The organism is Nonomuraea sp. NPDC050783 (genome assembly GCF_040802095.1).
Classification (GTDB): domain Bacteria; phylum Actinomycetota; class Actinomycetes; order Streptosporangiales; family Streptosporangiaceae; genus Nonomuraea.
The window spans coordinates 1-57,671 of record NZ_JBFAHK010000026.1; the positions used below are offsets into that span (position 1 = coordinate 1).

The 57,671-nt window shown below is 68.8% G+C and carries 48 protein-coding genes and 2 pseudogenes (1 of these 50 running past the window's edge); 16 read left to right on the forward strand and 34 right to left on the reverse strand.

From position 1 onward, the window contains the following. Positions 1-15: 15 nt before the first annotated feature. Positions 16-165: pseudogene (locus AB0H75_RS42435) on the forward strand (DDE-type integrase/transposase/recombinase); the annotation flags it as partial. Positions 166-372: 207 nt separating this feature from the next. Beyond that, positions 373-1,573: pseudogene (locus AB0H75_RS42440) on the forward strand (IS30 family transposase). A gap of 178 nt (positions 1,574-1,751) precedes the next feature. Here AB0H75_RS42440 and AB0H75_RS42445 read toward each other — a convergent pair. From AB0H75_RS42445 to AB0H75_RS42470, 6 genes are all read right to left on the reverse strand, one after another. Further along, positions 1,752-2,261, reverse strand: coding sequence for a hypothetical protein (locus AB0H75_RS42445; protein WP_367806211.1), 510 nt, complete (start codon positions 2,259-2,261; stop codon positions 1,752-1,754). A gap of 155 nt (positions 2,262-2,416) precedes the next feature. Continuing rightward, positions 2,417-2,662: a hypothetical protein gene (locus AB0H75_RS42450; protein ID WP_367806213.1), complete on the reverse strand. Its 246-nt coding sequence runs from the start codon at positions 2,660-2,662 to the stop codon at positions 2,417-2,419. Positions 2,663-2,985: 323 nt separating this feature from the next. Further along, a complete protein-coding gene (locus AB0H75_RS42455) occupies positions 2,986-4,980 on the reverse strand; it encodes a hypothetical protein (protein WP_367806215.1) in 1,995 nt (664 codons plus the stop codon). Beyond that, positions 4,977-6,125: a purine phosphorylase gene (locus AB0H75_RS42460; RefSeq protein WP_367806217.1), complete on the reverse strand. Its 1,149-nt coding sequence runs from the start codon at positions 6,123-6,125 to the stop codon at positions 4,977-4,979. Before AB0H75_RS42460 ends, AB0H75_RS42455 begins: the two co-directional genes overlap by 4 nt. Positions 6,126-6,132: 7 nt before the next feature. Then, on the reverse strand, positions 6,133-6,828 hold the full coding sequence (locus AB0H75_RS42465) for an NUDIX domain-containing protein (protein ID WP_367806219.1): 696 nt from the start codon (positions 6,826-6,828) through the stop codon (positions 6,133-6,135). Between the two features lie 100 nt (positions 6,829-6,928). After that, a complete protein-coding gene (locus tag AB0H75_RS42470; protein WP_367806221.1) occupies positions 6,929-8,065 on the reverse strand; it encodes an alkene reductase in 1,137 nt (378 codons plus the stop codon). A gap of 98 nt (positions 8,066-8,163) precedes the next feature. Here AB0H75_RS42470 and AB0H75_RS42475 point away from each other — a divergent pair, with 98 nt between their 5' ends. Next, positions 8,164-11,280, forward strand: coding sequence for a BTAD domain-containing putative transcriptional regulator (locus AB0H75_RS42475; protein WP_367806223.1), 3,117 nt, complete (start codon positions 8,164-8,166; stop codon positions 11,278-11,280). An 88-nt stretch (positions 11,281-11,368) separates the two neighbouring features. Then, positions 11,369-12,109, forward strand: a complete 741-nt coding sequence (locus AB0H75_RS42480; RefSeq protein ID WP_367806225.1) for a helix-turn-helix domain-containing protein — start codon at positions 11,369-11,371, stop codon at positions 12,107-12,109. Positions 12,110-12,181: 72 nt separating this feature from the next. Here the strand turns inward: AB0H75_RS42480 and AB0H75_RS42485 are convergent, their stop codons facing one another. After that, on the reverse strand, positions 12,182-12,607 hold the full coding sequence (locus tag AB0H75_RS42485) for an Rrf2 family transcriptional regulator (protein ID WP_367806227.1): 426 nt from the start codon (positions 12,605-12,607) through the stop codon (positions 12,182-12,184). A 367-nt stretch (positions 12,608-12,974) separates the two neighbouring features. Between AB0H75_RS42485 and AB0H75_RS42490 the strand changes: the two genes are divergently transcribed. Continuing rightward, the gene (locus tag AB0H75_RS42490; RefSeq protein WP_367806229.1) at positions 12,975-14,432 is read left to right on the forward strand and encodes an aldehyde dehydrogenase family protein; all 1,458 of its coding nucleotides are present in this window, start codon (positions 12,975-12,977) and stop codon (positions 14,430-14,432) included. Here AB0H75_RS42490 and AB0H75_RS42495 read toward each other — a convergent pair. Beyond that, positions 14,426-14,644, reverse strand: a complete 219-nt coding sequence (locus AB0H75_RS42495; RefSeq protein ID WP_367806231.1) for a hypothetical protein — start codon at positions 14,642-14,644, stop codon at positions 14,426-14,428. The two genes, AB0H75_RS42490 and AB0H75_RS42495, sit on opposite strands and share 7 nt — an antisense overlap. A gap of 139 nt (positions 14,645-14,783) precedes the next feature. Here AB0H75_RS42495 and AB0H75_RS42500 point away from each other — a divergent pair, with 139 nt between their 5' ends. The 7 genes from AB0H75_RS42500 to AB0H75_RS42530 all read left to right on the forward strand — a co-directional run bounded on the left by AB0H75_RS42500 (position 14,784) and on the right by AB0H75_RS42530 (position 22,684). Then, positions 14,784-15,143 carry a hypothetical protein gene (locus tag AB0H75_RS42500; protein ID WP_367806233.1) on the forward strand — a complete coding sequence of 120 codons (360 nt, stop codon included), beginning with the start codon at positions 14,784-14,786 and terminating at the stop codon, positions 15,141-15,143. Beyond that, on the forward strand, positions 15,140-16,381 hold the full coding sequence (locus tag AB0H75_RS42505; protein ID WP_367806235.1) for a low temperature requirement protein A: 1,242 nt from the start codon (positions 15,140-15,142) through the stop codon (positions 16,379-16,381). The genes AB0H75_RS42500 and AB0H75_RS42505 overlap by 4 nt, the downstream gene beginning before the upstream one ends. Before the next feature lie 973 nt (positions 16,382-17,354). After that, positions 17,355-20,114: an AAA family ATPase gene (locus AB0H75_RS42510; protein ID WP_367806237.1), complete on the forward strand. Its 2,760-nt coding sequence runs from the start codon at positions 17,355-17,357 to the stop codon at positions 20,112-20,114. A 183-nt stretch (positions 20,115-20,297) separates the two neighbouring features. Further along, positions 20,298-21,122: an alpha/beta fold hydrolase gene (locus AB0H75_RS42515; RefSeq protein ID WP_367806239.1), complete on the forward strand. Its 825-nt coding sequence runs from the start codon at positions 20,298-20,300 to the stop codon at positions 21,120-21,122. 66 nt (positions 21,123-21,188) lie between these two features. Next, positions 21,189-21,512 carry a putative quinol monooxygenase gene (locus tag AB0H75_RS42520; RefSeq protein ID WP_159528653.1) on the forward strand — a complete coding sequence of 108 codons (324 nt, stop codon included), beginning with the start codon at positions 21,189-21,191 and terminating at the stop codon, positions 21,510-21,512. 123 nt (positions 21,513-21,635) lie between these two features. Further along, the gene (locus AB0H75_RS42525) at positions 21,636-22,328 is read left to right on the forward strand and encodes an SDR family NAD(P)-dependent oxidoreductase (protein WP_367806241.1); all 693 of its coding nucleotides are present in this window, start codon (positions 21,636-21,638) and stop codon (positions 22,326-22,328) included. Beyond that, positions 22,325-22,684, forward strand: coding sequence for an alpha/beta hydrolase fold domain-containing protein (locus AB0H75_RS42530; RefSeq protein WP_367806243.1), 360 nt, complete (start codon positions 22,325-22,327; stop codon positions 22,682-22,684). Before AB0H75_RS42525 ends, AB0H75_RS42530 begins: the two co-directional genes overlap by 4 nt. 86 nt (positions 22,685-22,770) lie before the next feature. Here the strand turns inward: AB0H75_RS42530 and AB0H75_RS42535 are convergent, their stop codons facing one another. Then, positions 22,771-23,040 (reverse strand): hypothetical protein, encoded by a 270-nt coding sequence (locus AB0H75_RS42535; protein WP_367806245.1) that lies wholly within the window; start codon positions 23,038-23,040, stop codon positions 22,771-22,773. A gap of 316 nt (positions 23,041-23,356) precedes the next feature. Continuing rightward, positions 23,357-24,631, reverse strand: a complete 1,275-nt coding sequence (locus AB0H75_RS42540; RefSeq protein ID WP_367806247.1) for a glycosyltransferase — start codon at positions 24,629-24,631, stop codon at positions 23,357-23,359. 369 nt (positions 24,632-25,000) lie between these two features. Between AB0H75_RS42540 and AB0H75_RS42545 the strand changes: the two genes are divergently transcribed. After that, positions 25,001-25,732 carry an LmbU family transcriptional regulator gene (locus tag AB0H75_RS42545; RefSeq protein ID WP_367806249.1) on the forward strand — a complete coding sequence of 244 codons (732 nt, stop codon included), beginning with the start codon at positions 25,001-25,003 and terminating at the stop codon, positions 25,730-25,732. 189 nt (positions 25,733-25,921) lie between these two features. Here AB0H75_RS42545 and AB0H75_RS42550 read toward each other — a convergent pair whose 3' ends face one another. From AB0H75_RS42550 to AB0H75_RS42620, 15 genes are all read right to left on the reverse strand, one after another. Next, positions 25,922-27,397, reverse strand: a complete 1,476-nt coding sequence (locus AB0H75_RS42550; RefSeq protein WP_367806251.1) for a condensation domain-containing protein — start codon at positions 27,395-27,397, stop codon at positions 25,922-25,924. Further along, entirely contained in the window at positions 27,394-27,636 is a 243-nt protein-coding gene (locus AB0H75_RS42555) for a phosphopantetheine-binding protein (protein WP_367806253.1), read from the reverse strand. Before AB0H75_RS42555 ends, AB0H75_RS42550 begins: the two co-directional genes overlap by 4 nt. Before the next feature lie 72 nt (positions 27,637-27,708). Continuing rightward, a complete protein-coding gene (locus AB0H75_RS42560) occupies positions 27,709-29,475 on the reverse strand; it encodes a carbamoyltransferase (protein ID WP_367806255.1) in 1,767 nt (588 codons plus the stop codon). Positions 29,476-29,571: 96 nt separating this feature from the next. Then, a complete protein-coding gene (locus tag AB0H75_RS42565) occupies positions 29,572-30,501 on the reverse strand; it encodes a TauD/TfdA family dioxygenase (RefSeq protein ID WP_367806257.1) in 930 nt (309 codons plus the stop codon). Beyond that, positions 30,492-31,952, reverse strand: coding sequence for an AMP-binding protein (locus AB0H75_RS42570; protein WP_367806259.1), 1,461 nt, complete (start codon positions 31,950-31,952; stop codon positions 30,492-30,494). The genes AB0H75_RS42565 and AB0H75_RS42570 overlap by 10 nt, the downstream gene beginning before the upstream one ends. Next, a complete protein-coding gene (locus AB0H75_RS42575) occupies positions 31,949-32,878 on the reverse strand; it encodes a TauD/TfdA family dioxygenase (protein WP_367806261.1) in 930 nt (309 codons plus the stop codon). Before AB0H75_RS42575 ends, AB0H75_RS42570 begins: the two co-directional genes overlap by 4 nt. After that, positions 32,865-34,055 (reverse strand): hypothetical protein, encoded by a 1,191-nt coding sequence (locus tag AB0H75_RS42580; protein WP_367806263.1) that lies wholly within the window; start codon positions 34,053-34,055, stop codon positions 32,865-32,867. Before AB0H75_RS42580 ends, AB0H75_RS42575 begins: the two co-directional genes overlap by 14 nt. A 1-nt stretch (position 34,056) precedes the next feature. After that, positions 34,057-34,308 (reverse strand): acyl carrier protein, encoded by a 252-nt coding sequence (locus tag AB0H75_RS42585; protein ID WP_367806265.1) that lies wholly within the window; start codon positions 34,306-34,308, stop codon positions 34,057-34,059. After that, positions 34,305-35,855 carry a histidine ammonia-lyase gene (gene hutH, locus AB0H75_RS42590; RefSeq protein ID WP_367806267.1) on the reverse strand — a complete coding sequence of 517 codons (1,551 nt, stop codon included), beginning with the start codon at positions 35,853-35,855 and terminating at the stop codon, positions 34,305-34,307. Before hutH ends, AB0H75_RS42585 begins: the two co-directional genes overlap by 4 nt. Next, positions 35,827-38,949, reverse strand: coding sequence for an AMP-binding protein (locus AB0H75_RS42595; protein WP_367806269.1), 3,123 nt, complete (start codon positions 38,947-38,949; stop codon positions 35,827-35,829). The genes hutH and AB0H75_RS42595 overlap by 29 nt, the downstream gene beginning before the upstream one ends. A 16-nt stretch (positions 38,950-38,965) precedes the next feature. Beyond that, positions 38,966-39,184 (reverse strand): phosphopantetheine-binding protein, encoded by a 219-nt coding sequence (locus tag AB0H75_RS42600; RefSeq protein ID WP_367806271.1) that lies wholly within the window; start codon positions 39,182-39,184, stop codon positions 38,966-38,968. Beyond that, positions 39,162-40,256 carry a hypothetical protein gene (locus AB0H75_RS42605; protein ID WP_367806273.1) on the reverse strand — a complete coding sequence of 365 codons (1,095 nt, stop codon included), beginning with the start codon at positions 40,254-40,256 and terminating at the stop codon, positions 39,162-39,164. The genes AB0H75_RS42600 and AB0H75_RS42605 overlap by 23 nt, the downstream gene beginning before the upstream one ends. A 56-nt stretch (positions 40,257-40,312) precedes the next feature. After that, positions 40,313-40,915: an O-methyltransferase gene (locus AB0H75_RS42610; protein ID WP_367806275.1), complete on the reverse strand. Its 603-nt coding sequence runs from the start codon at positions 40,913-40,915 to the stop codon at positions 40,313-40,315. 219 nt (positions 40,916-41,134) lie between these two features. Continuing rightward, positions 41,135-41,824, reverse strand: a complete 690-nt coding sequence (locus AB0H75_RS42615; protein ID WP_367806277.1) for an O-methyltransferase — start codon at positions 41,822-41,824, stop codon at positions 41,135-41,137. A gap of 244 nt (positions 41,825-42,068) precedes the next feature. Continuing rightward, a complete protein-coding gene (locus AB0H75_RS42620) occupies positions 42,069-43,334 on the reverse strand; it encodes an MFS transporter (protein WP_367806279.1) in 1,266 nt (421 codons plus the stop codon). A gap of 183 nt (positions 43,335-43,517) precedes the next feature. Here AB0H75_RS42620 and AB0H75_RS42625 point away from each other — a divergent pair, with 183 nt between their 5' ends. Further along, complete coding sequence (locus AB0H75_RS42625; RefSeq protein ID WP_367806281.1) at positions 43,518-45,290, forward strand: condensation domain-containing protein; 1,773 nt, start codon at positions 43,518-43,520, stop codon at positions 45,288-45,290. Here AB0H75_RS42625 and AB0H75_RS42630 read toward each other — a convergent pair. From AB0H75_RS42630 to AB0H75_RS42640, 3 genes are all read right to left on the reverse strand, one after another. After that, positions 45,174-48,395, reverse strand: coding sequence for a BTAD domain-containing putative transcriptional regulator (locus tag AB0H75_RS42630; protein ID WP_367806393.1), 3,222 nt, complete (start codon positions 48,393-48,395; stop codon positions 45,174-45,176). The two genes, AB0H75_RS42625 and AB0H75_RS42630, sit on opposite strands and share 117 nt — an antisense overlap. Beyond that, complete coding sequence (locus AB0H75_RS42635; protein WP_367806283.1) at positions 48,392-48,655, reverse strand: hypothetical protein; 264 nt, start codon at positions 48,653-48,655, stop codon at positions 48,392-48,394. The genes AB0H75_RS42630 and AB0H75_RS42635 overlap by 4 nt, the downstream gene beginning before the upstream one ends. A 635-nt stretch (positions 48,656-49,290) precedes the next feature. After that, a complete protein-coding gene (locus AB0H75_RS42640; protein WP_367806285.1) occupies positions 49,291-49,428 on the reverse strand; it encodes a hypothetical protein in 138 nt (45 codons plus the stop codon). Between the two features lie 398 nt (positions 49,429-49,826). Here AB0H75_RS42640 and AB0H75_RS42645 point away from each other — a divergent pair, with 398 nt between their 5' ends. Together AB0H75_RS42645 and AB0H75_RS42650 are read left to right on the forward strand one after the other, a co-directional pair. Then, entirely contained in the window at positions 49,827-50,426 is a 600-nt protein-coding gene (locus tag AB0H75_RS42645) for a dihydrofolate reductase family protein (RefSeq protein ID WP_367806287.1), read from the forward strand. A 146-nt stretch (positions 50,427-50,572) separates the two neighbouring features. Continuing rightward, positions 50,573-51,136 (forward strand): dihydrofolate reductase family protein, encoded by a 564-nt coding sequence (locus tag AB0H75_RS42650; protein ID WP_367806289.1) that lies wholly within the window; start codon positions 50,573-50,575, stop codon positions 51,134-51,136. 246 nt (positions 51,137-51,382) lie between these two features. On the opposite strand, the gene AB0H75_RS42655 is transcribed toward AB0H75_RS42650, so the two are convergent. The 6 genes from AB0H75_RS42655 to AB0H75_RS42680 form a co-directional block, all read right to left on the reverse strand. Then, positions 51,383-51,820, reverse strand: coding sequence for a hypothetical protein (locus tag AB0H75_RS42655; RefSeq protein WP_367806291.1), 438 nt, complete (start codon positions 51,818-51,820; stop codon positions 51,383-51,385). Positions 51,821-51,830: 10 nt separating this feature from the next. After that, the gene (locus AB0H75_RS42660) at positions 51,831-53,126 is read right to left on the reverse strand and encodes a hypothetical protein (protein WP_367806293.1); all 1,296 of its coding nucleotides are present in this window, start codon (positions 53,124-53,126) and stop codon (positions 51,831-51,833) included. A 5-nt stretch (positions 53,127-53,131) separates the two neighbouring features. Next, positions 53,132-53,383, reverse strand: a complete 252-nt coding sequence (locus tag AB0H75_RS42665) for a hypothetical protein (protein ID WP_367806295.1) — start codon at positions 53,381-53,383, stop codon at positions 53,132-53,134. 9 nt (positions 53,384-53,392) lie between these two features. After that, a complete protein-coding gene (locus AB0H75_RS42670; protein WP_367806297.1) occupies positions 53,393-55,489 on the reverse strand; it encodes a transglutaminaseTgpA domain-containing protein in 2,097 nt (698 codons plus the stop codon). Positions 55,490-55,707: 218 nt separating this feature from the next. Next, positions 55,708-56,859 (reverse strand): DUF58 domain-containing protein, encoded by a 1,152-nt coding sequence (locus tag AB0H75_RS42675; protein WP_367806299.1) that lies wholly within the window; start codon positions 56,857-56,859, stop codon positions 55,708-55,710. Next, a protein-coding gene (locus AB0H75_RS42680; RefSeq protein ID WP_367806301.1) for an AAA family ATPase crosses the window boundary here: on the reverse strand, positions 56,856-57,671 show its 3' portion. The gene runs 165 nt beyond the window's last position; 816 of the gene's 981 nt are visible here — the last part of the coding sequence; the start codon falls outside the window, past its right edge; it ends in the stop codon at positions 56,856-56,858. Before AB0H75_RS42680 ends, AB0H75_RS42675 begins: the two co-directional genes overlap by 4 nt.

Here is a 57,671-nt window from a genome sequence, read left to right on the forward strand (position 1 = left end):
GAGGGCAAGCTGTATCTGGCCACGGTCGAGGACCTGTTCTCGCGCCGGCTGCTCGGCTACGCCATGTCCGAGCATCACGATGCCGCGTTGACCTGCGCCTCACTGCAGATGGCGGTGGCCACCCGCGGCGGCGACGTGGACGGGGTGATCTTCCATTCGGACCGCGGCTCGGAGGGCGGATTCAACCGGTCGTCGCAACACCTCGATTTGGGAGGCGTTGATGGGTCGGCCAGAGCGCATCGGCGGGAGATCGAGCGGGCGTTCTGGCGAGAGATCGCCAAAGGGCTTCTTGCTGAGGAGGCGGCTGCTGCGGTCGGGGTGTCGCAGGCTGTGGGTGGTCGGTGGTTCCGGCATGGTGGTGGCATGCCACCGATGGATCTTGCCCCGCTCTCCGGCCGCTACCTGTGCTTTCAGGAGCGGGAGGAGATCGCGATCTGGAAGGCGCAGGATGTCGGGGTTCGGGAGATAGCCCGGCGGCTCGGCCGCCACCCGTCGACGATCTCCCGGGAGCTACGGCGCAACGCCGCGACCCGCGGCGGCCGGCTGGACTACCGCGCGTCTGTCGCGCAGTGGAAGGCCGACCTGGTGGCCCAGCGTCCAAAAGTGGTGAAGCTGGCCACCAACGACCGGCTGCGCCACTACGTGCAGGAACGGCTCTCCGGTCAGATCCACGGGCCAGACGGGACGGTACTCGGGCCGGAGGCTGGGCCGTGGAAAGGGCGGAACAAGCCGCACCGAGGAGATCGCCGATGGGTGACCGCCTGGAGCCCGGAACAGATAGCCAACCGGCTGAAGGCCGATTTCCCTGATGATGAGTCCATGAGGATCAGCCACGAGGATCAGCCACGAGGCGATCTACCAGGCCCTCTACGTCGAGTCCCGGGGCGCGCTCAAGCGCGAGCTTGTCGCCTGCCTGCGCACAGGTCGTGCGCTGCGGGCTCCCCGAGCCCGCTCCAAGCGCAAGGCGTGGGCGCACGTCACACCCGAGGTGATGATCAGCGAGCGGCCGGCCGAGGTTGATGACCGCGCTGTGCCAGGACATTGGGAGGGTGACCGGGTCATCGGGTTGGAGCGGTCGGCGATCGGCACGCTGGTTGAGCGCACGACTCGCTTCACGATGCTGGTCCACCTACCTCGCCAAGAGGGATACGGCATCATCCCACGGACCAAGAACGGGCCGCCGCTGGCCGGGTATGGCGCCGAGACGATGAAGAACGCCCTCGCCGCCACCATCGGTGCCCTGCCCGAGCACTTGCGCCGGTCACTGACCTGGGACCGAGGCAAGGAACTGTCAGCACACGCTCAGTTCACGATCGAGACGGGCGTCCCGGTCTTCTTCGCCGATCCTCACAGCCCTTGGCAGCGCGCCACGAACGAGAACACGAACGGCCTACTGCGCCAGTACTTCCCGAAGGGCACCGACTTGTCCCGCTGGAGCGCCGACGACATCGCTGCAGTCGCAGCGGCGCTCAACGCCCGCCCCCGCAAGAGCCTCGGCTGGAGGACCCCTGCCGAGGCCTTCAACGATCACCTAGACTCGCTGCTGAGCAGCAGTGTTGCGACGACCCCTTGAACCTAAGCAGTGTCCTCCGAGGACGCGACCAACCGTTTCGCCCCATGCACGGACTGTTGTCATAACCTGTCAAGGAAGGGGTCCTGATCTGAATGCGCCTGCCTTGGCGACCCCTGGATCTGCGCGTTGCCGCTATGGTACGCATCGAGCACCGCTCCGCGTGTAAAACTCTCCGGTGTCAGGGCTGGGCGCGTACAGCGGCGATGGCGATCTCACCGCCGGCTGCGTAGGCCGCGACCACGGGCGCCATCACGCCGTCGACGATGACCGTGGCCTGGCCGGCCGATCCGGACGTGTAGCTCACGCCGTCCACCACCGCCTCCTCCGCGACCAGAGCCGGCGCTCCGGAGTCGTGTCCGCCTCCAGGCACGTGAATGAGCTGAACTCGTTCCCCTCGTTGCAGGTCGTACGGCGCCTGGCCGGGTTTGAGCGCCAGCCCCAGCCTGACCGCCCTTCCGGCGACCGCTGTGCCGTCACCGCCCGCGACCATCGGTCGGGTGAGCAGTGTCCCCGGCAGCACCGTGACGGTGGCCACGGTTGCCGCCACCTGATCACGCTGGGACCAGGACCAGTACGAGGCCCCGTCATCAGCGATCCGCGCCTCCTGCAACACTTTCCGATCGAAGGGCTGACCGGCGCTGATCCGCCCGGTGACACGGATGACGGACGTACGCTCATCGGCGCGCATCACCAGCAGAGTCGTGGCCAGGGCGCCACCGAGCACCAGCAGGCGAGCGCGGCAAGCCCCGGGCTGCGTTGGCGGGACGGCTGCGGCAGCCCGGGGGAAGCGATTCCAGTCAGCACATCCGCTCCTTCAGTCCTGCGCGGAAGTTGGGTTCGGCCTCAGAAGTCGCGTGCCGGATTGCACCGGCGCCACGAGTCACCCTCAGGGTCGACGTCGGGGCCGTAGCAGAATCTGGCCCGCTTGATGGAGCCGAAGAACACCGAATCCAGGACACATCCGCGCTTCGGGCCGGCCTGCAGGAGGATCGTCCGGCCTATCGTCGTCTGGTACTCCACGGCCACCTTGTCCTTGTCATCAAGGGCATCACGCAGTGTGACGTTTTTACGGTCGGCACTGATCTCCACCTGCCCGAGTCGGCCGTACCCGTCATTCCACGGTCGCCCGGATGCCCACATGGGCCCGGATACCATCAGTGAAGCAGCCAGCATTCCGGTTGCTGTCGGCCCCAGCGTGGCATCGACTCTCCCCCTCCCGTCACGACGTCACATCATGTCTCCGCCAGTGATTGGCTGCGATCAAATCGTAGCGAACAGGCAAAGAACATGATCCCTGCCCTTGACCTGGATGGCACCCCACCTGACCGCAGGAGAAGCCGGGAGGACGACCACCTGTGCGCAGGCTCTGTACGGCTCCCGGCATTGCCGGGCCGCCGAGGAGCGCACCGGCGTCAGGCGAAGATGGCCCTCACGGCCTGGCTCACCTCCGCAAGGGGAACCTTCTCGCGTTGACGTTCGAAAGCGATCCACTCCTTGCCCTCCGCGGCGACCCCCTCCAGGACGTGCAGTGCGTTACCGAGCCCGGCCGTGCCGAGAGTCAGCTGTGAGGCGTTCTGCGGATCCGTGTCCTCGGTCTCGGTGACCTCCGTGGGCGGATCCGTCACCTTGACCTTGATCGGATCGCCGTTGGTCAAGGTCAGCTCGAAGATGTTCTCCCCGTTGTCGGTCTCGGCCACCTGGACGGAGGTGAACGCGTCGTAGCGGTAATTGGTGCGTGCCCGGCTGCGGGTGGTCGCCTTGCGGAAGTCGAGGTGCTGGGTCAACTGCCGCACGCCGTCCTTGGTGAGCAGGAAGAGCAGGATCTTGTACTTCGAATAGCGCCACGGCCCGTTCTCGATGCGTGCCCTGTCGTAGGAGGGCGTGGCGGGCGCCTCGATGAAGGCGTGGGCGAGGACGCCCTGCCGTTTCAACCGGTAGATATCCATCGCCTGCTCCATCAGCACCTTGCGGTCGCACTCCAGCCAGCGGGCCATTTCGAGGTCGTCCGGTCTGTCGTCGAGCTTGCGCTTCCACCTCTCGAAAGCCGCCCGGCGGCCGGCCAGCAGGCGCTCCTTCTCCCTCTTGTCGGCCAAGTGGCGCCTGTACTCGGCGGCGATGCGCAGCCAGAGGCGGGCCATCGACCAGACCGAGGCCAGAGCGACGATCGCGGCCGGCGACACGAGCAGCGGTCTGACATGCGCGGCGCTCCAGACCAGGAAGCCGCCGGCCACGACCGCCGCGATCGAGGTGAGCACGCACCTGATTCTCAGGAGCACGCGGACGCGCAGCTCCTCGCGGTAGTCCCACAGCTTTCCCGCCTTCCAGCGCCGCGCGACGTCGGCGACCAGATATCTGGTGAGCCAGGCGACGCGCTTGGCGTTGACCGTGCTCTCCCGGTAGAGAGTGACCACCTCGTCGCGCAGGGCACGCCGGATTCCCGCCGTCTCCGACAGCCAGAGACCCGGGTCCGCGTCGGGTGGAGTGTAGAGCGCGAAATAGTGGCGGAACTGCCGATCGATCTTGCTCGCGAAGCCGTCGCGGCGCGTGGTGACGGTCGGCCTGTGCAGGTACTCGCGGTCCTTCGCCTGGCGTCGCTCCTTCTTCCACCTCCACTCCACACCGCTGCGCACGCTCACGTAGCAGCCGGCCGCGAGAGTCAGCAGGGCGGACAGCGCCACCATCTCGTTGTGCTGCCAGGCCGTGGTGCCGACGAAGCCGACGGTCGCCAGGGCCAGCGCGGTGGTCGCCGTGGCCGCGGTCCAGGTGCCGGGTCCGACGAGGACGGGGTCCGCCGGCCGTACTCGTGGGCCGATGGGCTCGGGTTGGAAGAACTTCCAGGCCCGGCCCAGCCGGTTCTGCGCGCAGCGGTCGTCCTTGGCCGCCTCGAAGGCGCGCGCCCAGAGGGCGTCCTCGGCGGAGCTGTCCAGGAACATCTCCATGTGCTGGAGGAGGTCGTTACGCTGCTCGTCGGTCAGCTTCTGGAACTCCTGCTCCAGGCCGACAGCCCGGCTCTCCTGCGGCCGGGACGCCAGGAGGCGGTCGACCAGTTTGATCGCGTCGGCCCAGGCGTCGTCGTCCTTGACGGCACCGCGTACGCAGCGCAACATGTCGATCTCGTGCGGCGGCAGCTGCTGCAGGGTTCGCCCGCTGAGCAGGGCCAGCAGCAGGTAGAAGCAGGAGCGGCCGTTGACGTAGTTGCACTCGACCACGGCCTCGCGGAGGCGATCGCGTGCCTCCGGAGCCATTCCCGCGCGAAGGCAGTTCAGCCCCGCCTGGAAGATCTCCTCGGCCGAACGGGCCGCCGCGACCTGGTAGACGTTGACCGGCCCGTGGATGGTCTCGGCCTGGACGGCGACGTTCGCCGAGTCCTGGGCGACGTTGGCGGGGCCGGAGGCGGAATCGTTCACAGGACGCTCCGGATGGCCGCGATCACGGCCGACACGTGCGCGGCCAGCTCCGCCACGTCCGCCAGGAGCCCGCGGAGTCTCTTGAGCGCGATCATCGCCTTGCTCCTGCCCGCCTCGGTGCTCTCGGCCAGCGATTCGGAGGCGACGGCGATCTCCTCCTCCGCCGCGGTGAAGGTGTCCTCGTCGACTTCCCGGGCCTTGTGTGCCCTGGCAAGCCGGTCGCGCAGCTCGGCGAGCTGGGTGATCGGGTCGGCCGACTGGCTCTGAGGAGGGTGTCCGACCGTGACGTTGCCGTGGATGTGCCCCGCCTGTACGCCCACCCGTGCGTTGTCGCGGGCGACGTTCTTCACACTGTCGGACATGTCGCTTGCCTCTCTCGCCTTGCCCGCGGGCCGGTTGTCGTGCTCCACGGCCAGCTCCTGGGCGAGGGCCACGGCGAAGGCGGCGGCGTTGGCCACCGCCTTCGGCTGCCAGTTCAGGCCGTCAGTCTCGATCTTGGTGCCGTCCGCGCGGTCGCTGATGCCGCGTACCACGGCCATGGGCAGCGACCTGTTGTGGTGGGCGGCCTGCGCCACGCCGGCTGCCTCCATCTCGATCGCGAGCGCGTCGTTGTAGGTGTGGCGCACCCATTGGGCGTGGGCGGAGATCGCGGAGTCCTGGACCACCTCGCCGGCCGCGATCGGGCCGAAACGCACTTCGGGGACAGCCGCTCCCGCAGGCAGGTGGCGGGCCCAGGCCCCGGTGCGGTAGAGGTGACGGGCGATCTGGTCGGTCTCGTGGTCGATCTCCCAGACCCGCGGACGAGCTTTGAGGCCGTCGTCCTCGCTGGTGCCGCCGTGGTAGGCGTAGACGTGCGTGGCCACCACCACGTCGCCCAGGCCGACACCGGGCCACAGCGCCCCGGCGACCCCTACGAACAGCAGCGCCGACGGCGAGAACTCGGCGATCGCCCGTTCGGTGATCACCGCGGACGGATGGTTGCCCTTGCCGACCAGGCCCAGAGCCACCCGGCGCCCGTCGCCGGCGAGGCGGCCGACCTCGAAGCGGGTACCGGCGGTGTGACGGTGCACGCGCGGGTCGCTCAGGTGCCCGCGGACGGCCTGATACTCCAGATCCAGCGCGGTGAGGATCACGATCATGACCATCGACCTCCTAAGGCCGAGTCATCGGGGGATTGAGGACATGGACCGGGCCCGCCTTGAAGAGCCGGGCGGGCCGCCCGTTCGGGGTCCTGCGCATCGGGCCGTCGGCGACGATGAAGCCGCGGGCGCCCTGTACCTTGCGGTAGAAGTTGCGGGGATCGAGGCGGACACCCCAGACCGCCTCGTACACCTGCTGGAGCTCCGAGATAGTGAAGGACTCGGCGCAGAAAGCGGTGGCCAGGGCGGTGTGCTCCAGCTTGACCCGCGCGCGCTCGACTCCGTCGATGACGATGCGGCGATGGTCGAACGCCAGCTTCGCGCCCGGAGCCAGGGCGTCGTCCACCGGGGTCCAGGAGGCGGCGGCGGCATCGGTGCCGGCGACCGGCTCCGGCAGCCGGGGCGCGATGGCCAGGTAGGCGACGGACACGACGCGGCCGCGCGGGTCGCGGCCCGGCTCGCCGTACACGGCCAGGGGCTCCAGGTGCACGTCGGACAGGCCCGCCTCCTCCAGCAGTTCGCGCCGCGCCGCCGCCTCGAGGTCCTCGTGCTCGTCGTGCAGGAAACCACCTGGGAGGGCGAGGGCTCCGCGGAACGGGTCGACGCCACGTTCCACAAGCAGGACGTGCAGGCGCGCGTCACGCAAGGTCAGGATCACCAGGTCGACCGCGAGCAGGATGCGCGGCGGTTGCCATGGGTCGTCGGGCATGAGCACACCCTAGGTTTTTGTCAGATCGACAGGAACCTCTTTTCCAGCACGGACAGTAATGTCTGGCGCTCAGGTAGCGTGCCGGCACGCGTCAGGGGCCTCAGGCGCCGGCAGATGTCCCGGTACGCACGGCAGGTCCGGCCAGCACCGGATAGTCGGTGTATCCGAGCTCCCCGCCCCCGTACCAGTACTCCGAACGCACCGGATTGAGCGGCGCCCCACGGCGGAACCGTTCGACGAGATCGGGGTTGGCCAGGAACGCCCGCCCCAGCGAGACCAGATCGGCCCCCGCCGCGAGCAACCGCTCCCCCGCGTACCGCCCGCCGTCAGCGGGCATCGGAGTCGGCCACGGCAGCGCCGGATTGGCGATCAACACAGCAGGCCAGTCACCGCGAATGCGATGGAACAAGGGCTGACCGGGGTCGGCGAACACGACGTGCAGGTAAGCCAGCCCCTTGTCCGCCAGCGCCTCGACAAGCGCCGGATAGACCCGCTCGATGTCGTGCTCCCGCATGGCATTGGCCGTGACGCCGGGCGCGATACGCAACCCCACCCTCTCGGGACCGATCGCGTCGGCCACGGCCTCGACCACCTCCACCGCGAAGCGGATGCGTCCGGCCACCGGACCGCCATAGGCGTCGGTGCGGTGATTGGTGGTGTCCGACAGGAACTGGTGGATGAGGTAACCGTTGCCGCCGTGCACCTCCACCCCCTCGAACCCGGCGTCGATGGCACGCCGGGCCGCGGCGGCGAAGTCGTCCGCGGTGGACCGGATCTCCTCGATGGTCATCTCGCGAGGCACGACACCCGGTCTGGGCCCGCCAGGAGTGTGGATCGGGTCGGGGAACGCCACCGGCGAGGGCGCGATCGGTGTCAGGCCGGTGGTCTCCGGGTGGCCGATTCGTCCGCCGTGCTGCAGTTGCAGGAACATCGTGCCGCCCGCGGCGCGCACCGCGCCGGTGACGCGACGCCAGCCGGCCACATGCGCGTCGCGGTAGATGGCAGGAATATCGGGATAGGTCTGTCCGACCGCGTTCGGCGTGGTCGCCTCGGCGATGATCAGCCCGGCGGACGCGCGCTGGGCGTAGTACGTCGCCATGATCGGCTCAGGCACGCCGTCGGCCGACGCCCGGTTGCGCGTCAGCGGCGCCATCACCAGCCGGTTGGGCAGGTGCAGAGCACCGAGCCGGGCGGGTTCGAACAGGCGGGAGGTCAACGTTGCGCTTGACATGGTCATGTCGGCGACTGTGCTCCTGAGCGCTTCGGATGGCCTGACGGTCCGCTGATGGTCCGCCACCAGGCCCTGTGTACGGTGGCCTGTGTACGGTGGCCCCTGTGTGGTTCGGAGTGCTGGGTCCGCTGATGGTGCGGGACGACGAGGGCCGGCCGGTCAAGGTCCTCGAAGTCAAGGTCAGGGCGCTGCTCGCCGATCTGCTCGTGCACGAGGGACATCCGGTCGCCGCCGACCGGCTCATCGACGATCTGTGGGGGACGAAGCCACCGGGCAATCCCGCCAACGCCTTGCAGGCCAAGGTCTCCCAACTGCGCCGCGCTCTCGGCCGCGACCGCGTGGCCTACCAGGCGTCCGGCTACCTGCTGCGCCTCGGCCCGTCCGACGAGGTGGACGCGGACCGGTTCCGGACCCTGGCCGCCGAAGCCCGCTCCGCCGACCCGACGACGCGAGCCGCGTTACTCGCCGAAGCGCTTGAGCTGTGGCGCGGGCCCGCGTACGCCGACTTCGCCGACGAGGAGTTCGTCCGCGCGGCGGCGCACCGCCTGACCGAACAGCGCCTCGCCGTCGTGGAGGAGCAGGCCGAGACCCGCCTGGCCGCGGGCGACCATGTCCTGCTCGCCGGGGAGCTCGCCGAGCTGGTGGCCCGCCATCCCCTGCGTGAACGGCTGCGCGCCGTCCAGCTCCGGGCCCTCTACCTGGCCGGCCGCCAGAGCGAGGCGCTGGCCTCGTACGAGGAGCTGCGCCACCGGCTGGCGGACGAGCTCGGCGTCGACCCCGGCCCGGAGCTGGCCGCGCTCCACCAGGCGATCCTGCGCCAGGACGCCTCGCTCGGCCCGCCTCCCGGAGCCCCCGACCGTCCAAGGACGAATCTTCCCGCCCAGCTCACCGCCCTGATCGGACGCCGGCAGCCCCTGGAGGAGATCGACAAGCTCCTCGATGACGCCCGTCTTGTCACGCTGGTCGGGCCGGGCGGGGTGGGCAAGACGCGAGTCGCGGTGGAGGCGGCGACGCGAGCGCAGGACCTGCGGTTCTCCGACGGGGTGTGGCTGATCGAGTTGGCCGACCAGCGCGGGGACGTGACCGACCTCGCCCAGGCGGTCGCGACCACCCTCGGCCTGAGCAGCGACCTCCCGACCCCCGGTATGCCCCGTCGCCCCACCGACCGCCTCGCCACCGCCCTGCGCGGGCGCCGGACCCTCCTCGTGCTCGACAACTGCGAACACCTCATCGAACCGGTCGCCGAACTCACCGGCCTGCTGTTACGCGCCGCACCCGGAGCACGCATCCTGGCCACCAGCCGCGAACCGCTCGGCCTGACCGGCGAGATCGTCCATCTGGTCGAGCCGCTCCAGCCCGCCGACGCGATCCAGCTGTTCACCGAGCGCGCCGGCGCGTCCGCCCCCGGCTTCACCCTCGACGACGAGACCCGCGACGCGGTCGCCGAGATCTGCCGCCGCCTCGACGGCATCCCTCTCGCCCTCGAACTGGCGGCCACCCGGGTACGCGGCTTGGGCACGCGGGAGCTGGCGGCGCGTCTCAAGGACCGCTTCCGGGTGCTCGCCGCCGGACAACGAGGCGTCCCGGCACGCCAGCGAACCCTGCGGGCGATGATCGACTGGAGCTGGGACCTGCTCAGCGAACCGGAGCAGGTGGTGCTGCGCCGCCTGTCCGTCCCCGCCGGCGGCTGCACCCTGGACGCGGCCGAAACCGTCTGCGCAGGAGACGGAGTCCCCCGCGAGGACGTGCTCGACCTGGTCACCCGCCTGGTGGACCGCTCCTTGGTCGTCATGGCCGACGGCCCGGCCGGCCCACGCTACCGGTTGCTCGAATCGGTGGCCGCCTACGCCACGGAACGCCTGCACGAAGCGGAAGAACTTACCAGCGTCCGCACGCGCCACCTGCACTATTACCTCGACCTCGCCGAGCGAGCCGAACCCCACCTCCGCGGTCCCCAGCAGCAGGCGTGGCTCGACCGCCTCGACGCCGAAGCCGCCAACTTCCGCTCAGCCCTCCAGGACGCACCTCTCCCGGACGCCGCCGCCCGGCTGGCCACCGCCCTGTGCTGGTGGTGGCTGCTACGCGGCAGGCTGAACGAGGGCCGCCGCGCCCTGTCGGCGGTACTCGCCCTCGCCCCCGAATCCCCCGAACTACGCCTGCTGGAAGGCGCGTTCGCCCTGCTGACCGGCGACCGCTCGCGGGCCTCCCGAACCGATCACCCGGTACGGCGAGGCCGCGCGCTGTGGCTGCACGCCTACGCCCTCTTCCACGCCGGCCTCCCGGACGCCAGCCAGAAGCTCAACGCCCAAGCCTTCGACCTTCTGAGCACCGACGACTGGGGCACCGCGGCCGTCCTCGCGCTGCGAGCCATGAACGCGCTGGCCCGCGGCGACCTCGGCACCGTCGCCCGCGACGGCCTGCGCAGCGCCGCGCTCTTCCGCCGGCTCGGCGACCGCTGGGGCGAGTTGCAGACCGTCTCGCCTCTCTCCACCCTCGCCGAGATCAAGGGCGACTACTCCGAGGCCGCCCGCCTCCAGACCGAGGGGCTGCGCATCGCTCAAGAGCTGGGCCTGGCAGCGGAGGTCGCCGCCCGCCACTCCGGGCTCGGCCGGCTGGCGTTGCTCTCCCACGCCTGGGACCGCGCCCACGACCTGCACGAACAGGCTCGGCGGCTGGCCGCCGAGCAGGGTTACGTCTACGGCGAGGTGCACGCGGTCATGGGTCTCGCCCTCGGCGCCCGCCGCTCCGGCGACCTCGACACGGCAGAGACGTACCTGACCCGCCTCCGCGACGATCTCGTGTCCTCACCGGCCGGCGAACACCTGCTGCTCGTCGAGCTGGGCTTCACCGCCGAGCTACGCGGTGACGCGGCCCGCGCCGCCGATCATCAGCTGCGCGGTCTGGACGTCGCCCGTTCGATCGGGGAACCGCGGGCCATGGCCCTGTCCTTCGAAGGGCTGGCGGGCGCGGCGGCACTGTCGTCCTCCCGGGACGCGGACCGAGCCGAGACCGCAACGTTGCTGCTCGGCGCGGCGGACGCAGCCCGTCGAAGCGTGGGCGCGCCCCTGCCGCCCGCCGAACGCGGAGACGTGGACCGGATCATGGCGGCGACGAGAGCCGTCCTGGGCGAGGCCGCGCACGCGGAGGCATTCCTGCGCGGGACGAAACTGACCTCGCAGGAGGCCGCACACCTCGCCCGGACTTCGCTGTCCGACACCTGATCACTCCCTCGTGCCCTGCCTTGCCCCGTCCCGTCCGACGACGACGACGACCTGGAGACCTACCCGTGCATCGGCGATCCTGGGACCCGTGCAGTACGTGTCCCTGGTGCCGCGACCACCCCTCAACAGCCTGATCGACGACCTCTACTACCTGGAGGGCACCCCACCGTACCCCCGGCTGAGGGTGCCGCCCGTGCCGTCGGCGCTGCTCATTCTCAACCTCGGACCACCGTTCGCCATCCACGCCGCCACCACCGGCACCGAGACGGCGAGCTACGCCGACGGGTGCGTGATCACCACGCCCACCCGCGCCCTCGAGGTCGGCTACCCGCTGGACACCAGATCAGTAGGCGTGCACTTCAAGCCATGGGGCCTGGCGCCGTTCCTGGGACTGCCTGCCGCCGAGCTGCGCGAGCGGTTGGCCACGGCACCCGGGCCGCACGAGATGCTGAGGCTGCTGGAGGAGGAGCTGATGCGCCGGCTCACCGAGACCACTGGGCTGGAGTTGGTCCGCCACACGAGCACCGTCATCGCCGCGGCTGCGGGCGCCGTGACGATCGGCGACCTGAGCACGGCCGCCGGCGTCAGCAACACCCACCTGGCCCAACGGTTCAAGGCCCTCATCGGCATCACGCCGAAGCGGCCGGCCCGCACCTACCGCTTCGCCTCCATCGTGCTCACGATCGACCCCACCAGGCCGATCGACTGGATCGAACTCGCCGGCCGCGCCGGCTACTTCGACCAGGCCCACTTCGGGAACGAGTTCCGGACGTTCACCGGCCTCACCCCCACCCAATACGTCCAGGCCCGGCGCCGCTTCCTGCGCTAGCACGAAGCCCTCGATCGCGCCCGCGATCTCCACCTCGGTCACTGACCCCGAAGGACCCACGGGCAGGGCCGCTCAGCGAGGTGCCGCAAGGACATCCCCGAGCACGTCCTCCAGCGTGACGCGGGCCAGCTCGCTCCGGAGGGTCTTCTCGATGCCGTCGTAGACGCGCCGCATCGCCGGCTGGATGCCGTGCCCCACCACGCATCCCGGGTCCGGGGCCGCGCGGTGCAACGCGAACAGCGGGCCGGGTTCCACCGCCTCGTACACGTCGAGCAGCGTCATCGCCTCCAGGTCGCGCGCCAGCGTCCAGCCCGCGCCCACCCCGCGCCGGGACTCCACGAGCCCCGCCCTGCGCAGGTCGCCGAGCAGCCGCCGGATCACCACGGGATTGGTGTTCACGCTGGACGCGATCTGCTCGGAGGTGGCGACCTCGTGGCCCTGGCGCTGGTAGAGGCCGATCCAGGCCAGCGCGTGGATCTCGGCCAAGCGAGGGATCATCTCTGCGATCTCCTTTTCACTGACCTCCCTCCTCCTGATGCTGGCCCGTAGCCGGCCCTCTGCCTTCAGCCGTTCAGCCCGCGGCGGAGCTCCGCGCCACCGGGATGACGCGGGCCGGCCGGGGCAAGGCAGGTGAGGCCCTCACACCGCAGGAGCTGCAGGTCGCCAGGCTGGCGGCAACGGGGCTGTCGAACCCGCGGATCGCACAGCTACCGGTCGGGTCTCAGCACTGCCACGGTGCTGACGTAAGCGAGCCGCCGGCCGGATGTCAGTCAGCTGACGGAGGCTGTCGGCACGGCCGCCGAGCCATTCTCGTGGAGACATCGAAACCGCCCGCTACCCGGGCGAGACCACGAGGAGCGGAACCATGGACACCATCGCGCAGCACTGGATCAACGGACAGTGGACCGGCTCCGGCTCGGTTCTGGAATCGATCAGCCCGGCCGACGGCACCGTCGTCGGCTCGTTCTACGACGGTGGCGAAGCAGAGGCCTCGGCCGCCGTGGACGCCGCCGCCGCCGCGTTCGCGACCACCGAATGGGCGCGCACTCCCTCGCTCCGGGCGACCGCACTCAGCCGGCTGGCCGACGCCCTCGAGGCCCGGGTACCCGAGATCGCGGCCATGTTGTCCCGGGAGAACGGCAAGCTGCTGGGTGAGACCACGTGGGAGGTCAGCGGTGCAGTCGGATGGCTGCGGTATGCGGCGGCCTCTGTGCGCACCCAGACCGCCGGGCGCGCCGCCGAGACGGCACCCGGCCAGTACACCCACTCGGTGCCCGAGCCGCTCGGTGTCGCCGGGATCATCTCTCCCTGGAACTCTCCCATCATGCTGACCGTGCGGGCACTGGGCCCGGCGCTGGCCGCCGGCTGCACCGTCGTGGTCAAGCTTCCGGCTCAGACGGCGCTGACCAATGAGCTTTTCGCGCAGGTCCTGGCCTCGGTCCCGGAGATCCCGGCGGGTGTGGTCAGCGTGTTCACCGAGTCCGGCAACACCGGGGCCCCGTTCCTGGTCTCCTCGGACAAGGTCGACGTGATCAACTACACCGGCAGTACGCCGGTCGGGCGCCGTATCGCGGCCGCGGCCTCCACCACGCTCAAGCGGCTCGGTCTGGAACTGGGCGGCAAGGCGCCGATGGTGATCTTTCCCGACGCCGATCTGGACATGGTGATCCCCACCGTGGTGCAGTCGCTGGTGCTGATGAACGGGCAGTTCTGCTGCACCGGCTCCCGCGTACTGGTTCACCGGGACATCGCCGACCAGGTGCGCACTCGCCTCACCGCCGCGCTCGCGCAGGTGCGGCTCGGGTCGGGCGACGACGAGAAGGCCCAGCTCGGCCCGGTGATCGACCGGGCGTCCGCCCAGCGGGTGGACGCGATCGTCGAGGAAGCCGCCTCGTACGGCACGGTGCTGCTGCGCGGCGGTGTGGTCACCGACGGCCCGCTGGCCGCCGGCGCGTTCTACCGGCCGAGCCTGATCGAGGTGGACCGCACCGACGTCCGAATCGTGCAGGAAGAAGTCTTCGGTCCGGTCCAGACGTTCGAGGTCTTCGACGACGAGGACGACGCCGTGGCCAAGGCGAACGCCACCGTCTACGGCCTGGCCGCCTCGGTGTTCAGCTCGGACTCGATGAAGGCCCGCCGGGTCGCCCGGCGCATCCGCACCGGCACGGTATGGATCAACACCTGGGGAGCCATCAGCGAGGACTTCGAAGAGGGCGGCGTCAAGGGCAGCGGTTACGGCTACCTGTGCGGCCCGCGCGCAATCGAGGAGTTCCAGGCCCTCAAGGTGTACGTGGAGCAGGACCACACCCAGTCCGCTCACTGATCAGATACGGTCTTGGTCTCGCTCTGGCCGAGGAACTCGCGCAAGCCGGGCACCAGTTGCTTCTGCACGGTCGTAACCCGCAGCGACTGGCGCTGATCGCGAAGCGTTCCGGGGCCGAGCAATACATCGCCGACCTGTCCGCTCCGGCCAAGACCCAGCGACGCGCGGCCGAAGCGGCGGCACGGCACCAGCAGCGGCTGGCGGTGAACCATCTGGGCCCTGTGCCGCTCACCCGGCAACTGCTGCCGCTGTTGCGCGCGGGCAGCCCATCACGCAGCACCGACATCGCCTCGGTCGCGCAGGAACCGATGGAATCAAAACGATACGCAGCATTTCGATGTGGAGTGGTCCATGAACGAGAGAACTGTCACCCACGCCTACGGTGCCGACGATCCTGGACTGCCAAGCCCACCGGCAGCGACAGACATCCGGCATACGCTCCGGGAGCGGAGCCGGAACGCGTCCGCGAACGCCGAACCCCGGCTCGGCCCCACCGTTCCGCCCGCCGTCCGGCGTTGGAAGCTGTGGCTCCTCACCGTGTGCGGTATCTACCCCACCATCGTCCTGCTCGGCCTGGCCACGGACCCCGTTCTGGAGGATCTGTACCTGCCGGTGCGACTCGCTGTGCTGGTCCCGGCGGCGGCAGCAGCGATGGTCTGGCAGATCAATCCCCGGCTGCAGCGGCATTTCGGAGCTTGGCTCACCAGATGACAAGCAGCCCGGCTCCGCCGCCGGCGTGCTCCGCGGCGCCCGCACACCACAGACCACTGCGTCAGCTCACGGCGCGAGGCCGCGACGAGACCCACCGCGTCGTCTCCTCACTGGAGCTCTTCTTCGACCTGTGCTTCATCGTGGCCATAGCCCAGGCATGCGCCCAGTTGGTGCACGCCATAGTCGAGGGACACACGGGCGAGGGGATCCTCAACTACTTGATGATCTTCTTCGCCATCTGGTGGGCGTGGATGAACTTCACGTGGTTCGCCTCGGCTTACGACAACGACGACGTGCTGTACCGGATCGTCACGCTGATCCAGATAGCCGGCGTGCTCGTCCTGACGGCAGGCGTCTCCCAGGCATTCGAGGAACACGCGTACCTGGTCGTCATCCTGGGCTATGTGATCATGCGGCTCGCCATGACGGCGCAGTGGCTGCGCGTGGCGCGGTCGAGCCAGGGCCCCGAGCGGACGATGGCGCTGCGGTACGCCATCGGGCTGTGCCAGATCGGCTGGCTGGGACTACTGGCCCTGCCGGAGGCCGGCCGCCCGTGGCTCTTCCTGGTGATGACGCTGCTGGAGATGGCCGTACCGCTGTACGCGGAGCGGGCCCACCCCACGCCGTGGCACCCCCACCACATCGCCGAACGGTACGGGCTGCTCACGCTCATCGTGCTCGGCGAGACCATCGCGGCGGCCACCGTCGCCGTGAAGTCGGGGATCGACGAGCACGAGGCCCTGGGTGAGTTGCTGCCCATCGCCGCCGGCGGACTGCTGATCATCTTCGCCGCCTGGTGGGTGTACTTCGCGGTCCCCATCCACGGGCACCTCCGGTCCAACCGGCAGTCCTTCCTCTGGGGTTACGGCCATTACCTGATCTTCGTCTCGGGTGCCGCGATCGGAGCAGGCCTGGAGGTGGCGGTGGAGCAGGCGGTGGGCAAGGCGCACCTTTCGGCGCTGTCGGCGTCGGCTGCGGTGACGCTGCCGACAGCGCTGTTCCTGCTCACGGTGTGGGCGCTGCACTCGCGCTTCTACAAGGTGGGGATCGCCCAGCAGTCGGTGCTGCCGGTCACGGCGCTGCTGGTGGTCGTCTGTACGTTCCTGGGTCACTGGGCGGTGCTCGCGGCGGGGCTGGTGGCGGCGCTGGCGGTGGCAGCCGGGGTGACGCTGACGGCGCTCGGGGTGAGCCCGGAGCGCGGGAGGGGCGAGGAAGGCGTCGCGGTGCCAGTTCTGTGAGGGAACCCTCGCCGCCGCGGGATCCTGGCCGGCACGGCGTACGACGCGCCCGTGCCGTGCGCCCGGTGCACCTGCTCAACGACGGTGACACGTGGTTCACGCCGGCGACGCCGGGCGCACCCGCTCGGCACCGCGAACCCGCTGGCTCTGGACGATGTCCTCACGGCGGAACGCGGACGCGGTGACCCACGCGACCGTACGCCTTGCTCGGGCCCCTTCGCCGCACGCGGTGCCGCCGGAGCGCCGAACGGAGCCTCAGCGGGCTTGATCGAGTTGCTTCGCGCGTTCCGCGGCCCGCTCGGGGCGTTCCCGAGGCCGCCCTTGGCGGACGTTGGCCAAGTGTCGCTCGATGGGCACCACCGCTTCGCCCTCGCCCCACTGCGTCCTGACACGGTGCGAGGTGCCCTGTAGCCCGCCGGTAGGACCGTAGTGCGGCGAGCTTGGCCTCCCGGGCCTCTTCGCCCGGTTCCCAGACCGTCCCGGCCTCGCGTGCGGCGAGCAGTTCTTTGCGCCGCGGTTCCAGCTCGCCCGCCCGCAGCGCCTTTTCTCCGCTGGTGAAGCCACCTCCCAAGCGGAGAAGCCTTCGTCGCGCCAACCCCGGTCCCGTGTCGTACGGGACCGGGGTAGAGGCCGGTGATCTCGTTCCCGGCCTGCCGGCGCCGCAGGGCTTGTCAGCTCTGTGGCCAGATCAGGGATCCGGGTCGGTAGACCCGGGTGCGCAGTAAGCCCGGGTGCGCAGTAAGGCCGCGATGGTCGCTGGGTCGCGCGGGGTGGAGAAGTGGAGCAGGACGGACTCGGCAGCGGCGTCGGCGTCATCGTGTTCCTGGTCTTCGGGTGTCGGCGAAGCAGACGGCTTCAGGCTCCATTTGCCGGTGGGTGCAATACTTGCTGGTCAGGTGCGTGGCTAGTGTTTCGACTGCTTCGCGAGGCAGGACGAGGGACACGGCGGATGTGGGCGAAGTCAAGGACAGACATGGGCGTCGGCCCGACCGGACTGGTCGGCCGGGAGGACGAGCTCGCCGAGCTTGCGGCGTTCCTGGACATGGCCGGGATGAACGGAGCCGCCCTGCTGCTCACCGGTGATCCGGGTGTGGGCAAGACGGCACTTCTGGACGCGACCGCCGAGCTGGCGGTGGCGAAGGGGATGCGGGTCGTCCACGGGAGCGGCGACGAGTACGAGACGGACATCAGCTTCGCGGGGCTCCATCAGCTCGTCGGCTCGCTGCCGGACGAGCTCGGTCGTCTGCCGCGTTCCACGCGGGAGGCCCTCGAGGTCGCCCTCGGTCTCGGTGCCGGCCCCGCGCCGAGCCGGATCGCCGTCCTGAACGCGGCACTGTCCCTGTTCGACGAGGCCGCGAAGGAGCGGCCGTTGCTCCTCGTGGTCGATGACCTTCATGCCGTCGACCAGGCGAGCCGGGCCGCGGTGGGTTTCGTCGCCAGGAGACTGGGCGGTCGCCGCATCGGGCTGCTCGGAGCACAGCGAGAGGAGTCCGGCGATTCCTTCCGGTCCACCGGTCTGCCGGAGCTCGAGATCGCGCCGCTGGACGACGCGGACGCCCTGCGACTGCTGTCCCGGCGCTTCGCCCACCTCCCCCGCCGGGTCCTTTCGACCTTGACGCACGAGGCACAGGGAAACCCCCTGGCCCTGCTCGAGTTCGCCGGGTCCACCGGGGCGTCCGGCGGCCGACACGGCCAAGGGGCGGGGTGGGCGAGCGGCCAGGGACGGGACGTGCGCGCTCTATACAGCGCCCGCGTCGGACGGCTACCGCGCAGAACGCGCGAGGTACTGCTGCTCGCGGCTCTCGAGGGCTCCGGCGACATCGGCGTCCTCGAGGCGGCCGGCGGGCCGGGCAGCCTTGAGGAACTCGCTCCCGCGGAGCGCGACCACCTGGTCATGGTCGCGGAGAACGGCCGCACGGTGCGCTTCAGGCACCCGCTGGTCAGGTCCGCGGTGGTCGACGGTTCCACCGGCGAGCAGCGGCGCACCGCCCACCGCCGGCTGGCCGACGCGCTGGGCGACCAGCCCGAGCGGCGCGGTGACCACCTCGCGAGAGCCACGACGGCGCCCGACGAGGCGGTCGCCGCCGCCGTGGAGTCGGCGGCCCGCAGCAGCCTGCGACGCGGTGACGCCGACGGCGCGATCGCGAGGCTGCGGCGCGCGGCCGAACTGAGCCCCGACCGGGCAGTCCGCAGACGCCGCCTGTCGCAGGCCGCCTACGTCGCCGCCTGGGTCGCGGGTCATCTGGAGGTCAGCCACGAGATCATGCGTGAGGTCGAGGGCGATCCGGCGGCCCAGTCGCTCTCGGCGGCCGCGACGGCCGGCTTCCTCGCGCTCGTCACGGAAGGGGACGCCGACACCGCCCACACGCTGCTGATGGCGGCGATCGAGCAGGCGCCTATGTCGCCCGGTCCGCCGTCCGGCGAGCTGGAGACCGCGCTCTTCACCCTCACGCTCGCCAGCCAGTACTCGGGCCGGCCCGAGCACTGGCAGCCTCTGTCCAAGGTCCTCGCACAGCTTCCCGCGGCGGCGCCCGCCGCCGCGGCGTACCTGGGGCGCGTCCACCACGACCTCGGCTCCGTCACCGACGGCATGCTGCGCCGCCTGGACGAGGAGATCGCGCGGCTGAGGGACCAGAGTAACGCCGACGTGGTCATCCGCACCGCTCTGACCGCCTCCTACCTCGACCGGCTTCCGGGCTGTCGCGAGGCCGTGTCCCGGGTCATACGCGACGGCGGCGCGGTGGGGTCGAGCATGCCGGCCCTGATGTTCGTCGCCCTGGACGACCTCTACACCGGCCGGTGGCAGGCGTCGGCCGACGCCGCGGACGAACTCATCGCCCTGTCCGAGGAGATGGGATACTACTTGTTCGCCCAGGTGGGGCACTACATCGCCGCGATGGTCGCGGCCCAGCGCGGCGACCTCGACGCGTGCCGGGAGCACTGCGAGGACATCTGGGGATGGTCAGGACCCAGGGGACTGCGGCGGCTGGAGAACTGCGCCCACCAGGCGGCGGCCCGGGCGGCCCTCGGCGCCGCCGACTTCGAGACCGCCTTCCGGCACGCCACAGCGATCTGCGCCCCGGGTGTGCTGCCGCCGTTCAACCCCGAGGCCGTGTGGTCCGCGCCGGACCTCGTCGAGGCCGCCGTGCGCACCGGGCGGCACGCGGAGGCGCGACGGCACGCGGACGCGCTGCGCGACGCCGGTGTCGGCCACCTCTCGTCGCGGCTCGCGCTGAGCTCGGCCACGGTCACGGCGATGACATCAACTGCCGAGGACATGGTCCGGTGCTTCGAGGAGGCACTCGCGCTGCCGGGCGTCGAGCAGTGGCCCTTCGAGGTCGGCCATGCTCATCTGGCGTACGGCGAAGCGCTTCGCCGGCAAGGGCTCAACCGTGACGCCCGGGTGCAGCTGGCCGCCGCCCGCGACCGCTTCGAGGAACTCGGGGCCCGTTCGTGGGAGGCCCGGGCCGCTGCGGAGCTCCGTGCCACCGGCATGACGCGGACCGGCCGGAACAAGGCCGGTGAGGCCCTCACCCCGCAGGAGCTGCAGGTCGCCAGGCTGGCGGCGACGGGCCTGTCGAACCCGCAGATCGCGTCGCATCTGTTCCTTTCGCCGCGGACCGTGTCGTCGCATCTCTACCATGTGTTCCCGAAGCTGGGAATCACATCGCGGGCCGAGCTCCGCGACGCACTGGAGGCGCTGCCTCCCGAGCCTCCGGCCACCCGGCCGTGACAGCTACCGGCCGGGTCTCAGCACTGCCCCGGTACTGACGTAAGCGAGCCGCCCGTACTGACGTAAGCGAGCCGCCGGCCGGATGTCAGTCAGCTGACGGAGGCTGTCGGCACGGCCGCCGAGCCATTCTCGTGGAGACATCGAAACCGCCCGGTACCCGGGCGAGACCACGAGGAGCAGACCATGCCGTTCGTCATCGCCGGCGACGGAACCGAAATCTTCTACAAGGACTGGGGCTCGGGCCGGCCGATCATGTTCCACCACGGCTGGCCGCTGAGCTCGGACGACTGGGACGCCCAACTGCTGTTCCTCGTCCAGCACGGCTACCGTGTCATCGCCCACGACCGCCGCGGGCACGGGCGCTCCGCCCAGGTCGGCCACGGGCACGACATGGACCACTACGCGGCGGACGCCGCCGCCGTGGTGGCGCACCTCGGCCTGCGCGACGTCGTCCACGTCGGCCACTCCACCGGTGGTGGAGAGGTCGCCCGCTACGTCGCCAGGCACGGTGCCGGGCGGGTCGCCAAGGCCGTCCTCATCGGAGCGGTCCCGCCGCGCATGGTCCAGACCGAATCGAACCCGGGAGGGCTGCCGGTCGAGGTCTTCGACGGCTTCCGCGAGGCCGTGGCCACCAACCGCTCCCAGTTCTACCTCGACCTCGCCTCCGGGCCGTTCTACGGGTTCAACCGCCCGGGCGCGGACATCTCCCAGGGCGTCATCCAGAACTGGTGGCGCCAGGGAATGACCGGCAGCGCGCAGGCGCACCACGAGGGGATCAAGGCGTTCTCGGAGACCGACTTCACCGACGACCTCCGGGCGATCGGCGTGCCCACGCTCATCATGCACGGCGACGACGACCAGATCGTCCCGATCGCCAACTCCGCCGAGATGGCGGTCACGTTGGTCAAGAACGCGCGCCTGAAGGTCTACCCGGGGCTGTCCCACGGCATGTGCACCGTCAACGCCGACACCGTCAACGCCGATCTCCTCGATTTCATCAGGAGCTGACCCGGCTCGGTACCGGGACACAGCCCGTCAGCACGGAACACGACACGGAACAGAAAAGGAATCACCATGACCGCAACGCCCACCGGCTACGTGACCGTCGTCTGGGACGCGAAGGCGAAGGCGGGCAGGGAGGCCGACCTCAAGGCGTTCATCACCGCCGCCGTCACCCCCTCGCGCAACGACCCCGGCAACATCGACTACGAGGCCCACGAAGTCGAGGGCCGACCCGGCGAGTTCGTCATCTACGAACGCTGGGAGACCCGCGCCCACCTCGACGCCCACCTCGCCGCGCCCCGGATGCGGGAACTCGTCCCGCAGATGCTCGAACTGATCGACGGCTCCATCGAGGACGGCATCCGCCTGCTGCGCCCGTTCCGCCCCGCCCACTGAAGCAGGACGCTCGCCCGGCGCCGACGCCGACGGGACGCACCGCAGCGAACCCAATCCCGCGAGTGCTCCCGGTAGCCGCTTTCCGGAGGCACCCGCTCCGACGACACACAGGAGAGACACGACATGACCACCACATTGATCACCGGCGGCAACAGGGGCCTCGGCCACGAGATCGCGCGCCGACTCATCCAGGCGGGCCAGACGGTCTGGATCGGGGACCGGGACGCCGCGAAGGGACGCAAGGCCGCCGACCAGCTCGGCGCCGGCTTCGTCCAGATGGACGTGACCGACGACGCGTCGGTCGGCGCGGCGGTCGAGACGCTGCGCGCGCGGGCCGGCCACCTGGACATTCTCGTCAACAACGCCGGCGTCCTCGGCGAAGTGACCGCACCCGAGGACATGACGGCCGACCAGATCCGCCACGTCTACGAAACCAACGTCTTCGGCCTGGTGCGCGTCACGCACGCTTTCCTACCCCTGCTGCGGAAGGCAGCCGCCCCGTCGGTCGTCAACGTCACCAGCGGTATGGGGTCGTTCACGCTGATCCACGACCCGGGGCGGGTCGAGTCGCAGTACCCGCTCGCCGCCTACGGCTCGTCGAAGACCGCGGTCACCATGCTGACCATGCAGTACGCCAGGACGATCCCCGACGTCCGCTTCAACGCGGTGGACCCCGGCCAGACCGCCACCGAGTTCACCGGCTACATCGGGCAGAGCGTCGAGGAGGGCGCGGAGGCGGCGGTGCGTATCGCCACCCTGGGGCCCGACACGCCCACCGGCACGGTGACCGACCGCGCCGGCGTACTCCCCTGGTGACGGCGGCAGGCCCGACCCCGCGACAGTCCCGGCAACCACACCCGACCCGGCGCAGCGGTGAGGGCCGACGGGCCGCCGCCCTCACCCTGATGGCCAAGCAACGCGGCGACGTGTCCCTGGTCCAGCAGGTCCTCTTCCACCCGGTCACCGACACCGCCTTCGACACCGGTTCCCACCACCAGTTCGCAGAAGGCTACTTCCTGCGCTGCGACAGCATGCAGTGGTTCTGGGACCAGTACACGACGGACCAGACCGGGCGGGCGCAGATCACCGCCTCACCGCTGTGCGCCACCACCGAACAGCCCACCGGACTGCCCGCTCACGCTCCTGCGGCGCTGAAGGAGCCGGGCAGGTGAACCACGCACCCCCATCTGAAGAGCGGGAGCGCCTTGTGATCTCCTGCTCTCAACATGACCCTGACCTGCTTGAACACCCGGGAGTGTCACCTTAACGGCTCTGGCCCACTTTCGGTGATGACGGGACGTGACAGCCCGTGTCGGTTCATGGCTCTCTTGCCGTGCCGGCCCACCGCCGGAAGATTGGATCGCGATGCCGCCACGGTGGCGTTGCCCACCGGGGCGGGGGACACGCGGGCGAAGCGGCCGATGAACCGCAGCGTGATGCCGAGGCTCTTGTGCGGGTCGTGGAGTGCCGCGACGTTGAGCTGCGGCAGGTCGGAGCCTTCTTTCCACATCCCCACGCAGGTGATCACGCGGGAATGGCGTTGATCGAGCGGGTCGAGGGTGGTCTTGGGGTTTTCCGCTGCTGAGCTTGCTGTGGGTGACCATGGGGTTGAGCTCCGGGCCATGAGTCCGGGCCATGAGGAGGTGATCGCGGCCGTTGTCGAGGTCGGTCCGTAGGCACGACAGAGCGCGTTCGGCGATGTCTCTGTCCCGGATCGTCGAAGCTCAGCACCGACATGTGTATCCCTGAGCCTGCGCTTGGCGAAGCGGGAAGGCGTAACCAGCCCGCCGCCGAGTGGACGCCCATCCGTTCTGAAGGGGTGGCGTCAGCCGGCGGGGCGCGTGTCAACGCGTCCGCGCCTCGCCGGCTTCCCAGTCGAGGGCCGGGGCGCAGCGAACATTGGCGCCGATCCGCAGGGCCTCGGCTCGGATGACCTCGCCCCACTGCGGCCACAGCCGTGACAACCGGGAAGTGATCACGACACGGTCGAAGGCGTTATCGGGCCAGGGTGTCCGCAGGCCGATTCCGTGACGCGTGATGAAGCGGCAGTCGACGGATGCCCTAGTGAGGAGCTTGTCGTCGAAGTCCACCAACGCGCCGCGCAGCCCACGACCAGGCACGCTCGCGCCGCTGCCGAAGACCGCCACGCGGGCCCCGGGCGGCAGGTCCGCGGTGCCGTGGTCCACTTCTGGCTGCACGTCCAGGTCGGCGACCCGCTCCTCCCAGTCCACAAGATCACGGTAGGCGTCCTCGGCGGGGAACATGATGTAGTCGCGCGTCAGCAGTGCCCAGAAGAACTCGACAGCAGGGTCGGCGTGCGCCATGAGAATGCGCAGCGCGTTGTTCTTGTTGCTCGCGATACTGGCCTCGTGGTCGCGCTCGTGCGGTATTTCCATCGCCCAGGGACGGATGTCGCAGGCGAACGGCACACCGTGCCGGTGCAGGCGGTACCCGAGTTCCAGGTCCTCCCCTCCCCAGCTCTGGAAGCGCTCGTCAAAGCCGGACACCGCCGTGTAGTCGTCGGCATGCACCGACACGTTCAGCGTCCAGAAGAACAGCCACGGCATCCTCAGCCCGGCCAAGCTGAAGTCGATCTTGTCCAGCTCTTCATGACGCGAGTCGCGGAACAGCGGATCGGAGAGATAGCGCTGGTACACCTGCCGCGGGCTGAGCAAGGTGAACGCCTCGGCAAGCCCCGGGGTGTGGTCATAGGGCCGGTACCCGTAGGTGTAGCCGATGACGGCCGCCCCGCGGGCCGGCGATCGGGGACCCGGACGGTGCTCGGCCTGGCCGCGCAGGTGGCCGGCGAGCAGGTCAGGCCCCGCTAGCGTGCCGCTGTCCAGGAACACCAGGATCGGCGCTCTGGCGATGGCCGCGCCCATGTTCCGCGCCTTGGCTACCCGGTACCCTTGGTCCTCCTGATAGCGGTAGCGGATCGCCAGGCGGTCGCTGAACTCCTCAGCGACCTGCTCGCTGTCGTCGGCGGACCCGTCATCGGCCACGATGACCTCGAACGGCGGCGGGTTGCGCTGATCGGCGAGCGACGCGAGCGTCTTGCGCAACAATGGCGCCCGGTTGTAGGTGGGGACCACCACGGACAATTGCGGCTGGTCAGGCATGCGATCACCTCGGGCGCTTTCTGCAGGAGACGTCTGCCGTTGGCTGCTCTGGGACGTGGTAACGGTCCCCGACGGGGCCTGAAGCCACGTTGCCGAACGCCGCCCTTACGCCACTACCGGCACGGTGTCTGTGCGCTGCTGTCGCGTGGACGCGAGAGGGGTCCGACAAGAGCGCCGTGAGAGCGAAGAAGGACCGCTGCCTTCCATGGTCGGAGGTGTGAGCCAGATGGCCGAAAGGCCGGCCGCCGGACTTCGTGCAGCGATGGACTGGGCGAGCGGACGAAAGTGGGCGGGTCTTGAGCTCGCAAGAACTTTCACCACCGTGCCGGCGACTCCCGCTGACTGCACCATGTTCAGGAGGATGGGGTAATGGAAGCTGAGTCAGGAGTGCCTTCGCAGTTCTCGTCCCTGCCCGCAGGTCATATCGCAGCCGGTGTCACCGTTCTGCCCTCGACAGGACTGCGCCTTGACAGCAGAATACCATTTGATAATTGGCTTGGAATCGGCCAGGGATTGGCCGAGGCCGCGACCAGCTCGGCATGGTGCCTGGGCGACTGGCTGATTTACGGTGAAACTCGCTTCACCGGACGTTATCGCAGTGCCATCGAGCAGACCTCGCTTGATTACAAGACGCTTCGCAATTATGCGTGGGTCGCCAGGAAGTTCGAGCACGCAAGGCGGCGGGCGGGATTGAGCTTCGAGCATCACGCCGCGGTCGCCGGTCTCCCCGAGCCGGAGCAGGACTACTGGCTTCGGAAGGCGGAGTTGTTCGGCTGGTCGAGGAACGCCCTGCGGCGCGAGGTGCGCGCCAGCCTCGCCGCGCGCGGCGAGGACCCGGCTGACCGAGGTATCGCGGCCGGGGTAACCGCTGACGATCACGACAGGCATGAAGGTGCCAGTATCGGCGACAGCGCCATGGCCTTGAAACTGCACCTGGATGTCACCGACGATCAGCTTGCCATGATCACGGAGGCGGCCAGCAAGTCCCGGCTCTCCGTTGGAACGTGGGCGCAGCTGATGCTTGAGCAGGCCGCTCGCGCGACCCTGGCATCCGCTTCGCGGGACCTGAAGCCGGCGACGCGAGCCATCGAGGTCAGCTGACACATAGTGGACCCGCCCGTAAGTTCGTCGGGGGTCAGTAGTCGAGGTGGAGATCGCAGGCGCAGTCGAGTCGTCGCTACGACGAGACCGCCCGGCCCTTCGAACGGCAGCTCACCCCGGCCGGCCTCGACACGGTGCCTGCCGGCGGCTCGGCCTGGTGAACAACGAGTGAGGTCGCCCTGCTCCCCCTCACCGATCAAGCTGCGCGAACCGCTGAACGGCGTCGCGGTACGCCGCGGTCGCATCGGCGCGCGTGTGTGAGGAGCCCTCGGAGTAGAGCAGAATGCGGATCTGCTCGCCTGTCTCTTCGCTTCGATTGAAGCTGGCCTCGAACGGGAAGTCCGTGTGGGACCAGTCCTCGACCGCCTCCAGTGTGTCTATGCCGAGCCGTACCGCGGCGCCGGCGATGCTGTGGAAGCTGTTGAAACCAAACAGGGAAGTCGGTACCGCTACCCTCCCGACGGTGCGGGCCAATTGGGCCAGCGGGGTCCGGCCGCGCATGGTGACCTTCATCAGCTCCCGATGCGCCCGGGCAACGGCCTCCATACCCGGTGCCGCGACGTCGATGCGCAGTGGGACGACGTTGAGGAACATCCCCCGCGCGTCCACGCCGTTCGGTACCGCGAGCCGGGTGTTGACAGGGACGCCAGTGAGGATGCTGCGCCCGCCGGCCAGTCGCGCCTGCGCCTCGAGGTGGATCGCGAGAAGCACGGACTTCAACCCGGAGGAGGAACTCGCCGCAAGTCGGCTCAGCATACGGTTCTCCTGGCCCGCGATCTCCACCGAGTCCTGCCAGGTGTGGCAGTCGCGAGGGGTCTCGGCACTCGGCTGCGTTTCCAGCCCGTCCAGGTACCGGCTCCACCACTGTGAGTCGGCGAGCGTGAGCGACTGGAAGAGCTGCTGCGCGCTGTGCTCGCGGAGCCTGAAGCGGGGCGAGGCGTTCGAGGCGGATGACGCCGGCTGCTCGGGTGGCCGCCCGGCGAGCTCCGCGACGTAGCGCTCCAGGAATTCCACCAGGTTCAGGTGGGTGCTCCACCCGTCGGCAATCGCATGCGGCTCAGTAAGGGTCAAGGCGATCGCCGTCTCGCTCAGGAGGTGGACTGTGATCGTGACGAGGGGCGGATCTTTCAGGTCGATGGTCCGCGTGTTCTCGGCGTCAGCGAACTCGGCCAACCGTTGTTGCTGTTCACGGTCGTGGAGCCCCCGCAAGTCGCAGACTTTCACCAATGGCCGGTCGACATGGTCCAGTACGACCTGCATCGGGCGCGAGTAGCGGTCCAAGTCCAGCAGCGAGCGGAACATTTCGTGCTCCCGCACCAAGCCGAGCCCGGCCGCCTCGAAGGCCGCGGGCTCCACGCGAGGTACGGTCAGACGCGAGGTCGCGACGTTGTGATAGGCCGGGACACCGATGGCGCCGCGGTCTCGGAGGGCAACGGCCATGAGCATCCGGGTGGCCATCGCGGCCTGTTGCTCGCTCATCGGGAAGGCATCCACGGCACCGGCCGGCAGCCGTCGGCGATCATCTGGCGAGACCAGGCCCAGCGCGGGTATCCGCGCCCAGCGGTCGTCCGGAACCTCGAATGCCTCCACCTCGCCGGCTCCGGCTGCCGCGTAGAGCGTCGCGCGGACGGACTCGGAGATGGCGTCGCGGCCCCGGCCTGTCACGATCGCTCCCCCGTTGAACGTGCTCGGGCCGCGAGGGACTCGATCTCGTCATCTTCCAGGACGTCGCGGATGGTGAGTTCGACACCCCGGGTGCGCGCGATGGCGATGAAGCGCACACACAGGATCGAGTCGCCGCCGACGGCGAAGAAGCGCGCCGAGCGGTCAGGCGGTGCATCAAGGCCGAGAAGCTCAACCCAGATGCTTCCAATCAGCTCTTGAGTTTCATCGATAGTTCTCACGGCTGCCTCCTGGGGTCCGAGAACGTGCCTTGGTTACGGGGATCCACGGATCCACGGATCCGCCGGCTCCTTCTATCGCGACACCAGATGGTCTTCCATGATCATCGCGTCGATGTCCGTCCGGGAGAACGTCGCCACCGCGTCCTCGGGTGAGCAGACGATCGGCTCCCCGCGCGAGTTGAACGAGGTGTTGAGCAGCACCGGAACGCCGGTGATCGCCCGGAAGGCATCGATCAACCGCCAGTAGAGCTCGTTGTCCTTGCGTCGCACCACCTGGATCCGGGCGGTGCCGTCGACGTGCGTCACCGCCCCGAGCCTCGAACGCCAAGCCTCACGGACATCGACGGTTTCGATCATCCACAGGTACTCGTCGGGATCATCGATCTCGAAGCACTGCTCTGCGTACTCGGCCAGGACCGCCGGCGCGAGCGGCCGGAACTCCTCCCGCTGCTTGACCATCGCGTTGATCCGGTCCCTCATCTCGACGGATCGCGGATCGGCGAGAATGCTGCGATTCCCCAGCGCTCGCGGGCCGTATTCCATCCGCCCCTGGAAGAGCGCGACGACCTTTCCGTCACCCAGAAGCTGGGCAGCCTCAGCGACGAGGTCGTCGAGTTCGTATCGCCGCCATCGCAGGTCGGTGCGCTCCAGCGTGGCCTGGATGCGCTCGGAGGTGAACGCCGGACCGAGGTAGGGCGGCCCGATGCGCGGGCGAACCCGCTTCCTGGGCGCCTCGGCGCCCTCCTCCTCCAGCACCATCAGCGCCGCGCCCAGCGCCGTTCCGTCGTCGCCGGCCGCCGGCTGGACGAACTGTCGCCGGTACATCCCGCTCTTGCGGATGGCCTGGTTGACGACGCAGTTCAGGGCCACGCCGCCGGCCAGGCACAGATTCTCGCTGGACTGCTCATCCCGGTGCGCCGCCAGGAAGCCGGTGATGGTCTCCTCGGTCACGGCCTGCAGCGCCGCGGCGATGTCGAGGTGACGCTGCTCAAGGCTCGCACCCGGTTCCCTGGGCGGGCCGAGAACCGCGGCGAGATGTTCCAGTGACTTCTGGTAAGTGGCGCGTTCCTGCGCTGTTTCGTTCAAGTAGGTGAGAGGTGTGGTGTAACGGCCGTCGTTCTGGCGGACGACAAGGGTGTCGAACGCCGGACGAAGTCGCTGCGGGTCCCCGTAGGGCGCCAGTCCCATGACCTTGTACTCGTCGAAGTTCATCCAAAATCCCAGGTGCATGGTAACCAGCCCGTAGACGAGCCCCACGGAGTGCAGTCCGCGCACCTGGCCGCGTAACCGCAGTCCCTGTGATCCGCCTGCGTAAAGCGATGTGCTCTCGAACTCTCCCATCCCGTCGGCGACCAGGACATCGGCGGAGCCGAAGCCGGAGCAGTGCAACGCGCTGGCGGCGTGGGCCTGGTGGTGCAATATCGGGACGACCTTCAGGTCCTCGCTCCAGAGCGCCCTCGGAAATGCCGCGAACAGATCGCGATGTACGACCTCCGGCGCGTACACGTGCTTGTACTCCTCGATCGCCCCTTCGGACTCGAAGTACGTCTGGTACCGGCCGAAGTCAAAATTGTGCGCGACCGCGCTCACGTCACGCGGAGTGATGCCGGCCGCTCCGAGCACATACTCGATCGCGGCCCGCGGGAATTCTCCGGTGCCCTTGTGCCGCACGAAACGCTCCTCGGCCGCGGCGGCCACGATGCCATCCTCGGTGACGAGAGCCGCTGCCGAGTCCGCCCCCTGGGCGAGCCGATACACACGCTCGTCCAGTCCCGGAAACGACCGCCGCATGTATGGCTGGCTCTGGCCCAGCCCACTGATGCCCAGGACATACCGCACGATTGCTGCTCCTCTTTTGTCGACACTGCTGGTTCGCATCGGTTCGGCGGCTCCAGCCGGGCCGGGCCGGGTCAGGTCGGGTCAAGCCAGGTCAAGTCAGGTCATCGCCACCGCGATCTGTCGCTCCCCCTCGTACGGTTCGCGTCCGTGGGCCGTCAGCATGTTGTCGATCATCAGCAGGTCGCCTTGCTGGTAGTCGAACCGTGTCGCTGCCTCACGATATTTCTCGCGGATGTGCGCGCATACCTCCGCCGGTATTTCCGCCCCGTCGCCGTAGACGGTGTTATTGGGAAGGCCGGACCTACCGAAAAGCTCCTCGAGGACTCCGATGACACGCTCGGGAAGGGTTGACCAGTGGAAAAAGGCTATGTGGTTGAACCACAGCTCGTCGCCGTTTTCCGGATGGCGGTGAAGAGCCACTCGGTCGGCTACCGTGCGGAGAGTCCCGTCGCTGTTCCAGTGCGTCTGTATGCCGTTGTTCCCGCAGTAGAGATCCACGGCCTCGCGGCTCGTGGTCCCGAACACCTCGCTCCACGGCAGGCCGATCTGTGGATGGTAGTTTCGGATGTGCCGCCAGCCGCGCCTGCGGAACTCCTCGACGACGCCGACGTCGAGCGACGCGGTGACCTGACGCACGTCGGCCAGTGGCGTTGCCCCACCCGAAGCGGGCGGCCGCCGGCAGAAGAAGAAAAGCCTGGCCGGCCAGGTCGCCTGGTAGGAGTTTTCATTGTGGAAGAATATTTCCTCCTCCCGGGTGTACTCGGTCGACGTGTAGATCCCGGACTCGAGTTGCTTCCGCGGCGTGGAGCGCTCCGTATAGGGCAACGGGTCGCCGCCCAGTGCCTGAACCGCCTTCGCGAAGTCGGCTGTGCTCTGGAGGGGAAATCCCCGGAACAGGACGCGGCCCGCTGACATCAGCAGCTCGTCGATGTGCCGGGACTGCTCGTCGTTCAGCCTGGTGGTCAGGTCACCGTTCAGGTCGGATGGGGTGATCGTGGTGTCCGGTAGCTTTTCTGTTACTCCCATGACGCGCTCGACTTTCCACGTTCTGTGATGTTCACCTGGGTGTTGATCCGAATAAAACGCGGCAGCGCATAGGACGGAAATGTCTGGCGCAGATGCGCAAGAAGGTCGCTCTGGGTCGTCCTGCCGTCCCGAGTCACCACGGCCGAGCGGAGGCCGTGCACCTCGTCCGCCTGGACGGTGGCGCTCACCACCCCGGGAAAGGCATTGAGGCAAGACTCAAGAGCGGCCAGGTTGATCCGGAAGCCGGCGACCTTCGCCTCCCGTCCCAGCCGGCCGACATAGGTGTAGGTTCCGTCGCGGTCGCGCCGCACGCGATCGCCGCTGCGGTAGCTGCGCCTGCCGGCGGAACCGGGGAAAGGTCGCAACTGCCCGCGGCCGTCCGCGGCGTCGTCCGGGTTCGAGGCGGTGAGGTAACCGGTCGCCACCTGCACCCCGGCAATGACCAGCTCGCCCTCCTCATGCTCGTCTCCGGCCTGGGGCGGCTGTCCCTCGATGCTCAGCTCCACGCCTGGCGGGGCAGTCCCGATCGGAATCTCGTTACTGGTGCAGCCGGCCGGCACGAAGTAGCGGCAGCAGCCCACGGTCGCCTCGGAAGGGCCGTACTCGTTGACCACCAGCGTGTCGGGGAGGCTGTGTCGCCAGCGGGCGACACTTTGCCCGTACAGGGCTTCACCGCCGACCACCAGGACTGGCATCGAGCACCGGGCCCCACGCGCCTCCAGCAGCTCACACAGCATGTTGGCCTGGCTCGGCGTCATCTTGACGAAACTGGAGCCTTGGAGGATGCCGGGGTCGGTGGCGACCTGAAGCGGCCAACGCAGGGGATCGAGAACCTGTACTCGTCTGCCGTTCAGGAGCGGTCCGAGGAGGCTGGTGATCGTCAGGTCGAAGCCCAGCGAGGTGAACAGCGGTGCCCCCCATCCTCGGGCGCAGTTGTACTCGCGCATCGACCAGCCGAGGTAGGCCCGCACGGCGGGCTCGGGTACGACGACTCCCTTCGGATCGCCGCTGGTGCCTGAGGTGAAGATCACATACACGGTGTCCTGCGGGACGGTCGGTACGAGGGGGTCGGCGCCTGGATCGTTGGCCACGTCTTCGGGGCTGAGCCAGACGACGCCGTCGGTCGTCCCGCCGGCGGCCCCGAGGATGAAGGCGGCACCGCACATACGGGCCATCCTGGCGGCAGTGCGTGGCGGCATGCGGAGATCGATGGGAGCAAAGGCGGCTCCGGTCATCAGGATGGCCACGATCTGGATGAGGGCGGTCGTGCTCGGCGCCGCCTGGATGGGCACGACTGCCCCGGGTCCGGCCCCGCGCCGGCGCAAATGCATGGCGACCTCGCGTGCGTGCGACAGTAGCTGTGCATAAGTGGTGACCGCGCCCTGCTCGATGACCGCGGTGGCGGTGGAGCTGGTCAGTTCGCCGACGAGGCCGTGCGCGCGCGTGGTCACGGCTTTGCCAATCCCGCGCAGTCGACGAGGTCGCCGACAGCGACCAGCAGACGACGCGCGCCCGTATAGGGATTACGAGCGTGGCTGCGGCGCAGGTTGTCAACGACTATCGCGCGGTCCGGCTTCCAGGGCACGACTTCCTCCAGGTCGGAGCAGATTTCTACAAGTTCGTCGATGACGGCGTCGGGGATCGGCCCGCCGTCCCCGCGTCGGCACCCTTTGGGAAACTCGTGAGGCTCGTACAGCAGACGGAGCGAATCGTAAATGTCTTCGTCCAGTGCCCGAGGATGCCAATGCAGGATTTGTGCTGTCAGCGAGGGCCGGCCCGTGGCCGGGTCGAGGATGACAGCCGGCCGCCGCTGCTCGGTGGTGAGGATGCCGCCGCGCTCATCCCACCTCCAGGTGGTGCCCTCCCGTTCGCAGGCGCGCTCGACAGCGGCCGGATCAGTGGTGCGGTAGACCTGGCGCCAGTCGAGCCCGAGGTCCATCCCCATGCGGCGGACGTAGGTGACGCCGGTGGCGAGGACGTCTTTGGCCGAGCGGCTGAGCCGCTCGTAGACGGCCGTCATGTCCGCGGTCGGTGTCTGCCCGCCGTCCCCGATCTCCTGGCAGCCGAAGATGATGCGCCTGGGCCACATGCGCGCGAACGTGTTCTCGTTGTGCCACAGAAGCTTTCTGGTCCTGGAGAAGGGGGTCGGGCTGTTGATCGTGCCCGTGGGGTCGTCGTCGATGCTGTTGTGCTCCGGATTGTCCTTGGCGAGCGGCCCGCAGGCCGCGGCGGCGAGTCGCTGAAAAGTTGCGACGTCCTGGCACAACCCGTCGCCGTCGATGACGACCGCACCGTCACGGCGAAGGTGCTCCGCAACCGCCGTGGAGTTGGCGGGCCACCACGCTTCCGGTGGGCCGTCGAGCCTAAGGTGCTGCATCGGAGGCCGCCCTTTTGTCATATGCCGCTGCCGAGATCAGGTACTGGCGTGCCAGCTGCGCCAAACGGGTGATACCGGTGCTGTCGGCGGTGCCGCGTCGTGCGGTCACCGTCACTCCAAGGCCGGCATCAGTGACCGTCACGCCTACGGACAGCTGGTTACGTGCCACTGGCAAGCGGATGTCGACGGGCCGCAGGTGACGCAGACGACGCCGATACCGGATGTCGCGGAAATAGAACTTGCAGGGGTGACCGCCGTGGCCGGCGGCTTCGCCGCCCGGGCGGATCTCCTGCCGCACGGCGGCGGCCAGCCGGCGCATCACGGCCGTGTGGACGGCGCTGGCCGCGGCCGGACCGGACGTACCGCGGTCGACGGCGGCGATTTCCAGTTGGGACAGGTGAAATCCCATCGTGTCCGGGGACGTGCCGGCCAGCGGGCGGAGGTCCACGTCGATGTACGCCCTGACCGTCGCCGGCTCCGACCAAGCCGCCGCGGCAGCCGCCAGGTGCCCGACCGTCCAGGCGAACGGGGTGACTCCGGCCTGCCGCGCCGCGGCCGTGAGCCGCTCCCAGACACGGTCGCCGTTCGGGATCACCAGGTGCCGCTGCACGTCGGTCACGAGCGGGGCATGGTCTCGCGTGGCGATGCGGCGCACGCAGGGGCCGAAGCCGGGACGGCGATGTCCCGCGTCGCCTGCCCCGGGTCCGGTCAGCCGGCGGTCGACCTCGGTCCAGAAGATCTCCTCGGAATGTGCGTCCCAGACGATGTGGTGGGCCAGCACGAACAGCCGCGTGGCGTTCCCCTGGTGGTCGGCCTGTGCGGCCAGATGGACCAGCGGCCCGGTCGCGAGGGGGGTCGGCAGCCCTGCCAGGTGGGAGACGACGTCCGCGCGCCGCCATTCCGCCGGGAACGCCAGGACCTCTGCGGGCGGCGAAGCCGCAGGCGACTCGAGGAACTTGTGAAGGATGCCTTGCTCGTCGACCGCGAACCGTGCCAGCGCCTCGGGATGACGGGCCCGGACAGCGGTCATGGCGCCGGCCGCGTCGCAGAGGCTCACCTGCGACCCGGGGCATGGCTCCGCGGCCGCCAGGCACAGGTAGCGCCCCCGCAGCTCGGCCGCCTGCTCCTGGTACCACAGGCCGAACTCGGCCGCGGTGGCAGGCAGGATCATCGCCACCTCAGCGTCGCCTCGCTTCGATGACGCAGCGCGTTATGGTAGCCAGCTGCGGAGTCTCGAAGACCTCGAGCAGCGGCAGCGTGACATCGCACGCGGCTTCGACCGATCGCAGCAGCCGGATGAAGGTGAAGGAGTCGGCGCCGCCTTCGAAGAGGTTGTCGTGCGGTGCCAGCTTCATCGCGGACTCCGGCGCGATATCACGCCAGCAGGCTTCGACCTCTTCCAGGACCCGCGGGTAATCCGTTGGCCTCATCGACCCGCCTCTTCCCGGGCACCGGTTGCGGCGGTCTGTTCCGCGACAAGGTCGCCGGCCAGGTCGTGCCGGAGGAACTGGCGGGTTTGCTCGATGTCGCCGGCCAGGACGCGGTCGTCCTTGAGCCGGGGCACTCGGGTGCGGTAACGCTCCTGTACGCCGCGGACCGCGGGGGAAAGGACCAGTCCGGCGTTGAGATCGGCGGCCTGGCATGCGGTCATCAACTCGATGGCCAGCACGTTCTCCAGGTTGTCCACGATCTGCCGCAGCTTCAGCACGGAGGTGCCACCCATGCTCACGTGATCTTCCTGCAGTTGGCAGGTGGGAATCGAGTCGACGCTGCCGGGGTGCGCCAGGGTCTTGGCTTCGCTCACCAGCGCCGCAGCGGAGTACTGGCTGATCATGAGCCCAGAGTTGACGCCTGGGTCCTGGGTGAGAAAGTCCGGGAGACCGCGGCGTCCGGACAGTAGCTGGTAGGTCCGGCGCTCGGAGATGGCGGCGAGCTCGGTGGCGGCGATGCCGAGCATGTCCGCGGCCATGGCGACCGACTCGCCGTGCAGGTTGCCGCCCAGGAGCGCAAGGTCGTCATCCACGAAGAACAGCGGGTTGTCGGCGGTGGTGTTGATCTCGTTGAGGATCGAGTTCCGGGCGTAGGCGATGTGCTCGCGCACGGCCCCGTGGACCTGAGGAATGCACCGGAACGAGTACGGGTCCTGCATCGACGGCACAGCGGAGTCCAAGGCCGCGTGGTTTCCGCCGCGGGTGTAGTGAGAGAGGTTCTTGGCGACCACCGCCCGCCACCGGTTCCCCGAATCGCGGTGGTATCGCTCGTGGAAGAACCTGTCGGCGCAACTGAACGCCTGGGTGCTGATCGCGGCGATCAGGTCGGCTGAGCGGGCGAGCTCAAGGAGTCGCTGCAGTTCGATCACCGCGACGGACGAGATGTACTGGGTCCCGTTGGTCAGCGCCAGACCGTCCTTGGGACCGAGCTCCACCCGGCCGAGGCCCAGCTGCTCCTCGACATCCCTGGTGTCGCGCACCTGGCCGTCCACGGTGATCTGGCCGAGGCCCAGCAGGGGAAGCGCCAGGTGGGACAGGGGTGCGAGGTCTCCGCTCGCACCGACGGTGCCGCGCTCGGGTACCACGGGGTGGATGCCGTTGTTGAGCATCCTCACCAGGCTCTCGGCGACCTCCAGGGACACGCCGGTGTAGCCGCCGCGGAAGGTCAGCAGCTTGACCAGAAGCATCATCCGAACGACTTCGACGGGCGCACCGGGCCCGATGCCGCATGCGTGGGAAAGGATGTGGCGACGCTGGACTTCTGCCTCATCGCCGGGCCGGACGCGGACGTTGGCCAGCGCGCCGAAACCGGAGTTGACGCCGTACAACAACTCGGACCTCACGGCGAGCGAATCGACCCACTTGGACGAACGTCTGATCGCCTCGGCGGCCTCATCCGCCAGGACCACCGTGTTGCCGGGATCGATCCCGGCCACCAGGTGCTCGAGCTCCCAGCGTTCACCAGGCCGGATCACGACGTCGGCCATCGCCGAACCTCCTCATTGAGAACTGCTCTGTCATGGTGGTGAGAGTGGCGCCGGCCTCGGCGAGCAGCGCACGTGCCATCCCGCCGTCGGAGCGGCCCGTGACGACGCAGGTGATGTCCTCGGCCAGTGCGCTGGTCCGGAAGTAGCACGCGAGGGCATGGCGCGGGGGCGAGCCGATGAGCTGTGTGGCCGAGCTCGCCACGCCGTCGATCTCGACAGCCGGCGCAGGCACGTGATCCTCCAGGACGACGACGACGTCGCCGACGGGTGCCCACCCTTGTCCCGGCCGTACGCCGCCGAATCCCGGGACCAGCGCCGCGAAGTCGACAGCCGCCAGCAGGTCGCGGTTGACCGCTTCGATGACGCGGGCGGTGTCCTGGCCGGCGAGCTGGACCAGCAGGGGCACGTCAACCACGTAATTGCCGATCGAGCGGACCTCATCGGGAGTCCGCGTCGAGACCGGTGTCTCGACGACGACCTGGTCCCGGTCCAGCACCCGGCCGACCGCCTTGGCGATCAGCGTGATGAGGACAGCCGCCCGGCTCACCGACAGGCAGTCCGCGAGCTCCCTGATCGGCTGCGTCGGCAGCCGCCAATCGACCACCGGCGCTCCTGTGGCAGCCCCGTTCGGGCGCAGCCGCTCGTCGTAAGGCTGAGCCTTCAGCCCCCGCCTGACCGTGGACCAGTGCTCTGCCGCAGGCTGGACGAGACGGGCATCCGGTCTTGCCGGGGGGAGCGCGCACAGCGAAGACAGCGATGTTCGGCGTTCCGGTGTGCTGAGGCGGTGCTGCAGCTCCGCGACGAGCAGCCCCATGCTCACTCCGTCGCACACCAGGTGGTGGGCGATCAGATAGACGCCCACCAGTGCGGGCTCCGTACGCGAGCGGACCAGTATGGCCCGGACCAGCTGATCCGTCCCGACGTCGAACGGCTGGTATGCGCTGCTGGCCACCTCCGGCTGGGGGAAGGTGCCGGCGGACGCGGAGATCTGGAGGACGTCGACCCGCGCAACACCCGCTCCGCGCAGGACCCGTCGCGGGCGATCGCGGCCCAGGACGTACCGGACTCTCAGCTGGGCCACGTCGTTGACCAGGTCCGACAGCGCCTGCCGGAGGCGCTGCTCGGTGATGGCCGCACGCGTGGTGAATCCCCCGACGACGTTCAGCGCACCGTCGCCGGGAAACATCTGGCTCCACACCCAGATCGGCCGTTCAGTGGAGGTCAGCTCCTCACCGAGGGTTACGGGGGCGGCGGTCGACGCGGATCGCGGAGTCTGACGGCGCCTGCGGTCCACCACGCCGGCGAGCCCGGCGACCGTGGGGTGGGCCAGGTAGTCACGGATCGTCAGCCTGACTCCTAGGTCGCGCTCCAGGTGAGCGCTCAGCTCAAGTGCCAGGAGGGAGTGTCCGCCGCTGGCGAAGAAGTCGGTCGAGCTTGTTATGGCCACGCCGGGCAGCACCCGCTCGAACGCCGCGGCGACCGCCTTCAGCGTCGTCTCATCCGCCGTCTCATCCGCCGTCTCCTCCACCTGTTCGTCGCCCGGGTCGGCTACCTCGAGCGACCGGTAGTCGACCTTCCCCGAATGCAGGCGCGGCAGGTACGGACGGATCACCACCCGGTCGGGCAGAAGGCGGACCTCCACCGTCTCGGCGATTTGCGTCAGAACCGCGGCACGGTCGAGGCGGCTGTCGGACGGCACGATCCAGACGTGGATCACCACCTGCCCGTCTGCCTCGTCGGCTCGGGCGGCCGCCTGCCCCACGGCCGGGAGCGCGTGGAGCACCGCCTCCACCTCGTCGAGATTGATCCGTACACCGCGTCGTTTCACGGTGCGATCGCGCCGTCCCGACAACCGCAGACGACCGCGGTGGTCCAGATAGCCGAGATCCCCTGTCCGGAAGACCGGGACGCCATGAGGTGCCGGGAAGGCCACGAGCGAGCCGGCCTGCTCCGATCCGTAGCCGCGGCACAGGTACTCGGACTCCACCACGATCTCGCCGGGGTGTCGCGCTGAGGATCCGGATTCGCCGTCCAACGGCTCGATGGACAGCGTCCGTCCCGCGATCGCTTCACCAACCGGAATGTCGTCCGAGCCGGCGTCCTCCGAGGTGATCCGGTGCCAGGTCAGCAGAATGCACTCCGAAGGGCCGTATTCATTGTGCAGTTCGACCTCGGCCCCGCAGCGCTCCGCGGCGTCGAAGACCTGCCTTGCCACTTGGGGGTCGAACCGCTCGCCGCTGCACATCACCTTCGTCAGGTGCGGCGGCCACGACGCCCCGGGCCGCACCGCGGCGGACGCCACCCGCCTCAGGATCGACGGAGTGGTCTCGAAATGGGTGATGCGCGCCTCCCTCAGCCACTGGAGCACCGCGTCCCCGTCATTGCGCATGGACATCGGCGCGGAAACACCTGCCGCGCCACTGGCCAGGGCCGAGATCAGTTGGCAGTAGTGGGCGTCGTAGGTGGGGGCCGCCCACAGCGCCAGGCGGTGGCCCGGCGCGAGGCCGTATCTGCCGATGAACTCCGCGCAGTAGTGTTCGATCGCCGCACGACTCATCTCGATCAGCTTCGGGTCCGCTGTCGTGCCAGAGGTCCGAACGGAGTACGCCGCTGCCTGCGGTGTCCGCACCGCCATGCGTTCGCTGTGTTCGAGCACCGCATGGTCGTCCCATTGCCGGGCGGCTTCACTCAGGTCCCGCCCGGTGGCGGTGACCCGTTCATCCGTCAGGTTCGCAGGCGTGGTCTCGGTGGATGGGCCGGCCAGGAGGACCGCGTCGGCGGCGAACTGGTCGATGAGCTGCCGCCGCACGGCGCTGCTTTCCTGGTCGTCGATGACCATGAAGGTACGTCCCGCCCAGAAAAACGCCGCGATCAATGCGCTGACCTCGATCGACGCCGCGCCGATGATGGCGACCCGTTCCGCGTGCCGTTGACCGAAGAACTCATCGCATGCGCAGGCGAGGGCACCGAGGCCGGCGTACGTCAAGACATCGCCGGTGCTGTCCACCAGGGCTGTCTCGGCGGCTCCACGACGGATCCGCTCGTCCAGGATCGTGGCTAACGCTGCCCGTCCGTCCGGACCAGAGCTGATCATGATGGCTTCCCCTTGGTCACTCGGCGTTCGCCATCGTCGCCACGAATTCCTTCATGCTGGCCGCGGACAGCAGGTCGTCCAGGGAAACGTTGTATCCGGCCTCCCGCAGCCCTCCCAGCAGGGAAAGAATTCCCAGCGAGTCGAGACCGAGCTCGAATACGTCTGCCGACATGTCCGTCAGCTCGCGACCGGTCACCGCGTGGAACTCCTGTTCAAGAACCTTGCGCGCCTGCATCGTCGGCCTCCTTTGTCGCGTAACGCCGATTAGTCATATCGCCGCGATCACGGCCCATCGGCTCCTTCCTGCGCTCCGCGTCCCTGAAGCCGGCGAGTCGACAGTCCAGCGCGTCCGTTACCGTACTTATCTGTTGCCTGATGACCTCAGGAAAGTCGGCCATCAGCCGGTGCAGCGCCGAACGGTCATTGTTCTGCTTTGCACTGAATACCGCCACGGGCAGAGCAGAATAGAATCGGAGCACCCTGCTGTACCGTTCGCTGACATAGCGTCGCCAGAGATCATCGCCGAGCAGCGTCTGCAACCTCTCGGACATCAAATTGCTGTGCTCGAACAGCGCCCGCGGGGCATGGAGATCGAGCCCCGTATCTTGGGGCGGTGTGTCCAGGAGCTCGTCCCGGTACGCTTCAAGCGCCGCTACGCCGTACAGGCGACCGTCCGGCATGACCAGACCCTGAGTGGCTCGACCCGGATTCCCGGAAGCGAGGAAAAGCTCGAGCTCGGCGACCACGAACCGCGGGTCGAACCGGTAGGACGCCGTCGGATTGAATTTGTAGAAAATGAATGATCGCGTCCACGGGTGGTCCGCGTTCGCGCAGGATTCGTAAGCAGCGTCGAGCTCCGCCCATGAGACCCGGGTGGTCTCGAACCGAATCGACTCGTCGTATCCCAGCAGGTGCGCGATCCCCGCATCACCGTCAGATCCGTGGACGAGAACGTCATGATGACGAGAACTCTTCCCGTACGTCGGTCGTCTCGGGACGAAGAACTCATCGACGAACGCGTAGACATACCAGCCGTCGAGAAGCTGCGCGTGCACGAACTCGGCGAAGCTGCGGCCGATCCATCTTTGCATCCACTCGCGGTCCGCCTTGATGGTGTGCAGATACGGATTGGCCGCGAAATCATAGGAGTAGAAGCACAGCGATGGGGACTCCACCGGGTGTTCATCATAGGCCAGGTGTATGAAGTTCGAGAGGATCCAGTCACGGTTCTGGGGAGCGTGCGCCTCGATGATGGAGACCGGGTACGCATACGGCTGGTAGGCCCGGATACTGGGATTCGTGGTCACCGGCAAAATCGTGCGGCGACGCCGCAGCTCCCCCACGCGTTCCGCCGCTACCCTGTTCACCGGTATTGTCCGACTGCCCATGCGCGCTCGGCCGGTCCCTGAATGCGGTCGACGGCAAGCGCGTCGGACATGTACTCGAGCGGGGTGACGATCTCGTCGCGGACCGCTTCTTCCCATGCGGCCGCCGGGCCGATTCCCCACTTGAACCAGGGAGTCAGGTCGTCGACCACGAGCGTGGCGCCCGGCTTGGCCAGCCGCCGAGCGTTCGCGATGTCCGCCTTCACACACGAGTACTCGTGGCCTCCGTCGATGAAGACGAGATCGAAACCATCCGTTGGCCGGGGCGCCTGAAAGGCTGGAACCGTCTGCGTGGAGTCCCCGTAGATCAGGTGATGGCGATCCGGGTAACGAGAGTCGATGAACTCCTTCGCCGACTTGACGGGAGCCTCGGTGTTGATCTCGAAGGAGGTGACCTTCGCCTGGGGAGAGCTCTCCAGGAAGGCGATGCTCGAGTAGCCGATGTTGAAACCTATCTCGGCTATGGAACGGGCTTTCCGCGCACGCGCCAGATACATGAGATAAAGGACCTGAGCCAGGCAGCTGATTCCGTCGTCCAACGCGGTTCCGTGCTCCTGTGCATGCCGGAATATGTCCTCCATGAGCGATTGAATACGTGTTGAATCGCTGATCCCCGAGTCGGGAAAAAGGGCGGACCTGAGTCCCGTGGAAGGCATCGACATGTCCATATGGCAATGTTGGTTTTGAGGGCTTCCGCTGTCAACACTTCGGTGCTGCCGGCGCTGGGCGACTTCAGAAGAGCCGTCATAAAAAATTCCCTACCGAGGTACCCCCGGTAGGGAAGCTTGCCGGTTCTCAGCTCACCGGTATTGTCCGACTGCCCACGCGCGCTCGGCCGGTCCCTGAATGCGGTCGACGGCAAGCGCGTCGGACACGTACTCGAGCGGGGTGACGATCTCGTCGCGGACCGCTTCTTCCCATGCGGCCGCCGGGCCGATTCCCCACTTGAACCAGGGAGTCAGGCTGTCGACCACGAGCGTGGCGCCCGGCTTGGCCAGCCGCCGAGCGTTCGCGATGTCCGCCTTCACGCACGAGTACTCGTGGCCTCCGTCGATGAAGACGAGATCGAAACCATCCGTTGGCCGGGGTGCCTGAAAGGCCGGAACCGTCTGCGTGGAATCCCCGTGGACCAGGTGATGGCGATCCGGGTAACGAGAGTCGATGAACTCCTTCGCCGCCTTGACATGAGCCTCGTTGTGAATTTCGAAGGAGGTGACCTTCACGGAGGGCGAGCTCTCCAGGAAGGCGATGCTCGAGTAGCCGATGCTGAAACCTATCTCGGCTACGGAACGGGCCTTCCGCGCACGCGCCAGATACATGAGATAAAGGACCTGGGACAGGCAGCTGACCCGGTCGTCCAATGTGCTTGCATGATCTTCCGCATGCCGGAATACGTCCTCCATGAGCGATTGGATACGTGACCGATCGCTGACTCCTGAATCGGAGAACAGGGCAGACTTGAGTCCTGCCGGAGGCATCGACATGTCCATGCCGCAATGGTGGCTTTCGAAATCTACCGCCGTCAACGCTTTGGTGACGCCGGCGCCGATGCAGCCTCGAAAGAGCCTTCCCGCGTGGCACGCGGTCGGTTTCCGAGGTAGCGGAACGTCGCGGCGGTTTTGTTGTCCTGCCTGGCAGGACAACAAAACTGCGGTGTCCGGTTGACAGCTCTCCGGCTGACTCCGCGGCCGCTGATGAGCGCGTGCGGAAACACGCAGAGGCGGGGCGTCGTGGTCACCCCGCGGGTTCAGCCTGTGCCGTCCGGCTGGTGCCGGCCGGCTGCCCGCGTTCGTTGAGCAAGGCGGTGACGGCGATCAGGCCTGCTAGCGCGATGAAGGATCCCAGGCCGATGACCCAGCGCGGGCCGAACCATTCCGCCAGCACGCCGCTGGCGAGCATGGCGACGAGCGACACTCCGGCGTAGAGGGCGGCGGTCGTGCCGACGATCCGGCCGCGCAGCGAAAGCGGCGTGCTGAGCAGCAGCCAGGTCTGCCCGCCCACCCAGGAGATGGTGAAGGGCAGCCCGGACACGACGAAGGCGATCAGCGCCAGCGGCAGCGACGGCCAGATCGCCAGCGCCACGATCGCGCCGTTGGAGATGGCGGCGCCGAGCAGGACGGGAAGACGGTACCCCAGCCGGCGGACCACCGTGCCGATCACCGGGCCCGCGATCAGGGCCGAGACGGCGAACGCGCTGTTGACCAGGCCCATCTCCCCGGATGTGGCGCCGATCACGCCCAGCATCAGCACGGGGAACAGGGAGGACAGCGGCCCCTCCTTGACCGCGTCAAGGAGTTGCAGGAGTACCAGGCCCCGGACGCGGCGACTGCGTCGGAGCATCGCCAGGTACCCGTCGCCGCCGCCTTCCTCGCCTTCCTCGACCGGGCCGCCGGCGGCCGGCGTCTCCCGCCCGGAGCCCCGCAGGAGCAGGCTGAGCAGTGCGGACAGCAGCATCAGCGTCGTCACCGCGATGGCTGTCCAGCGGAATCCGGCCCATCCCATCATGAACCCGCCGAGTACCGGCCCAACCAGCCTGGTGGCATTGGAGGCGAACGAGTTCAGGCCGTTGGCTTCGGCCAGGTCCTCGGCGGTGACGTAGTCGGCGACGAGGACCTGCTCGGCCGGGGTGTAGAGCTGCTGCACGACCGCCTGGGCGAACACCGCGCAGATGAGGCCGAGCGGCGAGTCGGCGAGGGCGAAGAGGGCCATCAGTATCGCCACCCGCAGGAAGAGCGCGATCCGTATGATCCGCAGGGGGGCGCTCCAGCGGTCCGTGACAGTCCCGGCCAGGTGCCCGAAGGCTACCCCGGCCACGGTCGGGGCCGCCGCGAGCACGGCGGTCCAGACCGGCGAGTGGGTGAGCTGGTAGAGATGCACGCTCAGGGCGATGCCCACACCCGATCCCACCAGCGACGAGACCAGGTTGACGACCAACAACGTCCCGAAGCGTGGATTCCTCATCAAGAACCCGATCGGTTTGACCCCGTTGTCGGCGCTCACCTGGCCGCTCCTCTCGGAAGGATGACCACATCAGCCATACGCGAAGACGTAATCGTGTGTCAGTCATGATGGCAAGGTATGTCTCTTGCTTGTTGACGGTTACAGATGCCTGCGTTAGAACTAGCCGGAGTCGATGGACAAACCATCATTGTTTGCACTCCGTGAGCGGCGTGGAGAGGTGGTATGTCGGCCATCAAACTTACACCGCAGGCTTCAGTGCCCGTACATTTCTCGGCCGGGACCGCTCGGCAGGGTCCACTGACCATAGGCCAGCTCAACATCTTGAAGTGGATTGATGACTTCAGTTCGAGAGAAGGGCAGCCGTATCCCACGGTAACGTGTGCTGTCAGTCTGAGTGGAACGGCGAGCGTGGAGGATTTCACTGAAAGCCTTGCCCTCCTGATCGCCCGCCATGAAGTGCTGCGGACGTCCTTCGTCACCGGACCGCAGCCATATCAGCGTGTTTCCTCCGCTGGCACATTGATGGTTGATGTCTATGCGCTGGAAGGCGGCCGAGCCGATCGCGTTGACGTTGAAGCCGAGCTCGCCAAGTATCTGGAGAGCACAGCCCCGACACAGCCTGCCGGCCGGCGGCTGGCCGGCCAGCAGTTGCGAGTCGCCCTGGCCACGAGCGCCGACGTGGTATGCGCGTGCCTCCTTGAGTTCTCCCACATGGCTGTGGACAGGACGGCTGCGCAAATCCTTGAGCATGAGCTGGCTGAACTGATAAGCGATTCCGCTGCTCGGGTCATAGGGCCGCCTCGTCATCAGCCTTTGGACCAGGCGGAGCTGGAGCGCTCGGAGCGTGAATGTCAGAAACGTCGTAGAACGCTGGAGTACTGGAGCAGCAAGCTCGCCGTGATGCCCTCGCCTCTCTACCTGACGCCTTCTGCGGGGTCCGGGCTCACGGAGGCGAACGCTGACGACACGGTGGGCGTGTACATGTCGTCACCAGCCACCGCACTGGCCGTGCAGTGCGTGGGCGCACGCACGCGGACCAGCCGGTCCAGCTGCCTGCTTGCCGCGTTGTGCGCCGTGCTCTCCCTGCGTACCGGCTATCGCGAGATAGTCTTTCCCGTGATGCCCTCGAACCGCTTCGAGCGCCACCTCTACGACTACGTCGGTACGCTTGCTCAAACAGGCATCGCCGCCATCGATGTCGGCTCCGCGAGCTTCGATGAACTGGTGAGGCAGGCATGGCGTGGCATGCTGGAAGGCTGCATGCACGGCGTTTACGATGCCTATGAGCTCGCGAGAATAGGTGATCGCATATCGCATGACCGCGGCGTCTATTTCTGCTTCGATGCCATCTACAACTGTAGTGTCATCGAAAGCGGTGTGCCCGCGGAGGAACGTGCGCCATCGGCCGAGTACATGACCGCCATGATGGGCCGGACCCAACTGCGCCGTTACCCGATGCCGTACCGGCTGGCGACACCCGTCCGATTCGATGTTTCCAGGCTGGAAGGCGAGGTGGAACTGTGTGGCTGGAGTTCCGACGTCGGCCGGGTGCCGGCGGAACACCTGACGTCGTTGCTGCAGGCCATTGAGCGTCTCCTGGTAGCGGCGGCCGACGGCAACCTCGATCACGAGGGCATGATCGATGTCCTTGAGCTGGAGCCGGTCCACCGGGACTCGAACTGGGTAAAGACCGATGTCCAGTGGGTCGAGCTGTCGGAGATCCAGAGACTCCTCGATGACGCGTTCGCACCGGCCAAGGCGCGGATTTTTTCACAGGTAGCCGGCGAACCGCTCGTGGCGTATGTCGAGGCTTCCGATTCCGTCCGTACGCCGGAACAAGCCCACGCACGGTGCATGGCTACGATACCCGCACATCCGTCAGCGATGACGCCGCGCTATTATGTCATATGCGAAGCAATTCCGGTTGGCACTGACGACCTCATCGGCTGGCCGGCCGGGACAAGCGCAGGGACGGGAAGGAGCGCGGGCGTCTGAATATTCGATGCCGGTCCAATGAGGCGCTGCGAAATCGATCGCCGCGGTGAATATCCGACGCCATGCAGGATCCGCATTCCTGGTGATATCAAGAGCCTCGCGACGGGCTGCGTCCGCGGCCCTCGGGTTTCCCGAATGCGCATCGACGTGGGCCTTGAACTCAAGGAACCTGGCACGAAGCACCGGAACGGGGCCGGTCTCGCTGAAGGTCACCAGCGCCTCGCTGATCAGGGTGGCGGCGCGCTCCCAGTCCCCGACAACGACGCAAAACTCAACGAACGACAGCAGCACCCGGCCACTGGCAAGGCTGCCGGCCATGCCACGCGACAGCTTGAGCGCGGCACAAAGGGCGGCCTGCGCGGACTCGTAATGTCCCTGGCGCGTCCTGAGTGAGCCGAGAGCGGCCAACGCGTGCGCCTCGCCCACCATGTCACCGCATTCCCGCAGCCGGGCCAGTACCCTGGTGAACGACTGCTCGGCTTGCCGCCAGTCGCCCGTGCGGAGGTAGAAGTCACCGAGCCGGTGCTCGACTTGGGTGGCTACGCGCAGCGCCTGCGTGGCGCTCTTGGCAACCGCCTGGTCCAGGAGCATTCTGGCGTCGTCCCAGAGTTCCCTGTCCATGTGGATCTGCGCCATGTTGCTCAGCGCGTCCACCTCGCCTGCCTGGTCACCGGCGAACCGGCACTCGGCCAGCGCCCGCCGGTAGCCCAGCAGTGCCTGGTCGAACCGACCGGCCATTCGGTCAGCGAACGCGAGTGCACCGAGAGCCTGTGCCCGGCCGGGCACCTCGCCGAGTTCCTCGAAGAGGCGAAGGGCGGACTGGAGGTAAGAAGGGGCGTCCTTGAAGCTACTGTTGAGCATCATCGTCCCCAGCGAGCAGAGCAACGCGGCCTCACCGCGCTTATTGCCTGTCCGCCTGACGGCTTCAAGCGCTGTCTCGTGCGTTCGCCGCCAGTCCTCGATCCGGTGATCGGATTCAAACAATGGGGCCAGGCCGACAGCCAGCCCCCAGCACACCTCGTCCAGTCCGAGTCGAGCTGCTTGGGTGACGGCGAGAACCAGTCCCGGGCTCTCCAGCCGGAGCCAACCGAACGGGTCTTCCACGAGTTGATCGCGCACCTCGGCCGGCAGCGTCCACAACGGCGCGGCACAGCGCAGCCCGTAACTGCCGTAGACCCGGCGGTGAGCGTCAATGGCTATGGAAAGCCAGCAGGACAGCAGCCGGGACAGTGCGGCAATGCGCTCGCTCGTCACCTCGTCCGCGACCAGCCGCTCCAGGGAGAAGATGCGAACCAGAGCATGCAGCCGGAACCGGTGCCGGCCGGTGTCGTCAACCCTCACCTCGACGAGGCGAGCCGCGACGAGTTCGTCAAGCACATCGGCTGCGGAATCAATGTCGGCATCGAGCAGCGGAGCGCTGACCCAGGATGCGAAGTCCACCGGGCCAAGGAGTCCGAGCCTGGTGAACAACTGCCGCGCACCCGGGCCAAGGCCGGCGTATGAGGTGGCGATCGTCGCCCTGACGCTCATGTCACCGAGGGTCAGCTCGTCAAGTCGCCGAGTTTCATCTCTGAGGCGGGAGACCATCTGCCCGATGCTCCAGTGCGGCCATTTCACGAGCTTGGCGGCCACGATCCGGACGGCGAGTGGCAGGCACTCGCACAGCCTGACGAGTTCGAGTGCCATATCGGACTCGACAGTCACGCGCTCAGCGCGAACTATCTTGCTGAGCAGCTCGACGCAGGCCGCCTCGTCCAGATTGTCGACATGAAAGTGCAGGGCGCCGGGCAGGCTGGTGAGTGGATAGCGGCTTGTGACGATCATGCAGCAATTCGGGTTCCCCGGCATCAGCGTCTTGACGCTTGCCGCGCTGTCGGCATCATCGAGCAGGATCAAGACCTTGCGTTCGCCCAGCCAGCTCCGGTAGACGGCCATCCGGCTCTCCAGCTGCTCCGGAAGTGCTGCCGGGGGGAAGCCGAGCGTGCCGAGCAGCTTGGCCAGCAAATCCAGTGGGTCGCTGCGATGGCCGTCGCTGCCCTGGAGCTGAACGAAGATCTGGCCTTCGTCATACAGGTGCTGGACGGCGTGCGCCACGTGGAGGGCCAGGGTCGTCTTGCCGACTCCTCCATTGCCGTTGAGGCACACGACAGGCATGTATCGCCGGCCTTCCGCCGAACTCGATTGGGAAAGCTTCGCGATAATGATGTCGACCATTTCCGCTCGACCGGTGAAGTCGGCGATGGTCGGCGGAAGCTGTCGGGGGACAATGGTGTCGATCTTGCCTGTGAATCCCGATCCGAGGCCAGCTCGGGGCGTGATCGTAGGCGAGTTCTCCCGTTTCAGTATGGACTTGTGCAGCCTGTCGAGCTGGTCGGACGGCTCCAGACCGAGTTCCTCTCTGAGGATAACCCGGATCTCCTGGAATGATTCGAGGGCGTCCGCTTGCCGGGCCGACCTGTACAGGGCGGTCATGTGCAACGCTCTCAGCGACTCGCGCAGTGGGTAAGCTCTGACGAGCTCACTCAGCTCGGCCACGAGCTCGTGATGCCGATCGAGTTTGAGCTCAAGCTCGATACACTCTTCGATGGTCCTGATTCGTTCCTCTTCAAGCCGGATCGCCATCGTTCTGACCACTCCGCTCTCGACGTCTGAGGCGACCGTCGTGCCGCGCCAAAGCGCGAGCGCGGCACGAAGCTCGGCTGCCGCATCCCTGGTCTTCCCGGCAGCGGCCAGCTCCCGGCCGGAGTTGACCAGCCGGCGGAACACAGCGGAGTCGAGCGACTCGGTGGGAATATGGATGGTATAGCCCAACAGACTGGTAGCGATAACATGATTGTCACCAAATTTTCGCAGCTGACGCCGCAGGGCAGATATGCAGGTATGGATCTGGCCCTTGGCGGTGACGGGTGGATCCTCTCCCCATATCGCCGCAGTGATTCGGTCGAGCGATACGAGATTTCCTTCCTGCATGAGCAGCATCGCCAGTATGATCCGCTGGCGGCCATTCGGAAACTGCAGGGCCGTCCGGTCAAGTGAAACTTCGAGCGAACCAAGGATCCTGAAATGCATAGCGTGGTGCGTCGCCGGGGATTTCGACGTCATCATGCGCACGGTCGGAGGTCGATCTGACAGTTCGGCGGATCGGTGGTCGCCTTCTTCAGCCGGATGCGCCAGCCGCTGGTGTGCGAAAACCTGTCCGCCAGGAAGATGAGGTGATGGCCGGGGATCGGGGTGGACCAGGGAGGATCGTGTTCCGTCTTCATGGTGCAGTCGCCCTTTTTCCATGCGCAGACCACGCTCAGCAAGCTCGCCCCCGCGATAGCGGCGACAGTCACCAGTGCGCGTATCCGGGATCGACTTGTCATCGGGCCGGTCCTTTCCGGAGTCAAGAGTGGACCCCACCCCGATGTGGACGGTCGCCAGATGAAGGTATGCGCAGCCGCGCGTCGGAGTCTTCGTAAGTCCCCACGAAACCGGGACACCGGGCCGTACGGCTTTGCCACTAGACGTAAACCGGTTTATGGCTTCGGTCAAGAGGTCAGGTGACGTCAGCGGCGCCCGTCAGATAGTGGGCCCGGCCCTAATCGTCGAGCTCGAAGGAGGCTTTGGGAATGACGCGGACCACACCAGAGCGCGGGGCCTGCCGCAAGGTCGCGGACCAGGCGTCGACGTGCGGCCGCCGAGCCGCCGGCTGCGCGACGTCGCGGCCCTCCAGCCCAACCTGTTGGGGTGAGATCGCGGCCACCGCGTCAAATCGCTCATGATCAGACGGAAAGCCGACAACGTAATGTTGCTCTTCATCCGGAACACAGCAGGTCAGAGGGCTTTGAGTGCTCACGGTTCTGCGAAACCCGCACGATCAATATGATATATGAGTGCGAACACTTCCATAATCCAGAACCGTACAGCCGCGGTGGCAGGACCGGGCCGACAGTGAGTACGTCTTCAAATGGGACTACGCCCGGGTCCGATGAACCGCCGCGAGACGTCGGCCTTTCCGTCAGGTGCAGCAAACCGCCAGGCCCCGCCACCCGGCCATCAAAATCACCGGTCCGGCGGCGTAGGCCGCGACCACGGGCGCCATCACGCTGTCGACGATGACCGTGGCCTGGCCGGCCGATCCGGACGTGTAGCTCACGCCGTCCACCACCGCCTCCGCGACCAGAGCCGGCGCTGAAGTGCTCGAAACAGCCTCCACTGCCGATAGACACGCAGGTCAGCCGGAGTGCTCCCCGCGCACGCGGGGATAGTTCAGAGTGCTGGGACAATGGCGTAAAGGCCCACGCTTTCCCGTACGTGTAACGCCAGAATGTCGGCGGCGGTGACGAGCTGCGTCTCCACCTCGCAACGTCCGGAGAATCACGGCGGGTGCTCTGGTGGGGTCCCGTTCGGTCGGGGAGCGATGAGTTCGCCGATCGTCGGTGGTCTGACTGTCCGAAGGCACACAGCGTACGAGCTGCGCCCTCTGTTGGGCTTCAAGGCGCCGTCGACTCGGTGAGCCGGCGGGGCCTGAGCGACATGACAAGGAGTCTGATCATGACCGTGAGCGCCAGCTTCTGTATGTCCCTCGACGGGTTCGTGGCCCGTCCGGACAACAGCGTCGGCCCTCTGTTCGACTGGTACTCAGGCGGTGATGTCGAGGTGGCGATGGTCGGCTACCCGATCACGTTCCGGGTCGCCGCGGCCAGTGCGGACTATCTGCGGGCGCAGATGGACTTCGCCCGAGACAGCGCGTTCGTCTGCGGCCGGCGGGTGTTCGACTACACCGGCGGCTGGGGCGGCAACCCGCCCGGCGGCGGACGCGCGTTCGTGGTGACCCATCGCGCGCCTCCCGCGGACTGGCCCGCCGAGCGGCTGGCACCCTTCACGTTCGTCCATGACGGCGTGGCCGGCGCGATCAACCAGGCCAAGGCCGCCGGGGACGGCAACGTCGGCGTCTCCGGCCCGAACATCGCCCAGCAGTGCCTCAACCTCGGCCTGCTGGATGAGGTCCGGATCGATCTGGTCCCCGTCTTCCTCGGCGAGGGCACCCGCTACTTCGACAACATCCAGAACGAGAAGGCCGAGCTCGAACGCGTCGAAGTCGTCGAAGGCGCAGGCGTGACACACCTGCGCTACCGCGTGCACTACCGCTGACCGCCCTGCACCCGCCAGAGGGCCACAGCCGCCGGGTCCGTGGAATGGCCGGTGGCCGCCCTCGTCAGGTGGTAGCTGGTGGCCCAGAATCAAAGCTTCCGGCGCTTCGGACATGATCCGTCAGAAGCGAGACTTCAGGAGGAGAAATGTCCAAGTCTGTACTCGACATGTCGATGTCGCTCGACGGGTACGTCTCCGATCTCGACGACTTCCTCGGCGGTGAGGACGGCGAGCGGCTGCACAAGTGGGCCGGCGAGCCCGGCAAGCCGTCCGAGCCGGTCAGGGAGTTCCAGGACGAGTGGACCGCGGCCGGCGCGGTGCTCGCCGGACGGCGGACCGCCGAGCTCATGGACCACTGGGGCGGCGATCACAACGGCCTCCCGATCTTCGTACCGAGCCACCGGCCGCCCGGTCCCGCCGCCCGCTGGGGCTATCCGATGGTGACGTACGTGAACGATGGCATCGAGAGCGCGATGGCGCAGGCGAAGGCCGCCGCCGGGGAGCGGGACGTGCAGGTGCGGGGCGCGTACACGGCGCAGCGGGCGCTTGAGGCTGGGGTGCTGGACGAGGTGCAGATCCATCTGATCCCGGTGCTGCTCGGCCGCGGCCACCGGTTGTTCGACGTGCTGCCGTCGGAGATCGAGCTGGAGGTCGTGCGGGTGATCGACACCCCGGAAGCCACCCACATCCGTTACCGCGTCCGTCGCTGAGCCGGCTCACGGCACGTGCCGGCGACGGGTGGTCACAGGCGCGAGCCGGTCGGCGGCCCGCCACCCCCGCGCCCTTGAAGCTCTTGCGGCTGCGCCCGCCCCACCGTCAACTCCACCCGCCGTGTGTGCTCTTCCTCGCAGGACGCGCCGGGTGCCGGACCCTCCTCTCTCCGCCGGACTCTCGTGAGACCGGGGAGCGAGGAGCCTTTCGGGCAGTCGGCCCGGCCTTCTGGGTGAGTCCAGGTCCTACTCGCAGGCGAACGAGGCGAAGATGTCCGCGAGTACATCCGGTTCCCCGGCGAGCTGGGTGCCGAGGAGGAGGTGGACGGTGCGGAGGCCGCCGGGAGACCGGTCGGGGCCGCCGATCGCGAGGGAGAGGTGGCGGAAGGCGCGGCCCTCGACGGTGACGGTGGCCTCGCGCAGGGCGGCCGGGGTGAGGGGGGCGAGGATGGAAGGGGCGTTCAGGTCGAGCAGGGCCTGTTCGGCGACGTCGTCCAGGGGGACGTCCGAGGGCAGGCGTTCGGCGAGGACCACGACGTTCGGGCGGAAGCCGGAACGTTCGGGGCCGAAGAAGGCGATCAGGGCGCCGGGCGGCTCGACCGCCGTCCAGCCGTCGGGGACGCTGATACGGAAAGGGCGCAGGCCGGGTGAGACCTCGTTGGGCCAGGGCACGGTGACGGTCATCCGGACACCCTCATCCGAACATCTTGGTCAGCTTGACGAGGTCGCCGGGCGCGTCGCGGATCGACTTCATGGCGTCCACGGCCGGCGTGGCGATCTTGCCCACGTCGATCTCGACGCCGCCCTTGAGCTTGGCGCCGGGGCCGAACGCCAGCCCGGCGGCGGCCTGCAGCTTGAATGTGCCGTCATGGAAGCTCGCATCGGCCTTGGCGGAGGCACCCGCACCGAACTGGATCTCGCCGCCCGCGCTCGGCTTGACGCCGCCGACGTCCACGGCCACGTCGGCGCCCCCTTTGAAGCCGGTGAAAGCTTCGCCGCCCAGCGCGGCGCGGGCGCCGTCACGGCCGGCGCTGAACTCGCCGTTCGCCGACGCCTCGGCGCCCGCCGCCCGCGCGGAGAGGTTCCCGGTGACCTCGGCGGGGCCCAGCTTGCGTTTCAGGCGCGCGTCCCCGCTGAGCGCGTACGCTTCCGCCTTGGCCTCACCGGCGAGGCCGTAACGGGTGCCGATGCGGCCTGCGCCGCCGGAGAGCTCGAACGCGCGGCGGCCCACGGCGAACCGCGCGTCGAGCTCGCCGAGGGTCCCTCTCATGCGTGTCCCGCCGTCGAGCAGCGACCCGTCCTTGCCGTACTTGCCGTACAGGAAGGAAACCAGCGGTGAGCCGGGCGAGAGGCCGTTCCGCTGGAGGCGGCGGAGCTCCTGGGGGGTGAGGCCGCGGCCCGCCGTGGCGAGCCCGCGCGAACGCATGTCCTTCGACGTGAGCGTGTCCTGGAGGCGCGGGCCCAGCAGGACCTGGCCGGGCGGTACGGGCAACGCGCCCAGGACGGCGGCGCCCTGGCAGGTGGCGGCCAGGGCCCTGAGGGCGCGGGCGCGCTCGCGGGCGGCTTCGTCGTGATGGCGGCGGGCCCTGCGTACGTCCCGTTCGGCCTCCTCGACCTCGTGCTCGGCGCGGACGCGGGCGGCCGGCTCCACGGGCTCGGGGAGCGCGGCCAGGCGTCGCCGGGCCTCGGCGAGCCGCCGCTCGGCCCGGTCGAGCCGGGCGCGGGCCTGCTGCTCCTCCTCGATGGGGGCGACGGTGCGGCGCAGGGCGTCGGCGACCTCCTCGTGGGCGGTCCGCGCCGTGACGAACGCGGCCCGCAAGCCGTCCAGGGTGGTCAGGAAGCGGCTCGCGCACGGGCCGACGAGGGCGCCGGCGGTCAGGCCGGCGGTGGCGGTACCCAGGGTGGTCACGGTGCCGTGCAGGCCCCGCGCCCGGTTCCCGTTCTCCTCGGAGGCGCTCATCATCGCGCCGGGAGTGGCCGGATCGTGCACGGCGATCAGCCGCCCACGATCCGGAACGCGAGCGCGGTCAGGTCGGCCTGCCGCGCGGTCAGCCGGATGATCTCCTCAAGCCTGTCGAGGTGGTCGGACCAGCGGGCCGCGAACTCGTTCAGCGCGGCGTCCGCTGCCCCGTCGCCGGTCGCCGGCCGCCCGTAGCGCGTGGCGGGCAGGCCGGCGGCGGCGCCGCTGAGGTGGGTCCCGATGGTGGTGAGCGCGGCCGGCTGGGCCGCGATCCGCTGTGTGGTCATGCATGCACGCTAGAAGCGCGCCGGGCGCCGCGACATGGGAAACGTTCCCCATCGCGGACGCAGCGCGGCGGCCACTCTGCGCCTGAGCGGCAGCGCCGTACGCGCCTGGGCCCGCACCTCGTCGGCCAGCGCCCAGGCCCTCTCGCCCTCCGCCTGGCCGACGTGGGCGGCGGCGTACATGGCCTCGTTCACGAGCCGCACCAGCTCGCCGGTGGCCCGCGCCGCACCCGGGAACCGGCTCGCGGCGAGCCTGGCCGCCTCTCCCGCGGTGGTCGCGGCGCTCAGGCGAAGCCCCGCGTCGGAGTAGCCCGCGAGCGTCTCCCGCCAGGCCGCCGCCACTCTCCGCCGTGGGTCCGCCGTACGGCGTCTGCGGCTCCGCGCGAGCCATTTGAGCAGCGGTACGGCGACGGGGGCGATGACGAGCAGACCGGCCGCCGCCGGCAGCGACCAGGGCCAGATCGGGGCGTTGCCCGGGTGCGGTGGGCGCCGGCCGGCGGAGGTGTTCCCGGCTTGGTCGGGTTTCCGCCGGTCGTCGTCGGCCGGGGGTGGAGGCTCTTCCTCGGACGGTGTCTCTGCCCGCTCCTCGCCCTCCTTGCGTGGTGTCGGATCGAAGGGCACCCAGCCGGACCGGGCGAAGCGCACCTCCGCCCAGGCGTCCACGTCCCGCTCGGTGATCCGGTACCGGTTCTGCTTGTCCTCGTTCGTCCGGAAGCCCACGACGACGCGGACGTCGTAGCCGAGCGAGCGCGCCAGCACCGCGAACGCGGAGGCGTACTGCTCGGCCGTGCCCGTCCTCGTCTCCAGCAGGCGGTGGATGTGCCAGTTGCCGTGGCCGCTCGGCGGCTTCGGCCCGGTGTGCTCGGTGTATTCGCCCTTCGCGAAGTGGTCGGCGAGGCGGCGGAGGGCCTCGTAGCCTGGTTCGGTGCCGGCGATCTTCCTCGCCGGGTCCGCGAACTGGCGTACCGCCACGTCCTGCTCCGGTTTCATGGCCGGTGCGTCCGCCGCGAGTGCTCGCGGGTCGAGGTCCGGGACCAGGCTGTGCACGACGTAGTCCGACGGCGGCGGCCGGTCGGCGGGGGTGACGAGGTCGCCGGTGTCCGGGTCCACGCCGAGCCCTGCGATCGACACCCGGGTCGGACGGCCGCTGGAGACCAGCAGGCCCAGATCGCCGGCCTCGGTGACGTGCACCTCGTCCTTGACGACCTTGCCGCGGGTGTCGGGCTCGGGGAGGAGGGTGCCCGCCCGCCAGAACGTTCCCAAGGTGGTCCAGTAGATGCCGTCGTACGCGGACAGCGTGGCATATCGCAGGCGGGTGACCGGGTGGTCGGCGGTGACCGTCAACCGTACGCGGGTCCGTCCCGCGTGCAGCGCGGGGAACTGGGACAGCGGGCTGGACGCCTGCCGGGGCTCGACGGGCCGGGGCAGGAGGTCGCGGGCATCCACCGGGCGTGCGGGCACCGGGAGCGCGTCGGGCAGGAGCAGGCTCGCCGCCACGCCGGACGTCATGAGGAGCGCGGTCGCCACCGCCATGAGCGCGAGCCGGGGGCGTCGGCGGCCCGGGTGAGGCGGCCGATCGCCACGCGGCCAGGCGCCGAGGAGCAGGAGCACGCCGACGGTCAGCGCGGCGACCGGTCCCAGCCAGGTCGCCGCCCCCGCCGAGGCCGACACGGACAGCCCCGCGCCGGTGCTCAGCAGGGCGACGGGCAGTGCCCACGCCACGGGTCTGCCGCGCAGGATCGGTTCGGCCGCCGCGAGGGCGGCCAGCCCGGCGAGCAGCGCCACCGTGGCCAGTTCCGCGCCCTCGGGTTCCAGCGGCGGGATGGAGGTGAGCAGCCGGTACGGGCCGCTGAGGACGTTCGAGGGGATGACGACGGTCAGGTACGCGGCCAGGGCGATCATGCCGGCCGTCAACCGGGTGACCGGCTGGAGCCTCGTCAGCAGGGCGGTCACCAGGCAGGTCCCGGCGGTCACCAGGGCCGCGCCGACGGTGGGCGGCAGGTAACGGGGGTCGGCGAGCGCCTCGGCCGGGGTGCGTCCGAACGCGCCGGCGAACGCCACCACAGGCAACGCCCCGACGACGGACGCCAGCAGACCGCCCGCCACCATGAGGACGACCGGCCCGCCGGGGCGACGCGGCCGACCCGGGTGTCCAGGGCGATCCGGCCGCCCCGAACGGCCCGGCCGACTCGGGTGAGGCGGGCGGGCGCCCGGGACCGGGCCAGCATTCGGGACCGGGCCGGCATTCGGGATCGGGCGGGCGTCCGGGATCGGGCGGGTGCTCCCCACGGCGCCGGACCCGCCGTTCGTGTTCCGGAGCGGCGTTCTCATCCCCGCCCACCCCCCAACCGGCTCACGGCCTGCACGGCGTCCCCGGCGCCGGCCGCGCTGACCATGGTCACCGCGCCCCTGCGCACCACCCCAGGAGCCGCGGCGGCGGGATCCAGCCGCACGATCAGCAGAAGCGAGAACCGCGCCGCCTCGGCGGCGAAGCGCGCCACGACCGCCGGATCCGTACCTGTGACCAGCACCAGTTGCCCTCCCGACGCGACCCGCCGGACGGGCGCGTGCACGGCGGCCACTCCGAGTCCTTCGCCACGGCGGGCGGCCGCGAGCCGGTCGAGCGGGCTCCGGGCACCCATCCGGGCCAGCTCGGCGGCGTCCTCGCCCGCGACCGCCAGCGAGACCCGCGCGTGCGCGGCCACGACCGAGGCGGCCACCTCGACCGCCTCCTCGAAGGCGTCCTCGTCCAGCACCTCCGCCCGCGTGTCGAGGACGACCGTCACGGCGGGCTCGCTCGCGTCCACCCGCTCCTGCACCAGCAACGTGCCGGTACGGGCGGCGGAACGCCAGTGGATGAGCCGCGGGTCGTCCCCCGGCTGATACTCGCGCAGCCCCTCGAACGTGCTGGTGCCGTGGGGGGTGTGGCCGCCGGACTGCCCCTCCACCTCGGGGCGCGTGCCCAGGGGAAGCGCTCTCAGCGGATGGATCCGCGGGTGCACCCAGAGGGCGGACGCCGCGACGGCGGTGCGGCGGCGGACCGCGAGCCCGAGCGGATCGCGGCGTTCGAGCTGGAGAGGGCCGTGGGTGAGCAGGCCGCGCCGATGCGTGGGTACGGCGTACTCGGTGGCGGCCGTCCCGCCGCGCGCCGGTGGCGTGATCACCGCCCGGACCCGCTCCGCGCCGACGCGGTCCGTGGCCTCGACCCACCCGAGGGGCGGCCTGCCCTCGTTCCTCATGGAGATCACGCAGGTGACGCTCGTGCCCACGGCGACCCGGTCGCCGCTCACCGTGCGGCCGGCGGTGAGCCGGTCCGGGACGCACATCATCAACACGGCCACCACCACCAGCGCCGGTGCCGCCGCCCCCAGGCCCGCCAGCGGTGGGTAGCCGCCCGCCAGCCCGGCGGCCAGCACCGCGACCCCGCCCGCGAGCACGGCGACGCCCGTGCCCGTCAGGACAGGCGGCCGAGCGCTCACCGCGCCCCTGCCGGCACCGGCACGACGACGCCGGACATGACCTCGTTCACCACGGCCGCCGTGGTGAGGCCGTCGATCTCGGCCTGGGGCGTGAGCACCAGGCGGTGGGCGATCACCGCTTCGGCGACGGCCTTGACGTCGTCGGGGGTGACGTATCCGCGCCCCTCCCCCGCGGCCCACGCCTGGGCGGTGCGTACGAGGGCCAGGCTGCCGCGCGGGCTCATGCCGAGGTGCAGGTGCGCGGCGCTACGGGTGGCCTCGGCTATGCGGGCGACGTACTCGGCGACGGCCTCGCCGACGTAGACGCGGCTGACGTACTCGATCATCCACCGAACCTGGTCGATCTTGACCACGGGCTTCAGCTCGGGTGGGGCCCCGGTGCGCGCCCTGCCCATGATGAGGTCGCGTTCGGCCGCGAGATCGGGGTACCCGACGGCGATGCGCATCAGGAAGCGGTCGAGCTGCGCCTCCGGCAGCCGGTAGGTGCCCTGGAGGTCGATGGGGTTCTGGGTGGCGACCACGAGGAACGGGGTGGGCACCTGGCGCGGCCGGCCGTCCACCGTGACCTGCCGCTCCTCCATGACCTCCAGCAACGCCGACTGCGTCTTGGGAGAGGCGCGGTTGATCTCGTCCGCCAGGACGATGTGCGCGAAGGCGGGACCGGGCCGGAAGTCGAACGCGCCGGTCTTCTGGTCGTACACGGTGGTGCCCGTGATGTCGGTCGGCAGCAGGTCGGGCGTGAACTGGATCCGGTGCCAGCTCACGTCGATCGAGGCGGCGACGGCCTTGGCCAGCGTGGTCTTGCCCACGCC

Bases quoted from the DNA above. Each gene is read 5' to 3' on its own strand.
- AB0H75_RS42520 (WP_159528653.1), top strand. From the start codon at position 21,189: ATGACCGCAACGCCCACCGGCTACGTGACCGTCGTCTGGGACGCGAAG.
- AB0H75_RS42575 (WP_367806261.1), bottom strand. From the start codon at position 32,878: ATGCAGCACCTTAGGCTCGACGGCCCACCGGAAGCGTGGTGGCCCGCC.
- AB0H75_RS42510 (WP_367806237.1), top strand. From the start codon at position 17,355: ATGGGCGTCGGCCCGACCGGACTGGTCGGCCGGGAGGACGAGCTCGCC.
- AB0H75_RS42635 (WP_367806283.1), bottom strand. From the start codon at position 48,655: ATGACAAGTCGATCCCGGATACGCGCACTGGTGACTGTCGCCGCTATC.
- AB0H75_RS42670 (WP_367806297.1), bottom strand. From the start codon at position 55,489: ATGGTGGCGGGCGGTCTGCTGGCGTCCGTCGTCGGGGCGTTGCCTGTG.
- AB0H75_RS42545 (WP_367806249.1), top strand. From the start codon at position 25,001: ATGGAAGCTGAGTCAGGAGTGCCTTCGCAGTTCTCGTCCCTGCCCGCA.
- AB0H75_RS42665 (WP_367806295.1), bottom strand. From the start codon at position 53,383: ATGACCACACAGCGGATCGCGGCCCAGCCGGCCGCGCTCACCACCATC.
- AB0H75_RS42630 (WP_367806393.1), bottom strand. From the start codon at position 48,395: ATGATGACGTCGAAATCCCCGGCGACGCACCACGCTATGCATTTCAGG.
- AB0H75_RS42585 (WP_367806265.1), bottom strand. From the start codon at position 34,308: ATGAGGCCAACGGATTACCCGCGGGTCCTGGAAGAGGTCGAAGCCTGC.
- AB0H75_RS42650 (WP_367806289.1), top strand. From the start codon at position 50,573: ATGTCCAAGTCTGTACTCGACATGTCGATGTCGCTCGACGGGTACGTC.
- AB0H75_RS42600 (WP_367806271.1), bottom strand. From the start codon at position 39,184: ATGCAGGCGCGCAAGGTTCTTGAACAGGAGTTCCACGCGGTGACCGGT.
- AB0H75_RS42500 (WP_367806233.1), top strand. From the start codon at position 14,784: ATGAACGAGAGAACTGTCACCCACGCCTACGGTGCCGACGATCCTGGA.
- AB0H75_RS42595 (WP_367806269.1), bottom strand. From the start codon at position 38,949: ATGATCAGCTCTGGTCCGGACGGACGGGCAGCGTTAGCCACGATCCTG.
- AB0H75_RS42445 (WP_367806211.1), bottom strand. From the start codon at position 2,261: ATGCGCGCCGATGAGCGTACGTCCGTCATCCGTGTCACCGGGCGGATC.
- AB0H75_RS42540 (WP_367806247.1), bottom strand. From the start codon at position 24,631: ATGCCTGACCAGCCGCAATTGTCCGTGGTGGTCCCCACCTACAACCGG.
- AB0H75_RS42515 (WP_367806239.1), top strand. From the start codon at position 20,298: ATGCCGTTCGTCATCGCCGGCGACGGAACCGAAATCTTCTACAAGGAC.
- hutH (WP_367806267.1), bottom strand. From the start codon at position 35,855: ATGGCCGACGTCGTGATCCGGCCTGGTGAACGCTGGGAGCTCGAGCAC.
- AB0H75_RS42610 (WP_367806275.1), bottom strand. From the start codon at position 40,915: ATGGAGGACATATTCCGGCATGCACAGGAGCACGGAACCGCGTTGGAC.
- AB0H75_RS42565 (WP_367806257.1), bottom strand. From the start codon at position 30,501: ATGGGAGTAACAGAAAAGCTACCGGACACCACGATCACCCCATCCGAC.
- AB0H75_RS42505 (WP_367806235.1), top strand. From the start codon at position 15,140: ATGACAAGCAGCCCGGCTCCGCCGCCGGCGTGCTCCGCGGCGCCCGCA.
- AB0H75_RS42490 (WP_367806229.1), top strand. From the start codon at position 12,975: ATGGACACCATCGCGCAGCACTGGATCAACGGACAGTGGACCGGCTCC.
- AB0H75_RS42615 (WP_367806277.1), bottom strand. From the start codon at position 41,824: ATGGACATGTCGATGCCTCCGGCAGGACTCAAGTCTGCCCTGTTCTCC.
- AB0H75_RS42625 (WP_367806281.1), top strand. From the start codon at position 43,518: ATGTCGGCCATCAAACTTACACCGCAGGCTTCAGTGCCCGTACATTTC.
- AB0H75_RS42465 (WP_367806219.1), bottom strand. From the start codon at position 6,828: ATGCCCGACGACCCATGGCAACCGCCGCGCATCCTGCTCGCGGTCGAC.
- AB0H75_RS42655 (WP_367806291.1), bottom strand. From the start codon at position 51,820: ATGACCGTCACCGTGCCCTGGCCCAACGAGGTCTCACCCGGCCTGCGC.
- AB0H75_RS42485 (WP_367806227.1), bottom strand. From the start codon at position 12,607: ATGATCCCTCGCTTGGCCGAGATCCACGCGCTGGCCTGGATCGGCCTC.
- AB0H75_RS42525 (WP_367806241.1), top strand. From the start codon at position 21,636: ATGACCACCACATTGATCACCGGCGGCAACAGGGGCCTCGGCCACGAG.
- AB0H75_RS42495 (WP_367806231.1), bottom strand. From the start codon at position 14,644: ATGGTTCACCGCCAGCCGCTGCTGGTGCCGTGCCGCCGCTTCGGCCGC.
- AB0H75_RS42645 (WP_367806287.1), top strand. From the start codon at position 49,827: ATGACCGTGAGCGCCAGCTTCTGTATGTCCCTCGACGGGTTCGTGGCC.
- AB0H75_RS42460 (WP_367806217.1), bottom strand. From the start codon at position 6,125: ATGGTCATGATCGTGATCCTCACCGCGCTGGATCTGGAGTATCAGGCC.
- AB0H75_RS42470 (WP_367806221.1), bottom strand. From the start codon at position 8,065: ATGACCATGTCAAGCGCAACGTTGACCTCCCGCCTGTTCGAACCCGCC.